Raw genomic sequence first — 57,671 nt, 5'->3', positions numbered from 1 at the left:
TCGGGAGCCTTCTCGTCGGAAGCCGCGTCCTCGTCGGAAGCGTCTTCTTCGGAAGCCGCCTCCTCGGAAGCCTCCTCGTCAGCCGCCGCCTCCTCCGCGGAAGCCGCCTTGCCGGACACCGCCTTCTCCTCGGAGGCCGGCTCGTCCTCAGAGGCAGCCGGCTTGTCCTCGGAAGCCGCCGACTCCTTCTCAGAGGCCGCCTCCTTGTCGGAAGCCGCCGGCTCCTTCTCGGAAGCCGCCTCCTTGTCGGAAGCCGCCGGCTCCTTCTCGGACGCCGACTCCTTCTCGGAAGCCGTCGCCTCGGAAGCCGTCGCCGCTTCAGCAGCAGCCGTCTCCTCCGCGGCCGTCGCCTTCTCCGCGGCCGTCGCCTTCTCCGCCACCGGTTCCTTCTCGGCCGGGCCCTCGGAGAGAACCGCGTCCGGTACCAGCTCCGACGCCTCCTTCGCCGCCGTCAGCAGGACCGTGTCCTGCGGGGCCTGGTCGGCGAAGTTCTCCGGGTGGTGGCAGGCGACCCGCTGGCCCGGCCGGAGCTCCACGAGCTGCGGCTCGGTCGTCTTGCAGATCTGCGTCGCCTTCCAGCACCGGGTGTGGAAGCGGCAGCCCGAGGGCGGGGCGATGGGCGAGGGCACATCGCCGCGGAGCAGGATGCGCTCGCTCTTCTGGCCCCGGCGCTTCGGGTCCGGCACGGGCACGGCCGACATCAGCGCCTTGGTGTACGGGTGCATCGGCGACTCGTACAGCGAGGTGCGGTCGGCGAGTTCCACGATCTTGCCGAGGTACATCACCGCGATGCGGTCCGAGACGTGCCGGACGACCGACAGGTCGTGCGCGATGATCACGTAGGTCAGGCCCAGCTCCTGCTGGAGGTCGTCCATGAGGTTCACGACCTGCGCCTGGATCGACACGTCCAGCGCGGAGACCGGCTCGTCGGCCACGACCAGCTTCGGCTTCAGGGCGAGCGCGCGGGCGATGCCGATGCGCTGGCGCTGACCGCCGGAGAACTCGTGCGGGTAGCGGTTGTAGTGCTCGGGGCTCAGGCCGACCAGGTCGAGGAGCCGCTGGACCTCCTTCTTCACCCCGCCCTCGGGCTCCACGCCCTGGAGCCGGAAGGGCGCCGAGACGATCGAGCCGATGGTGTGCCGGGGGTTCAGGGAGCCGTACGGGTCCTGGAAGATCATCTGGATGTCGCGGCGCAGCGGGCGCATCTGCCCGGTGCTCAGCCGCGTGATGTCCTGGCCCTCGAAGGTGATCTTCCCGCCGGTCGGGTCCTGGAGCCGGGTGATGACCCGGCCCATGGTCGACTTGCCGCAGCCCGACTCGCCGACCACGCCCAGGGTCTCGCCCTTGCGCACCTCGAAGTCGATGCCGTCGACGGCCTTCACGGCGCCGACCTGGCGCTGCAGGATGCCCTTCTTGATCGGGAAGTGCTTGGTCAGCCCCTCGACCTTGAGCAGCACGTCCCGCTCCTCGGGAGCCGACGCCTGCTTCGGGACCGCGGCCTCGGCGACGGTGTCCGTCTTCTTGGTCTCACTCACAGCTTGGGCGCAATCTCTTCGGTCCAGATCCGCCGGCGGTCCTCGGCCGAGAGGTGGCAGGCGGACCAGTGCCCGGTGCTCACCAGCTCCAGCTCGGGGCGCACCGTGCGGGTGACGTTCCCCTTGGGGATGTCCGCGTACGGGCAGCGGGGGTGGAAGGCGCAGCCCGAGGGGACGTTGATGAGGCTCGGCGGCGAGCCCTTGACCGGGATGAGCCGTTCGGAGGTCTCGCGGTCGATGCGGGGCATCGAGCCGAGCAGGCCCCAGGTGTAGGGGTGCTGCGGCTGCTCGAAGACCTCGCCGGCGGGACCGCGCTCCACGCACCGGCCGCCGTACATCACGAGGACGTCGTCGGCGATCTCGGCGACCACACCGAGGTCGTGAGTGATCATGATGACCGCGGAGCCGAACTCCTTCTGCAGGTCACGGATCAGGTCGAGGATCTGCGCCTGGACGGTCACGTCGAGGGCGGTGGTCGGCTCGTCCGCGATGAGCAGCTCGGGGTTGTTCACCAGCGCCATGGCGATCATGGCGCGCTGGCGCATACCGCCGGAGAACTCGTGCGGGTAGCCGTCGACGCGCTTGGCGGGCTCGGGGATGCCGACGCGGTCGAGCATCTCGATGGCCCGGGCGCGGGCGACCTTCTTGCTGACGTCGTGGTGCACCCGGTAGGCCTCGACGATCTGGTCGCCGATCTTGTAGTAGGGGTGCATCGCGGACAGCGGGTCCTGGAAGATCATCGCCATCTCCCGGCCGCGGAGCTTGCGCACCTCGTCCGGGGCGGCGGAGACCAGTTCCTTGCCGTCCAGCCAGATCTCGCCGGACATCCGCACGTTCTTGCCGCGGGTGCCGAGCCGGTGCAGGCCCATGATGGCCTGCGAGGTGACGGACTTGCCGGAGCCGGACTCGCCGACGATGGCGAGGGTCTTGCCCTTCTCCAGCGAGAAGCTGAGCCCGTCGACGGACTTCACCAGGCCGTCGTCGGTCGGGAAGTGCACCTTGAGGTCGCGGACCTCCAGGAAGGCTTCGGGCGCCTTGCCGGAGTCGGTGGGCTCGCCCACCGCGGCGCCGGTCTTGGAGAGTTCGGTCACGAGAGCCTCACCCGCGGGTCGGCGGCGGCGTAGAGCACGTCCACCAGGAGATTTGCGATCACGACGAAGAAGGCGGCGAGCAGGGTCACGCCGAGGATGGGGGGCAGGTCGTTGTCGGTGATGGCCTTCACCGCGTACTCGCCGATGCCGTGCAGCGAGAAGACGTACTCGGTGATCAGGGCGCCGCCGAGCAGCAGACCGAGGTCCATGCCGAACACGGTGATGATCGGGGTGAGGGCCGCGCGCAGTCCGTGCCGGACCACGACGTTGCGCTCGCGCAGGCCCTTGGCGCGGGCCGTGCGGATGAAGTCCTCGTTCATCGTCTCCAGCATGCCCGAGCGGGTGAGCCGCGCGTAGATGGCGGAGTACAGGAGCGCGAGCGAACACCACGCCGGGAAGAGGGTGTTGGCCCACTGCGAGGGGTTCTCGGTGAACGGGACGTACGTGGTGCCGAAGATCGGCCACTGGTAGGTGAAGAGCAGCAGGGCCAGGTTGCCCGTGAAGAACATGGGGAGCGAGACACCGGCGAGGGCGACACCCATGAAGGCACGGTCGAAGAAGGAACGGGGCTTCAGCGCCGAGACGACACCGATCGCCACGCCCGACAGGACCCACAGCACGGCGGCACCCACGGCCAGCGAGATCGTCACCGGCATCCGGCTGGTGAGCTGCGGCCAGACCGCCTCGTGGGTCTTGAAGGAGTAGCCGAAGCACGGGGCGTCGCAGTGCACCGTGGTGGGACCGATGTTGTAGTCGGCACCGGCCACGATCCCCTTGATGAAGTGCCAGTACTGGACGTAGACCGGCTGGTCCAGACCGAGATTGTGCTTGACCGCGGCGATGTCCGCCTTCGACGGGCTCTTGCCGATGTACTGCTGCGCCAGCTGATCCGCTGTCTGGCCGGCGAGCCGTGGCAGCAGGAAGAAGATGGCAAAGGTGACCGCGGAGACGACCAGCAGCAGGATCACTGCCGCGGCCGTCCGGCGGAGGATGTACGAGATCACGGGGACCGGCGCTGGTGCCCGCGGGCCGCGAAGCCCGCGGGCACCAATGCCTTCACCTGCCTTCCGGGGCTGCTACTTCGACGCGACGCCGATGTTGAGGTAGTCGTACTGACCGCTGAAGGCCGCCGTGGAAACCAGGTTGGTGTAGCTCTGCGGGCGGCCCAGGAGGACCTTGAAGTAGGTCAGCGGGACCAGGACGGCGTCGTCCATGGTCTTCTTGTCGATCTGCGTGTAGAGGCTGTTGCGCTCGTTGGTGTCCTGCGTGCCGATCGCCTTGCCCAGCAGCTGGTTGACGTCCTTGTTGTTGTACTGCGACAGGTTGGTGTTGCCGGACTGGCTGATCGCCTTGCCGTTCAGGATCTGCTGCAGGAAGCCGTAGCCGGAGGGCCAGTCGGCACCCCACTGCATCATGATCAGGCCGATGTTCTGCTTCTCGGTGAACTTCGGCACACCCGCGTAGTCGGTGAAGTACTTGCCCGACGGGTACTGCTTCAGGCTGGCGTTGATGCCGACCTTCTTCAGCGAGTTGATGATCGCCGTGGCGGCGTCGATCTCCTGCTGACGGTCCGAACGGGCCGTGATGTTCGTCGAGATCGAGGACTTGCCGCAGGCCTTCAGCTGCTCCTTGGCCTTGGCGGCGTCACCCTTGTTGCCGGCGGTGGCGTAGACGTCGGCCTTGGTGTAGCCCGGGATGTCCGGCGGCAGGACGGTGGAGGCGATGTCACCGCGGATCGGGCCGCCCTCGGCGGTCTGCACCGAGACCTTGTCGATCGCGTACTGGACGGCCTTGCGGCACTCCACCTTGTCGAACGGCTTCACCTTGGTGTTGATCGCCATGTAGACCAGGCGGCCACCGTAGGTGTTGTCCGTGTTGGCCTTCTTGGCGGGGTCGGTGAGCACGTCGGCCTGGGTCGAGGCCTGGACGCCGGTGCCGGCCAGGTCGATGGCGTCGCCCGCCATGACGTCCTGGTCGATCTTCTCCGGGTTGACCTTCAGGTTGACGACGATCTTGTCCGGCAGCTGCTTGCGCAGCGGGTCGGTCTTCGGGTCCCAGTTCTCGTTGCGCACGAGGACGGCCTGCTTGCCGTCGTCGTAGCTCTGGAACTTGTAGGAGCCGGAGGACACGATGTGCTTGACGTAGTCGACGCCGGTGTCCTTGGCCTTGGGCACCGGGGCCGTCTGCGGGGCGGCGACCAGGTAGTCGAACTCCTGGAAGGCCTGCTTCAGGTGGAAGACGATCGTGGTGTCGTCCGGCGTCTGGATGGACGACAGGCCCTTGTCGCTCTTGTCCTTGTACGGGCCCTTGTACTTGTCGCCGCCGGCCAGGAACTGCTGGAAGTAGTTCGGACCGAGGGAGAGCACGTCACGCGCGAAGTTCGAGCGCTCGACGGCGTACTTGACGTCCTTCGAGGTGATCGGCGAGCCGTCCTCGTACTTCAGGCCCGAACGCAGCTTGTACGTCCAGGTCTTGCCGCCGTCGCTCGGGACGCCCTTGCTCGCGGCGAGGTCCGGGACCAGGGTGTTGCCCTCCTGGCCGGCGCCCGGCTTGAAGGTCATCAGCGGGCGGGCGTACAGCCGGCTGAGGTTGTACATGTAGGCGTAGTACGTGTTGCCCGGGTCGAAGGAGTCCGGCACGTCGGACATCTCGTAGGTGACCGTGCCGCCCTTCTTGTCGGACACGTTCACGATGCCCTTGGTCGCGGCGTTGGCGCCGGCCGACTTGGTGTTGCCGTTCTCGTTCTTGTTGTCATCGGCCTTGCTGCAACCCGCAAGAAACAGGCTGGCGGAGCCGATGGCCGCGATCGCGGCCAGCGCTGACCTTCGCATGATGGGAGCTTTCCCCTCCATTGTTGGAAACTTTTCGGGCTCTCTGCGGTGGCAGGCGTCAGCGGCTGCGCGGGTCGAGAGCATCGCGGAGACCGTCACCGAGCAGGTTGAACGCCAGGACGGTCACGAAGATGGCGAGACCGGGGACGATCATGTACTGGGGGTCGACCTTGTAGTAGGTGACCGCCTCACGGAGCATGCCGCCCCAGGACGCCTGCGGCGGCTGGATGCCGACGCCGAGGAAGCTCAGAGACGCCTCGAAGAGGATGTTGGTCGGGATGAGCAGCGTCGAGTAGACGATGATCGGGCCGACCAGATTGGGCATCAGCTCCCGGAACAGGATGTACGGGGCCTTGGCGCCCATGCCCCGGGAGGCGTCCACGAACTCGCGCTCACGCAGGGCGAGGGTCTGGCCTCGCACGATCCGGCCCAGGTAGGGCCAGTTGAAGAAGCCGATGACGAAGATCAGCACGCTCAGGTGGAGCGGCAGCCCGTTGAGACCGAAGGCGCCGCCCTGGAGGGTGGCGGAGATGGCGATCGCGAAGAGCAGGAGGGGGAAGGCGAGGAACGTGTCCATCAGCCGGCTGATGACCGAGTCGACCCGCCCGCCGTAGTAGCCCGCGACGACACCCATGATCGCGCCGATGACGTTGGACAGGACGGTGGCGCCGAACGCGACCACCAGCGACACCCAGGAGCCCTCCAGGATGCGGGTGGCGATGTCACGGCCGAACTTGGGGTCCACGCCGAGCGGGTGGTCGAGGCTCATGCCGCCCCAGCCGCCCTTGGGCAGCGAGGTGTCGGGCGTGATCAGGTCCTGGTGGAAGGCGTTGGGGTCGAGGCCGAAGAGGGCCTGGATGGGGCGGGAGAGGATCGCGAGAAGGATCAGCAGGATCACGATGACGCCGCCCGCGACGGCGACCTTGTCCTTCTTGAACCGGGTCCAGGCGATCTGGCCCAGGGAACGACCCTCGATCTGCCCCTTACCGGCACCCTCCAGCACAGCCTCCGGCTGTGCCTCGGCTGCCGCCCCGGTGGTCTCGATCGGTGCGGTCACGGTGAGCGACCCCTCTCGCCGGTGGTGACCGGCCTGCGCTGCCGCGGATTGCGGCTTTGTCGACTTGCCATCGAGCATGAGGTCTCGACCTCATGTCTGAGTCGGGAGTCTTCAGCGTCTTTGTGATCACCCGCCAGAGCTGACGGCGAAAGTATGCGCAACCGTGATGCAGTCCGGAGGATTCCGTTATCCGATCGCTGGGTAACGAGTATCGGACGTGGGCCAGTTGGGGCAGAACGGCGAATCCACGCGGTTCGGGACGTATGGCCGATGTCTACGCGCGCAGAAGTGTGTCGCCCGTGTTAATTGTGTGACTCGGACTCAAAACACGTCCGGTTCCGATCAGTTGTCAGTAACCGCCGTGCACCGGTGGGTAGCCGTACCCGCCGGCCGGGGCCTGCGGCGGGACCGGTGCCTGAAGCTGCGGCTGCGGCGCGGGGGCGTGCGCCTCGCGGTCGTAGAACGGACGCGCGTTGGCCCGCATCCACATCACCACCGGGTCGTAGCCGTCGGTCATCGCGACCGTCGACACCGGCAGCCCCTCCGGGACCGCGCCGATGGACTGCTGCATCATCGCGCGCACCGAGTCGACGGCGGCCGGCGAGGTCTCGTAGACGTCCAGGCCGATGGCGAGATACGGCGCCCCGAGCGCGGGCTGGACCCAGGCGCGGCGCAGCGAGCGGAGCGCGGGGGTGCGGTGCGCGTTCTGCGCGAGGAGGGCGTAGAACTGCGGGATCTCGATGCCGGGTTCCGACAGGCTGAGCGGGCCGGCGGGCTGGCGGTCCAGGCCGGTGGCGATGCGGCGCAGATCCAGCCAGGGGATGCCGACGCCGCCGCCCGGGGCGTGCGGATTGAGCCAGAGGCCGTAGTGGTCGGGGTAGAGGGTGCGGGCCACGTCCAGGCCGTCGACCACTTCGTACGACCGGTTCCAGCCGCTGGCCGACAGCTCCTGGGCGGAGGTGACGCAGGGGGCGTAGTGGAAGCCGTCCACCTCCATGTCCCCGTACTGGGCGTCCGGGGAGCCGGCCTGGCCGTGCCACAGGAGCATCCAGACCTGGCCGGAGGAGGGGGTGGCGAGGGCGCGGAGCAGGGCCTCGTAGGCGTCGTAGCGTCCCGGGGTGACCTGGCGCAGCATGTGCTCGACGCTGCCGCTGTGGCTCGCGCTCACCTGGTGTACCGGCCCTTCTTCGTTTGCCCCTCGTTTGGAGACAGCTTAAGCGCCTGGCAGCTCGGGGCTTCGGGTTCGTGCGCGGGCGCGGGTCGTCTGCGGCTGGTCTCGCAGCTCCCCGCGCCCCTTCGGTGCGTCAGTGGCCGTACTGGTAGAAAGGCCGGACGTTCGTTTTCAGCCAGTCGGAGACCGGGTCATCGGCCGCGTCCATGAGGACCAGGTTGACCGGCCACTTGACCGGGACTTTGCCGAGGGCCCGGCCGAGGGCGTCCAGGGGCAGGGTCCGGATGTCGCCTTCCCACTGGGAGAGTTCCACGCCCACGAACATCACCGGGTCGGCCGTCTCGATGGCGGCCAGGCAGCGGCGGGCGGTGAGGACCACGCCGGTCCCCGCGAACTCGGCGGAGGCCGCGGAGAGGAAGTCGACCGGGTCGTCCTGCCAGTCGGGTTCGAAGAGACGGACCCGGCCGCCGGTGCCCGGCCCGTCGAGCGGGGTGCGGCCGGCGCGGCACAGCTCGGCCACGGCGTCGGGCGGCAGCGGGATGCCGACCACACCGCCCGGGTTCACCGCGACGCCCGCCTGCGGCGGCAGGCCGCGCGCGAACTCCACGGCGGGGGCGATGGTGTACGACATGTGGGGACCGGCCGCCTGGCGCAGCTGCTCCTCGGAGCTGAACACCGGGACGTACACCTGGCCGTCGATCTCCATCGTCGGCAGGTCCAGCGGCCCGCTGTGCGGGCCGCCGCCGTTGGGCAGCGGTATCCACAGGAAGCTGCGGCCGAGGACCTCGATGATCCGGCCGGCCGCCGCGGGGATCCCGAGGGAGGCCGACAGCACCTCCTCCAGTTCATTGCCGGGCCATCCGCCGTGCGGATGGGGGTGTGCCTGTGCCGGGAAGTCCGCTGGGATGTCCGCCGGGAAGTCCATCTGCCTACCGCCTGCTGGGAACCACTGCTGTGAGCAAGAAGGCTAGCGGGTGGCTGTGACCGTGCCTCACCGTGCGAAGCCGACCCGGCCGAGGACGTCCGCCGCCTCCCGGTCCAGCAGCACCGCCGCGCCGCAGCCCGCGGGCAGCTCCCCCTTCTCCACCGCGCGCAGCAGCCGGTCGGTCGTACGGCGGTGGCGGCGGAAGGCGTAGCGGGAGACGCCCCGGCCGCGCTCGCGCTGGCCCGCCCGGGCCGTCTCGGGGCTGACGTCGAGCAGGAGCAGGTGCAGGGTGGCGCCGCGGCGCCGGGCCTCGCGGGCCAGCCAGGCGCGCACCCAGGGCTGGGTGCCGCAGTCGTGCACGACGACGCCCTCGCCGGTGCGCAGGGCCCGGCGCAGCGCGGCGTAGTGGGCGAGGCGGACCAGGGGGCGGTAGAGCGCGTAGGGGACGGAGCGGGGGACGCGGGCGTCCCAGCGGTCGCGGGTGTCCTGGGAGTCGACGCGGTGGCCGGTGACCGCGCGGTGCATCAGGGTGGACTTGCCGCTGCCGGGCAGACCGGTGATCACCACCAGGTCGCGGGGGCCGAAGAGCAGGGCGTGCGGGCTGCGGCCCGCGCGGTCGCGCAGGTCGCGGACGACCGGGGCGGGGTGGTCGGCGCGGCGCCCGCGGGCCAGGGCGGAGGGCTGCCCCGGCACCGCGACGCCGGCGTCGGTGGCGTAGGCCGATGTCCTGTTCACCGTGATCGTCCTCCCCAGTGGGCTCGGTCATCCCCATGCCCGTTCTATGTAAAGAGAAGGTAATGCGCAACGGTAGGAGGTTCGTGTGCGTTCTGCCACAGCTCGGTCACAAGGAGCACGCTCTGGATGGGCGGGGAGCGGCGTGCAATGATGTGCCCGCCAACTGCATACCGGCCGCTTGAATCCGCGCGGGAGAGTTCCCAGCCCCGGGCTGGGACGCCGAAGGAGCAAGTCCCTCCCTTGAATCTCTCAGGCCCCGTTACCGCGCGGGCGAGGCACATCTGAAAAGCGGGCCGCTGTGTCAGTGGCTCCACCCAAGGTGCAAGCCCTGATCGTCCCTGTGGCGGTCGTGGCGAACCTCTCAGGTTCCGATGACAGATGGGGAGGAACGTTCCTCGCCTGTCCGCTCGCCTTGGGAGACCACCGTCCGATGAGCAGCACTGAACTCCGCCACACCGCGCTCGATGCCGTGCATCGCGCGCTCGGTGCGACGATGACCGACTTCGCCGGCTGGGACATGCCCCTGCGCTACGGCTCCGAGCGCGACGAGCACCTCGCCGTGCGGACCAGGGCCGGTCTCTTCGACCTCTCCCACATGGGCGAGATCACCGTCACCGGCGACCAGGCCGCCGCGTTCCTGAACCACGCCCTGGTCGGCAACATCGCCTCCGTCGGCGTCGGCCGTGCCCGCTACACGATGATCTGCCGGGCCGACGGCGGCATCCTGGACGACCTGATCGTCTACCGGCTCGCCGAGACCGAGTACATGGTCGTGGCCAACGCCTCCAACGCCCAGGTGGTGCTGGACGCGCTGACCGAGCGCGCCGAGGGCTTCGACGCCGAGGTCCGGGACGACCGGGACGCGTACGCGCTGATCGCCGTGCAGGGCCCGGAGTCCCCCGGCATCCTGAAGTCCCTCACCGACGCCGACCTCGACGGCCTGAAGTACTACGCCGGTCTGCCCGGCACGGTCGCCGGCGTCCCGGCGCTGATCGCCCGCACGGGTTACACCGGCGAGGACGGCTTCGAGCTGTTCGTCAAGCCGGAGCACGCCGTCGAGCTGTGGCAGGCGCTGACCAAGGCGGGCGAGGGCGCCGGACTGGTCCCGTGCGGGCTGTCCTGCCGGGACACGCTGCGCCTTGAGGCGGGCATGCCGCTGTACGGGCACGAGCTGACCACCTCCCTGACCCCGTTCGACGCCGGGCTCGGCCGCGTGGTCAAGTTCGAGAAGGAGGGCGACTTCGTCGGGCGCGAGGCGCTCGCCGAGGCCGCCTCCCGGGCCCAGGAGAACCCGCCGCGGGTCCTGGTCGGCCTGGTCGCCGAGGGCCGCCGGGTGCCGCGCGCCGGGTACGCCGTCGTCGCCGGCGGCGAGGTGATCGGCGAGGTCACCTCCGGCGCCCCCTCCCCCACCCTGGGCAAGCCGATCGCCATGGCCTACGTCGACGCGGCGCACGCGGCGCCGGGTACCGAGGGCGTCGGCGTGGACATCCGGGGCACCCACGAGCCGTACCAGGTCGTGGCGCTGCCGTTCTACAAGCGCCAGAAGTAGACACTGGGCGCGGTCGCGCCTCCCGGGGACCCCGGTCCCGTGGCCGGGGCGTGACGCTGCGCACATTCGCCCGCTCACCAGCGGTTTCCGTAGTCCCCCCGTCATCAGCACCCTCGCGTGTACAGGAGAATTCAGGCCATGAGCAACCCCCAGCAGCTGCGCTACAGCAAGGAGCACGAGTGGCTGTCGGCCGCCGAGGACGGCGTCGCGACGGTCGGCATCACGGAGCACGCGGCCAACGCGCTCGGTGACGTCGTCTTCGTCCAGCTCCCCGAGGTCGGCTCCTCGGTTTCCGCGGGCGAGACCTGCGGCGAGCTGGAGTCGACGAAGTCGGTGTCCGACCTGTACTCGCCGGTCACCGGTGAGGTCACCGAGGTCAACGAGGACGTCGTCAACGACCCGTCGCTGGTGAACTCCGCCCCCTTCGAGGGTGGCTGGCTGTTCAAGGTACGCGTCGCGGAGGAGCCGGCCGACCTGCTCTCCGCCGACGAGTACACCGCCTTTTCCGCCGGCTGAGGAGTCGTAGCCGTATGACTGTCCTGAACACGCCCCTGCACGAGCTGGACCCGGAGATCGCCGCCGCGGTCGACGCCGAGCTGCTCCGCCAGCAGTCGACCCTGGAGATGATCGCCTCCGAGAACTTCGCGCCGCTCGCGGTGATGGAGGCGCAGGGCTCGGTCCTGACGAACAAGTACGCCGAGGGCTACCCGGGCCGCCGCTACTACGGCGGCTGCGAGCACGTCGACGTCGCCGAGCAGATCGCCATCGACCGGGTCAAGGAGCTGTTCGGCGCCGAGTACGCCAATGTGCAGCCCCACTCCGGCGCCTCCGCGAACCAGGCGGCCCTCTTCGCGCTGGCCCAGCCCGGGGACACCATCCTCGGCCTGGACCTGGCGCACGGCGGCCACCTGACCCACGGCATGCGGCTGAACTTCTCCGGCAAGCAGTTCGACGTGGTCGCGTACCACGTGGACGCCGAGACCGGCCTGGTCGACATGGCCGAGGTCGAGCGGCTCGCCAAGGAGCACCGCCCCAAGGTGATCATCGCGGGCTGGTCGGCGTACCCCCGGCAGCTGGACTTCGCCGAGTTCCGCCGGATCGCCGACGAGGCGGGCGCGTACCTGTGGGTCGACATGGCGCACTTCGCGGGCCTGGTCGCGGCCGGTCTGCACGCCAACCCGGTGCCCCACGCCGACGTGGTCACCTCCACCACCCACAAGACGCTGGGCGGTCCCCGCGGCGGCATCATCCTCGCCAAGAAGGACTTCGCGAAGAAGCTGAACTCGTCCGTCTTCCCCGGCTTCCAGGGCGGTCCCCTGGAGCACGTGATCGCGGCCAAGGCGGTGTCCTTCAAGGTCGCGGCCTCGGAGGACTTCAAGGAGCGCCAGCGTCGTACGGTGGAGGGTGCCCGCATCCTCGCCGAGCGCCTGACGGCCCCGGACGCCCGCGAGGCCGGCGTGAACGTGCTGTCCGGCGGCACGGACGTGCACCTGATCCTGGTGGACCTGCGTGCGTCCGAGCTGGACGGGCAGCAGGCCGAGGACCGGCTCCACGAGGTCGGCATCACGGTCAACCGCAACGCCGTCCCGAACGACCCGCGGCCGCCGATGGTCACCTCGGGTCTGCGCATCGGTACGCCGGCCCTGGCGACCCGCGGCTTCACGGCCGAGGACTTCGCCGAGGTCGCGGACGTGATCGCCGAGGCGCTGAAGCCGTCCTACGACGCCGAGGCCCTGAAGGCGCGCGTGAAGGCGCTCGCCGACAAGCACCCGCTGTACCCGGGCCTGAACAAGTGAGTCCCCGGTGGGGCACCCGCCGAGGGTGCCCCACCACCCCCCTGCTGTCTTGAGGAGTGACCGTGGCCATCTCGGTCTTCGACCTGTTCTCGATCGGCATCGGTCCGTCCAGCTCCCACACGGTCGGCCCGATGCGGGCGGCGCGGATGTTCGCCCGCCGCCTGCGCAACGAAGGCCTCCTGGAGCAGGCCGCCACCGTCCGCTCGGAGCTGTACGGCTCGCTGGGCGCGACCGGGCACGGCCACGGCACCCCGAAGGCCGTCCTGCTCGGCCTGACCGGCGACTCGCCGCGCACGGTGGACGTGGAGACGGCGGACGCGCGCGTGGAGGCGATCAAGGCGGAGGGGCGGATCCGGCTGCTGGGCGAGCACGAGATCGCCTTCGACTTCGACCGGGACCTCGTGCTGCACCGCCGCAAGGCCCTGCCGTACCACGCCAACGGCATGACGCTGTGGGCCTACGACGCCGACGGCAAGGAGCTGCTCTCCAAGACGTACTACTCCGTGGGCGGCGGCTTCGTCGTCGACGAGGACGCGGTGGGCGCGGACCGGATCAAGCTGGACGACACGGTCCTGAAGTACCCGTTCCGCACGGGCGACGAGCTGCTGCGCCTGACGAAGGAGACGGGCCTGTCGATCTCCTCGCTGATGCTGGAGAACGAGCGGGCCTGGCGTTCCGAGGAGGAGATCCGCGCGGGCCTGCTGGAGATCTGGCGGGTGATGCGCGCGTGTGTGGAGCGTGGCATGTCCCGCGAGGGCATCCTGCCCGGCGGTCTGAAGGTCCGCCGCCGCGCGGCCGTCTCGGCCCGCCAGCTGCGCGCCGAGGGTGACCCGCTGGCGCACGCCATGGAGTGGATCACGCTCTACGCGATGGCGGTGAACGAGGAGAACGCGGCGGGCGGCCGGGTCGTGACCGCCCCCACGAACGGCGCGGCCGGCATCATCCCGGCGGTCCTGCACTACTACATCAACTTCGTGCCGGGCGCCGACGAGGACGGCGTCGTGCGGTTCCTGCTGGCCGCCGGCGCGATCGGCATGCTCTTCAAGGAGAACGCCTCCATCTCCGGCGCCGAGGTCGGCTGCCAGGGCGAGGTGGGCTCCGCCTGTTCCATGGCGGCGGGCGCGCTCGCCGAGGTGCTCGGCGGCTCCCCCGAGCAGGTGGAGAACGCGGCCGAGATCGGCATGGAGCACAACCTCGGCCTGACCTGCGACCCGGTCGGCGGCCTGGTCCAGATCCCGTGCATCGAGCGCAACGGCATGGCCGCGGTGAAGGCCGTCACGGCGGCGAAGATGGCGATGCGCGGCGACGGCTCGCACAAGGTGTCCCTGGACAAGGTCATCAAGACCATGAAGGACACCGGCGCGGACATGAGCGTGAAGTACAAGGAGACGGCGCGGGGCGGGCTCGCGGTGAACATCATCGAGTGCTAGCCCGGCCGGATGCCGGGAGGGGAGGCGGATTCCGAGGATCCGCCTCCCCTTCGCCGTCTCCTGGGCGGGTCGGCCGGTCGTCAGCGTGGCGTCCCGGCGGTCGTCAGTGTGGCGTCCGGGTCGGGGTGGTGGCCGAGACCGCCTGCTTCCACAGCGTGTAGGCGACACCGTCGGCGCTGCGGTTCAGACCGGTGGCGTTGATGTTGGCGGTGGTGTCGCAGGAGGAGTGGTAGCAGCGGTCGTACGCGGCGCCCGCCGTGCCGCCCCATTTGGCCGCCTGCGCCGAGGTCTTGCGGGCGCTCGCGCCCATGGCGTAGCCGGAGGTCGCGATGCCGTAGGCCTCGAAGGAGTAGTCGTCGGAGCGGCCCGCGCCCTCGGTGTTCTCCTCCGGCCGGAGGTTCAGCGAGTCCCAGTACGCCTTCATCGGTGCGGCGGCGGTGGAGTTGATGTGGTTGATGAAGTAACCGCCGTTGGGTGAGGCGACCATGTCGAAGTTGTAGTACGCCTTGATCGCCGAACGCTGGGCGGAGGTGAGGGAACGGACGTAGAAGTCCGAGCCGTTGAGGCCCTGTTCCTCGTCCGTCCACCAGCCGAAGCGGACGCGGGCCGCCATCGAGGGGCGGGCCTCGGCCAGTTTCAGCGCGACCTCCAGGAGGGTCGCGCTGCCGGAGCCGTTGTCGTTGATGCCGGGTCCGGCGGAGACGCCGTCGAGGTGTGAGCCGAACATGTAGACCTTCGACGCGTCGCCGTAGGGCCACTCGGCGATCAGGTTGGGTCCGGCGCCACGGGTGCATCCGGAGGTGCAGGACTGCTCGGTGACGGTGTAACCGGCCACCTGGAGCCTGCCCTTCACATAGGCGACCGAGTCGCGGTAGCCCTGGCCGGTCGACCTGCGGTTGCCGCCGTTGCGGGTCGCTATGGCGCCCAGTTCGGTGAGGTGTGCCTGGACCCTGGTGACGTCGATGTCGGGCGCGGCCGCGGTCAGGGTGGGGACCGGGATGCGCGGGGAGGCCGCTTCGGCGTTCGGGGGCAGCGCGGCGAGGCCGGCGACGGCCGTGACGAGCGCGAGGCCTGTCAGGGTGGCTCTTCGTGGTGCGCGCACTGTGTCTCCTTGTGGGGTGAGGAAACGGAAGGTGAGGGTCGGGCCTGGGGAGCCGTACCGCTCTCCCTGAAAGTCATGCGCATGCCAAGAACGGGTCAAGCCTCGGCCCGCGAGATCGGCCGGATCAGGAGCCTGCGCCCGCCCTCCCGGCCGATGTTCCCCCTGGGGCTACCGTGCGATAACCGCACCCGCCTACGCTGCCGCCAATTCTCCTCCGACCAAGGGAAGTTGGCGCATGCGCGGATTGAGACGACTGGCGGCGCTCGTGGGGGCCGCCGCTGTGCTGGTGGTGCTGCCGGGCAACGCCCACGCGGCGTCGCCGAAGTTCTCCGAGACGACGGCCATCGGCACGCACAACGCGTACGACAAGGCCAAGTACACCTACTTCGCCCAGGCGTTGGACTCCGGCGCCTCGCTGCTGGAGCTGGACGTCTACGTCGACAGCATCAGCCACCGCTGGCGGGTCAGCCACAGCAACCCGCTGGGCAACGACAACAACTGCGAGGCGGCGAAGACCCCGGGCGAGCTGTACAGCAAGAGCCGCAACCAGGACCTCGGCAGCTGCCTGGACAACATGGCCGCCTGGAACCAGCTCCACCCCGACCACCCGCCGATCGTCGTCAAGGTCGAGATGAAGGTCGGCTTCAACGACAACGCGGGCCTCGGACCTGACGAGTTCGACACGCTCGTCGCGCAGAAGCTGGGCAGCAGCGTCTACAAGCCGGCCGACCTGCTCGGCGGGACGTACGGCACGCTGGACGCGGCGGCGAAGGCCGACGCCTGGCCGGCCCGGGACTCCCTCAAGGGCAAGTTCCTCTTCGACCTGATCCCGGGCACGGTGGAGCAGTCCAACCCGTTCGACCACTACTGGACGGACGAGGAGTACGGCGACCACCTGCGTGATCTGAAGGCGGCCGGGAACATCTCGGCGGCCCAGGCCTTCCCGGTCGTCCTCGGCGCGGCGAACGGCGACCCGCGCACCAGCCGCTACGACGCCTCGATCCGCCCCTGGTTCGTGTTCTTCGACGGTGACGCGGCCACGTACGTCAACAACGGCTACGACACCTCGTTCTACTCCGCGAACCACTACATCCTGATCACCACGGACGCCCACAACGTCTCACCGGCGATCTCCTCCACCAGCCCGACGGACGCCGAAGTCGCCGCGCGCCTGGCTCTGCTGGCCAAGAACCACGCGAGCCTGATCACCTCGGACTGGTCCGCGAAGTCCGCCGCCGTGCTGAGTTCGGTGACCACCCGAAGCTGAGGTTCCGGAACGGCGCTGACGGGGGACAACCTTCACATGCTGCATGGCATCGACGTGAGCGCCTACCAGTCCTCCTCCTACGCGACGAACGGTCTCTCCTTCGTCTTCATCAAGGCGACGGAGGGCCGTTCGTACGTCAACCCCAGACTCGCCGCCCAGACCAAGCATGCCCGCGACGCGGGCCTGGTCGTCGGCTTCTACCACTTTCTGTGGCCCGGCAACCTCACCGCCCAGGCCGAGTACTTCCTCAGCCACGCCCCGGAGCGCCGCGGTGACCTCCTCGCCGTCGACTGGGAGACCACCGGCGACGGCACCCACGCGACCAACGCCGAGAAGGACCGCTTCATCCGCACACTGAAGGAACTACGGCCGGACAACCGGGTGATGCTCTACTGCAACCGCCACTTCTGGCTGAACATCGACAGCACCTCCTACGCCGGGGACGGGCTGTGGATAGCCGACTACGTCACCGCGGGCAAGCCCCGGATCAAGGCCAAGTGGCGGTTCCACCAGTACACCAGCGAACCCCACGACAAGGACGTGACGAACTTCGCGAGCAAGGCGGCACTGAAGGAGTGGGCCACGAGCGCGTGACGCGCTCGTGGTCCCCACCTCCTCACCCGGGTCAGCCCCGGAAGTCCGCCGGGCGTTCCGGGGAGGCTTCCGCGAGGGCCTTGCGTACCGCTTCCGTGCCGGCGCGCAGGCCGTAGACCGGGGTGCCGGGCTGCTGGCGCCAGGAGTCGGCGATGGTGCCGGCGTCGACCGTGTCGAAGCCGAGTTCGTCGATCAGGTCGCGGACGATCCGCTTGGCCGCCTCGTCGTCGCCGGCGACCGGGAGGGCCATGCGCTCGGGGTCGCCCGCGGGGCGGGGCCGGTCCAGGATGTCCTGCGCGTAGGTGCCGTTGAAGGCCTTGATCACCGGGTGGCCGAGGTGCTGCTCGGTCCACCGGCTCTCGGTGAGGCCCTCGTCCTCGATGGCCGCGATCCGGCCGTCCCGCTGCTGCGGGTAGTAGTTGCCGGTGTCGATGACCGCGACGCCCTCGGCCGCGCCGTCCAGCAGGCCGGCGGGCAGGTCCGGGACCGCCTTCAGCGGCACGGTGACGACCACGACCTGGGCGCCCTCGGCCGCGTCCTCGGCCCGGACGGCGGTGGCGCCGGTCTCCTCCGCGAGGTCACGGAGCGTCTCGGGGCCACGGGAGTTGGCGACGGAGACGTCATGGCCGAGGGCGGTGAGCCGCCGGGTGAGGTTGCCGCCGATGTTCCCCGCGCCGATGATGCCGATCTTCATGGCTGACCTCCGGGTGGTTTTATGCACGCGCATGCGAATGTCCCCGGGACAACCGCGCCGCGCCCCGGACTATTCCGCGTCGTGCGCCGCATCGGTGACGGCCGCCCGTCCGGCGCGCGGCGCGCTCAGATCCGTACCACGATCTTTCCCGTGTGCTCGTCGGACTCCATCAGCCGGTGGGCGTCCGTGATCCGGTCCAGACCGTCGAAGACCTCGGCGATCACCGGGCGCAGGGTACCGTCACCGAGCCCGGCGCCGAGGTAGTGGGCGGCGCGATGGCGGCCCTCCGGATCGCCGGTGATCACGAAGTTCGCGTAGCCGTGGACGGTGAGCGGCCACTGCCGAGGCAGCAGGATGGGCTGCTCGTCGAGCCAGCCGTAGCTGACCAGGGTGCCGTCGGGGGCGACCGCGTCACCGAGCGCGGCGAAGCCGGGGCCGCCGATCGCGTCCAGGACGATGTCCACACCCCGTCCGCCGGTCACCCTGCGGGTCTCCTTCACCACGTCCTCGTCCTCACTGACGATCACGTGCTCGGCGCCCAGGTCGAGCAGGCGCCGCCGTTTGGCCTCGGTGCGTGTGGTGACGACGGGGACGGCGCCGGCCCGGCGGACCACCTGGATCGCGGCGGTGCCGACCCCGCTGGAGGCGCCGGTGATCAGCACCCGCTGCCCGGGGACCAGTCCGGCCCGCTCGACCAGGGCGCCGTAGGCCGTCGTGTAGGTCAGCCAGACGGCGGCGCCGGTGACCGCGTCGACGCCGGCGGGGCGCGGGACGAGGGCGTCGGTGGGCAGCAGGACCCGTTCGGCGTGCACACCGTGGGCGCTGAGCTCGAAGTTGGCGGCGGCCAGGACCTTGTCGCCCGGCGCGAAGCCGGTGACGCCCTCGCCCACGGCCTCCACCTCGCCGGCCGCCTCGTAGCCGTTGCGGGAGGCCGGCAGGGTCGGCTGGTAGTAGTAGCCGCCCGCGCGGAAGAGGGCCTCGGCGCGGTTCAGGCCCAGCGCCTCCACCCTGACGAGGACCTCGCCGGGGCCGGGCGCGGGCAGCTCGACCTCTTCGACGCCGAGGACTTCGGGGCCGCCGAGTTCGTGAAAGAGCACGGTGCGTGCGGTGGTTGTCATGTCGTCGACGCTAAGTCCCGAGCCGTGGACGATCCATGTCCTTCTGTCTTGGTTTCCTGTCCGATCGTCTCCGCCTGCCGCACTGCCCGTTAGGGTCGTCGCATGGACGTGCTGAGCGACGTGGTCGCCGCCATGCGCACCGGCCGGCCGCACTCCGCGCGCCGGTACCAGTACGCGCCCTGGGGCCTGCGGTGGGCCGACTCCGACGAGGCCGGGTTCCATGTGGTGCTGCGCGGCTCGGCCTGGCTGGTCCCGCGGGACGGGGAGCCGGTGGCGCTGGCGCCGGGGGACGTCGTCTTCCTGGCGCACGGGCAGGGGCACGCGCTGGTCAGCGGGCTCGACGTGGCGCCGCGGGAGATGCGGCGGCTGCCGGACGGCACCTGGAGCGGACCGCCCGACGAACCGCGCGAGGGCTGCCCGGACACCGTCACCCTGTGCGGGACCTACCGGCTCGACCGGGACCGGGCGCACCGCCTGCTGGCCGAGCTGCCCGAGGTGGTGCACCTGCCGGCCCGGGTGGGCGGCAATCGTTCGCTGCGGGCGGCGGTGGAGCTGCTCGGGATGGAGCTGGAGGAGGGGCGGCCGGGCACCGACGCGATCGTCACCTCGCTGCTGGACACCCTGCTGCTGTACATCCTGCGGGCCTGGTGGGAGAGCGAGCGGGCGGCGGGCCGGGCCCGGGGCTGGTCGGCCGCGCTGGCCGACCCGGCGGTCGCGGCGGCGCTCCGCGCGATCCACGGCGACCCGGCCCGCCCCTGGACGGTCGCGGAACTCGGTGCCACCGGCGGGCTGTCCCGCGCGGCCTTCGCACGCCGGTTCACGGCGCTGGTGGGCGAGCCACCGCTGACGTATCTGACCTGGTGGCGGATGACGACGGCGGGCCGGCTGCTGCGCCACGACGACCTGTCCCTGCGTGAGGTGGCCGCGCGGACCGGCTACACCTCGGAGTTCGCCTTCGCCAAGGCGTTCAAACGGGAGCACGGGATGACACCGGGCCGGTACCGAGGCAAGGCGTCGTGAACCTGCTGGGCCGCCGGTCAGCCGGGCCGCTGAGCCGCTGAGCCGCAGGTCCGCTGGACCGCTGAGCCGCAGGGCCGCTGGACCGCAGGGCCGCTAGGCCGCAGGGCTGCCGGCCGCAGCACCGCAGGGCCGCAGAACCACAGTCCGCTAGGCCGCAGGGCCGCGGAGCCGCCGAGCCGCTGAGCCGCCGAGCCGCTGAGCCGCTGAGCCGCTGAACCACAATCCGCTGGGCCGCAGGGCCTCTGAGCCGCAGGGCCTCTGAGCCGCAGGGCCACTGAACCACAATCCGCTGGGCCACAGGGCTGCCGGCCGCAGGGTCGCAGGGTCGCTCAACCACAGTCCGCTAGGCCGCAGGGCCGCTGAACCGCAGAGCCACCGAGCCGCAGGGCCACTGAGCCGCAGCGCCGCCGGTTGGACGTACCCCGTCATCCTCGCTCGCGCAGCAGCTCCAGCGTCCGGTCCAGCTCGGTCTGCAGGACGGCCGCCGCCCGGTCCGCGTCCGCCCCGGCGACGGCGTCGACCAGGGCGGCGTGGGTGTCGTCGCCGGTGCCCGGGTCCTCCGCGCGCAGCCGGGTGAGGTCCAGCAGGGTCACCAGGCCCTCCCGCAGGACGGGGAGGAACTCGGTGAACAGGCCGGTGAGCACAGGGTTGTGAGCGGCGGTGACCACGGCCGCGTGCAGGGCGATGTCGGCGTCCACGAAACCCGCGTCGTCCCCGGCGGCGGCCGTACGGCGGTCCTCCAGCGCCGCCCGCAGCGCCGTGACGTCCTCGGGGGTACGGCGCCGCGCGGCGAGCCGGGCCGCCTGCACCTCGACGCCCATGCGGACCTCGTAGACATCGGTGACCGCGGCCCGGCGCAGCCGGGTGGGCCAGTCCTCGACGGGCTCGGTGGCGATGACGAAGACGCCGGCGCCGTGCCGGGGCCGGACCAGCCCGGCGCCGGCGAGGGCGCGCAGGGCCTCGCGGACCGTGGAGCGGCCGACGCCGAGTTCCCTGGCGAGGGTGGTCTCGCCGGGCAGCTTGGCGCCGACGGGCCAGTGCCCGGCGGCGATCTGCTCCCGCAGGCGCTGCGCGGCCTGTTCGACCAGCGGGCTGGGGCGGAGGGCACCGAGCGGCATCGAGGTCACCAACTTGCTGAGGGGATGTGGGGTGTGCGGACCGATTCTCACTTGTCTGAGGAGCTGATGTGTCGCTAGCGTACCCGGCATGACGCATCGCGGTCTGCTTCTTCTCGGCTGCCGCGGCGGGGTCTGACGCGACCGGCGCCCCGCCGCGGGGCCCCGTGCTGCCGGTCACGTCCGACCGAGCCGAGAGGCAGCCGACGATGACCACCACCCCCGTCTGGAACCCCCAGCGGCCCAGCCCGATGCCGTACCACCGCTACCGCCCTTTCCAGGACCGGGTGAGCGTGCCCGTGACCGACCGGACCTGGCCCACCGCCCGGATCGAGCGCGCCCCGCTCTGGGTACCCGTGGACCTGCGCGACGGCAACCAGGCGCTGGCCGAGCCCATGGACACGCCCCGCAAGCGCCGCTTCTTCGACCTGCTGGTGGCGGTGGGCTTCAAGGAGATCGAGGTCGGCTATCCGTCCGCGAGCCGCACGGACTTCGACTTCGTCCGGCACCTGGCGGACGGCGGAGCCGTGCCGGACGACGTGACACCCGTCGTCTTCACGCCCGCCCGCGCCGACCTGATCGACCGGACCTTCGACGCGATCGAGGGGCTGCCGCGGGCCGTGGTCCACCTGTACATCGCCACCTCGCCGGTCTGGCGGGAGGTGGTGCTCGGCCGCGGCCGGGCCGAGGTGTGGCGGACCGTGCGCGGGGCGGCGGAGCAGATGGCCCGGCGGGCCGGGGACGCGCCCGGCATCCGCTTCCAGTTCTCACCGGAGACGTTCAACCTGACCGAGCCGGACTTCGTTCTCGAACTGTGCGACGGGCTCACGGAGCTGTGGGACGCGAGCCCGGACCGCCCGGTCACCCACAACCTCCCGGCGACCGTGGAGATCGCCACGCCGAACGTCTACGCCGACCAGATCGAGTACGCGCACCGGAACCTCGCCCGCCGGGACTCCGTGATCCTCTCGGTGCATCCGCACAACGACCGCGGCACCGGGGTCGCCTGCGCCGAGCTCGCCGTGCTGGCCGGTGCCCAGCGGGTGGAGGGCTGCCTGTTCGGCAACGGCGAGCGCACCGGTAACGTCGACCTGGTGACCCTCGCCCTCAACCTCTACGCCCAGGGCGTCGACCCCATGGTCGACCTCGGCGACATCGACGCCGTACGGGAGACGGTGGAGCACTGCAACCGGCTTCCCGTGCACCCGCGGCACCCCTATGCCGGGGAGCTGGTCCACACGGCGTTCTCCGGCACCCACCAGGACGCGATCGGCAAGGGACTGGCCGAGCACGCCCGCCGCGCCCGGGAGTCGGGGGTGCCGGAGGCGCAGGCGCCGTGGTCGGTGCCGTACCTGCCGATCGACCCGGCGGACCTGGGGCGGTCGTACGAGGCGGTGATCCGCGTCAACTCCCAGTCGGGCAAGGGCGGGGTGGCGTACCTGCTGCGCACGCACCACGGCATCGACCTGCCCACGCGGATGCGGCCCGACTTCGCGCGGGTCGTGCAGGAGGCGACGGACGACAGCGGGCGGGAGGCGACGCCGAAGGAGCTGTACGAGCTGTTCCGGGCGACCTACCTGACGGAGGGGCCGGCGGTACGGCTGCACGCCTGGTCCGTGCACGAACAGGCCCCGGGCGTGCACCGCTTCGTCTGCACCCTGGAGGCCGGGGACCGCGTCGGCGACCACGAGGGCACGGGCACCGGCCCGCTGACCGCCTTCGTCGACGCGCTGGCCGGTGCGGGCGTCGCGGCCGAGGTCCTGGACTTCGCCGAGGACGGGGCGGCGGCCTTCGCCGAGTGCCGGGTCGGCGGTGTCACGGCCTGGGGCGCGGGAACGGGACCGTCGGCCGCCGTGCACGCGGTGCTGTCCGCGGTGAACCGGGCGGTGCGATGACCGATCCGACGACGGAGACGACGGAGGTGCCGGAGGTGCTGCGCGCCGAGGACGTGCACGTCGTCCGGGACGGGCGGCCCATCCTCCAGGAGGTCTCACTGACCGTCCGGGCCGGTGAGCACTGGGCGCTGCTCGGCGCCAACGGCGCGGGCAAGTCCACCCTGCTGGGGCTGCTCGGCGCGGTGGTCCATCCGACCCGGGGCACGGTGCGGGTGCTCGGGCACCGGCTGGGCCGGGTGGACCTGCGCGAGTTGCGGGCCCTGGTCGGGCACGTCGACCCGCGCCATCCGCTGACCTCGCCGCTGCGGGTACGGGACGTGGTGCTCACGGGGGCGACGAACTCGGTCGAGCCGGTCCCCCGGTGGCGGCCCACCCCGGAGCAGACCGAGCGGGCCGAGGCGCTGCTGGCCACGCTGGGGCTGGGGGCGCTGCGGGACGCCCGGTGGCCGACGCTCTCGCAGGGACAGCGCGGCCGGACGCTGATCGCGCGGGCGCTGATGCCCGAGCCGCGGCTGCTGCTCCTGGACGAGCCGGCGACCGGCCTCGACCTGCCCGGCCGGGAACAGCTGATCGACGCGCTGGAGGAGCTGCGGGCGGCTCATCCGGCGCTGGCGACGGTGCTGGTCACCCATCATCTGGAGGAGCTGCCGGCGGGCACCACGCACGCCGTGCTGCTGCGCGACGGACGGGTGCTGGCCTCGGGGCCGGTCGCGTCGGTGCTCACCGGTGACCAGGTCGGCAAGTGCTTCGACCTGCCGTTGACGCTGGAGCGGCACGAGGGGCGCTGGAGCGTGCGGATCCGGCGCGGGGCGTCACGGCATGACGGCGTGACGGGCATGAGGGCGTGACGGCGTGACGGCGTGACGGCATGACGAAGGGGGTGCCCGGGCCGCTCGGGGCGGGCACCCCCTGTCGCCGGCGGGTCACTTGCCCAGGTAGGCCCAGAACTCGTCGAACGACAGCACCTTGTCGCCGTTGAGGTCGCGGGTCCTGATGACGGCCTCCGCGACCGCCTCGGTGACGTTCCAGTCACCCTGCTGCGCGAGGGCGGACTTGAACTCCGCTGCGGTGATGAATCCGTCACCGTCCGCGTCGATCCGCTGGAACTGCTTGCGTGCTTCCTCGATGTCCGCCACCGATCCGCCCCTTTTGGTCGTGTTTCTCATGCCGTGCTGGCGTACTGACGCTGGTCAGATTAACGGCCCGTACGAGAGCGGAGTGCGGCGACCACCCAGGCGAAGTCCTCGGCGTGGGGTGGCGCGGGCTGCCGGTTCACCACGGCGACCAGTTCCCGGTAGCGGGCCACGCGCTCGTCGAAGCCGGCCGTCATGCGGTCCAGTACGGCGCCCCGGTCGGCGTCGCCGAACAGTTCGTCCAGCACCTCCTCCGCCCCGGGCCCGGTGGGGTCGACGCCACGCTCGCGGACCGGCGCCACCAGCTCCACGAGCCGCTTGGCGAACCACAGCGACCGCCCGCGCGGCTCACCGGGCCGCCGGTCGGCCGCGTTGAACTCGACGGCCCGGCGCATCTGTGCGCGGAACCCGGGGTCCTGGAGCATCTCGGCCAGCTCCACCCAGGCGTCCACCTCCTCGGACGTGGGGTCCTCCGCCAGGTGGACGGCGGTGCGCCGCATCCGTTCCCGGATGTCGGGGTCCACGGTGTCGAGCCCGTGCAGCGTCTCCGCCACGAACTCCTCCATGATCCGCTGCCGTTCGGCGGCGGACAGTCGCGCCAGCTTGTTCACGAGTGTCATCTCCTCCGCGGTCGAACCGCGTCGCGCCACGGTGGACAGCACCGCACGGGTCACCTGGAGCGACCGGATCTGCGCGTCCAGCGCCGCCACGTGCGTGGCCGCGACCTGGGCCACGGTCCGCTCGCCGGCCAGCACCCCGCGCACGTCCGCCAGGCCGAGACCCAGTTCGCGCAGGGTGCGGATCAGTTCCAGGCGAGCGACGCCGCCGGCGTCGTAGAGCCGGTAGCCGCCGGCGGACCGGGTCACCGGGGTGAGCACGCCCGCGTCGGACCAGTAGCGGATCGTGCGCACGCTCAGTCCGGTGGCGCGGGCCAGCTCGCCGATGGTGAGAAGTCCGGTGCCGTCCTCGATCATGTCTGCGAGTCTGGGCCTTCCAGTGGGTGGAGACTCAAGGAGCGGGCCTTGGAGACCTTGCGGGACATTCTCGACGCGGCGGCGGCCGGTGTCTTCCCGCCGGCGGACGGCGGTACGACGGTCGTGCCGCAGCCCTCACCGCGGGACGCCGGGGTGCTGTCCTTCACCGCGCACTCGGTGGTCTTCACCGACGAGGACCCGGAGTGGGTGCGCGGGGCGCTGCGCGGCCTGGACTGCGACCCCCTGGCGGCCACGATGCACCCGCGCTTCCTGACCGCCCTCCTGGACCGGACCGGACGCCGGGCCGAGACGGTCGACGCGGTGCTGGTGGGCGACCCGCTGCCGGGTGAGCCGCCGCTCGCGCTGACGGAGATCGAGGACGCCGGCCACCCCCGGATCCGGTACGCCCGGGGGCGCCGGGACGAGGTGCGGGCCTGGGTGGCCGACGGCGGGGTGCTGGTCATGGGTCGCGGGGTCGCCGGGCGGCTGGAGGTGTCGGTCGAGGTGGCCGAGGACGCCCGGCACCGGGGGCTCGGGCGGCTGCTGGTGACCGCCGCCCGGCAGCTCGCCGCGGAGCCGCTGTGGGCGCAGGTCGCCCCGGGGAACGCCCGCAGCCTGCGGGCCTTCCAGGCCGCCGGGTACCGTCCGCTGGGCGCGGAACTGCTGCTTCAGCGGAAGATGCCGGTGTGCCCCAGTGAGTAGCGGCCCGGCTGGGGGTAGACGGCGAGGCCGTGCGGGCCGCTGCCGACCTTGACGCGGGCCAGCTGGGCGCCGGTGCGGGTGTCGATGGCGTACACCTCGGAGTTGTACCGGCCGGACAGCCACAGGACCTTGCCGTCGGCGGAGACCCCGCCCATGTCGGGGCTGCCGCCGCCGGGCAGGTGCCACTTCTTGGTGAGCCGGTTCTGTGTGAAGTCGAAGATCGAGATGGTGCCCTCGCCCCGGTTGGAGATGTACATCTCGCGGGAGTCGCGGCTGACGTAGAGGCCGTGGGCGCCCTTGCCGGTGGCGAGGAACCGGGGCCGGGTGAACCTGTCGCCGTCGAGGATCCACAGGCCGCCCGCCATCATGTCGGCGATGTAGAACAGCTTGCCGTCCGGGGAGATCTTGACGTCCTGCGGCATGGCGCCGTGCAGCGGCAGCTTCTCCTGGGCGACGACCTTCATGCGCGCCGTGTCGACCTTGAGGATCTCGCCACTGAACTCGCAGGAGACGATGAAGTAGCGGCCGTCGATGGAGAAGTCGGCGTGGTTGACGCCGTAGCAGCTCACCGGGACGGCCTTGACGACCTTCATGGTGTGCGCGTCACGGAAGACGAGTTGGCGGTCCATGGAGGCCATGACGACGGCGTACTTGCCGTCGGGCGTGAAGTACAGGTTGTACGGGTCGTGCACGGCGACCGGCTTGCCGGCCCGGCCGGTCCGCGGGTCGATCGGGGTGAGGCTGTTGCCGAGGTCGTTGTTGACCCAGAGGGTCTTCAGGTCCCAGGACGGCACGACGTGCTGGGGCTGGCGGCCGACCGGGATGGTCTCGACGATCCGGTAGGTTGCGGGGTCGATGACGGTGACGGTGTCCGAGTTGGTGTTGGGGACGTACACCCGGGAGGGGAAGTCCTTGACCACGGGCGAGAGCCGGTTCGGCCGGTCGGCGGCGTAGAGGTCGGCCGGGTCGTCCACCGGTGGCATCCCCGGCAACACCTCGACCAGCGGCTTCTTCACCTGCGGCTGGACCGGCGCCTTGCTGGCGGCGGCCTCGTCCGCGTGGTCGCGGGACCCGCCGCCGCACGCGGAGAGCAGCGTCAGGGCGGTGACGGCGGCACCGGCGGCCAGCAGGCGGACGGCTTTCGTGGTTCGCATCAGCTCAGCAGCTCCGTGGTGGTGACCGCGCGCAGTCCGCGGCGGCCGAGTTCGGTCAGGACGTCGGGGAGGGCGGCGACCGTGTCGGGGTATCCGAAGTGCAGGCTCACCACCGATCCGTTGCGTACGCCGGCGAGGACCTCGCGGGTGACGGCGGCGGCGCCGGGGCGGGTGTAGTCGAGCGAGTCGACGTCGTACGACAGCACGTGCGGGTAGCCGGCGGCGCGGGCCAGCCGGGCGACGAGCGGCGAGGCGGCCGGGGCGCGGGAGGGGCGGAACCAGGTGCCGATGGAGCCGGTGAGCCGCTTGAGCCGCGCGGCGCAGCCGGTGATCTCCCGGCGGGCCTCCGCCTCGGGCAGGGTGTTGACGTCGAGGTGCCGCTGGGTGTGGTTGCCGAGGTCGTGGCCGCCGTCGAGGATGCGGCGGGCGAGCTCCGGGTGCTGGTCCAGCCAGGTGCCGACGGCGAGCACGGTCAGCCGCGCACCGCGCTGTTCCGCCGTGTCGAGCAGGGCGCGGGCGAGGGCGGGGTCCCCCTGGCCGTGGAAGGTGAGGGCCACCTGGGGGCGGGTGCGGGGGCCGTGGGTGATCTGGGCGGGCCGGCCGGGGTAGGCCCGGGGTCCCGCCGGGGGTTCTGCCGAGGACGGCACCGGGGCGGCCGAGGCAGGGGGCCGGGCGGCGTGTCCGGTGCCGCATCCGGCGGCGAGCGCACCGCCGGCGACGATTCCGGCTCCGGTGCGCAGCACATCACGGCGGTGGGTGGGGGTCACCTGCACCATTTAAGGGGCGATCGGTAAGAAACAGGGCGATTGGCGCCGCAGATGGCGCAACCGGACGCCCCGCCGGACCTCAGCGGTCGGCGACCCTCATCTCGAACCACGTCGTCTTGCCCCGCGGCAGCAGGTCGACGCCCCAGCGGTCGGCGAGCTTGTCGACGAGGAACAGTCCGCGTCCGCTGACGTCCAGTTCCTGGACCGGCATCAGACAGGGCAGCCCGCGCGAGGGGTCGCGGACCTCGACCCGGATCCAGCCGGTTCGGCGGCGCATCCGCAGGCCGAAGACGCGGGCTCCGGTGTGCCGTACGGCGTTGCCGACGAGTTCCGACACGAGCAGGACGGCGTCCTCGGCCAGTTTGGGGGTGAGCCGCCAGGTGCGCAGGACGACGACCTGGGCGAGCCGGCGGGCGGTGGCCGCGGACTCCGGGCGGGACGGCAGCGGGACCTCTGCCTCCGTCGGGTTCCCGAACAGTTCGAGCGCCTTGAGCCCCTGTTCGTCCTCGACCGCGGGTGACCAGCGCGCCGCGGCCGCACGGCTGTCTCCCCGCGGCTGTTCGATGCCCTCCAGCCCCGCCATGCCCCCATGATGGCCGTCCGGAGCCGTCTTGGGGGCCGTTCCGGAGGAATACGCCCCCCGCACGCCCTCGCCCCGCGCCCGCCGGTCGGCATATGCCGTCGGCATGTCGATGTCCGGAACAGCCCGGTTGACCTGCGGCGACGGCTCACTTCCGGGCAATCGACGGACTCCCTCGACAGGGCAGGCTTAAGGTTGCGTTAAGGCTCCCATAAACCGCCCCATCGAGGGACCCGAATGAGACGACGCGTCAATTGCAAGGCGACCCGCGGCAGTCGGCGGGGTGTTCACGCGGTTGACGGTCAGACGAACTTGGCCTTGCCCGGCCCCTCCTCCACGAAGCTGCGCATGCCGCGCTCGCGGTCCTCGGTGGCGAACAGACCCGCGAACCAGTTCCGTTCGACGGCGAGCCCGGTGTCGATGTCGGCCTCCAGACCGGTGTCGACGGACTCCTTGGCCGCGCGCAGCGCGATGGCCGGGCCCTGGGCGAGCTTCGCGGCCCAGGCGTGCGCCTGCTCGTACACCTCGGCGGCCGGTACGACGCGGTCCACCAGGCCGATGGCGAGGGCCTCGTCGGCCTTGACCTGACGGCCCGTGAAGATCAGGTCCTTGGCCTTGGAGGGGCCGATCAGCCGGGGCAGCCGCTGGGTGCCGCCGGCGCCCGGGATCAGGCCGAGCAGGATCTCGGGCTGGCCGAGCTTGGCGTTGTCGGCGGCGATGCGGTAGTCGGCGCACAGGGCCAGCTCGCAGCCGCCGCCGAGGGCGTAGCCGGTGATGGCCGCGACGACGGGCTTGGGGATGCGGGCGACGGCGGTGAAGGAGTCCTGGAGGGCGCGGGAGCGCCGGACCATCGCCGCGTGGTCCATGTTCTGCATCTCCTTGATGTCCGCGCCCGCCGCGAACACCCGCTCGCCGCCGTAGATCACCACGGCGCGCACGTCGTCGCGGTCCGTGGCCTCCTCGGCCAGCTCCTTCAGCCGGTCCTGGGTGGCGATGTCCAGCGCGTTCATCGGCGGCCGGTCGAGCCGCAGGGTGCCGACGCCTTCGGCGACTTCGAGAGTGACGGTCATGGGGGTCAGGTTAACGGCCACTAACGACAATGGGCCCGGTGCCGTAGGTCACAGCACCGGGCCCTTACCTCAGACGGGGCTCACTTCTTCCAGTCGGCCCACGACATGTTCCAGCCGTTGAGGCCGTTGTCGGGGGCCACCGTGGCGTCGTGGGAGTTCTTGACGACCACCACGTCGCCGATCATCGAGTGGTTGAAGAACCAGGCCGCCGGGACGGAGCTGTCGTAGCCGCCGCGCACGTCGCGCAGGCCGACGCAGCCGTGGCTGGCGTTGTAGTTGCCGAAGGCGCCGCCGCCCCAGTAGTTGCCGTGGATGAAGGTGCCGGAGGTGGTCAGGCGGATGGCGTGCGGGACGTCCTTGATGTCGTACTCGCCGCCGTAGCCGACGGTCTCGCCGTTCATGCGGGTGACGGTGAGCTTCTCGCTCATGACCATCTGGCCGTTCCAGGTGTCGTAGCCGGGCTTGCCGGTGGTGACCGGGATGGTCTTGATGACCTTGCCGTCCTGGGTGACCTTCATCGTGTGCTTCTTGGCGTCCACGACGGAGACCTGGTTGCGGCCGATGGTGAACTTCACGGTCTTGCGCTGCTTGCCGTAGACGCCGTCGCGGCCCTCGACGCCGTCCAGGTCGAGGTCGACGGTGACCTTGGTGCCTTCCTTCCAGTACTTCTCGGGCCGGAAGTCCAGGCGGTCGTTGCCGAACCAGTGGCCCTCGACGTCGACGGCCGGCTCGGTCTTGACGCGGATGGCCTTCTCGACCGCCTCCGGGCTGGTGATGCCCCGGGTGAAGCGTATGGAGAACGGCATCCCGACGCCGACCGTGGAGCCGTCCTCGGGGGTGAAGTAGCCGACGAAGGTGTTCTTCGGGGTCAACGTGGTGAAGGTGGAGTCCTCGGCGGCCTCGCGACCCTCGGAGTCCTTGGCGACCGCGTGCACCGTGTACTTGGTGCCGGCGGCCAGATGGGTCGACGGCGTCCAGGAGGCGCCGCCGCCGGATATCGCGCCCTCGACCTTGGTGCCCTTGGCGTCCTTGACGGTGACCTCGGTCAGCTTGCCCTGGGCGACGCTCACCTTGAGCGCCCCGCTGGTGTCGACGCCGGTGGCACCGGACTTGGGCGCGATGCTGACCGCGGCCGTGGACTGCTCGCCCTTCTGGCTGCCGGCGCCCTGGCCCTTCCCGTCCCCGGAACCGGAGCCCGAGTCGCCGCCCCCGCCGCACGCGGCGAGCGACAGCACCAGGGCGCCGGCTATGAGTGCCAGTCCCCCACGGCCTCGCCGCCCCCTCGCCGACGCCCCCGCCACAGGCCGCGTGTTCACGTTGTTCTCCCCTCCAGCGGACCTGGTCAGGCCCGCTCCCCACCACATTGTGCGCGCATATTAACTGCCAGGATTTGAGCTGGGTGTCAGGCGAATGTCACCGTTCCGTCGCAACTTCCGCCCGGCACCCGTACCGCGCGCCCCGCCCCCTCACCTGGTTACTTCACCGCGCTGCCCGCTTTCCATTCCTTCCAGCCCATGTTCCACCCGCCGAGGCCGTTGTCCGGAGCGACGGTCTTGTCCTTGCTGTTGACCACTTCGATGACGTCCCCGACGAGGCTGCGGTCGAAGAACCAGCCCGCCGGGGTGTCCGAACTGCCGCCCTTGACGTCCATGAGGCCCACGCAGCCGTGGCTGACGTTGACCTGGCCGGGGGCGTCCGGCGCCCAGTAGTTGCCGTGCAGGAAGGTGCCGGAGTCGGTGAGCTTCATGGCGTGCGGGACGTCGGGGATGTCGTACTCGGCGCCGAGACCGACCGTCTGGCTGTTCATGCGGGTGACCTCCAGCATGTCCATCACCACCATCTTCCCGTTGTACGTCGGGTGCTTGGGCGCGCCCGCCGTGATGGGGACGGTGGCGAGGAGGTGTCCGTCGCGCCGGACGTCCATGGTGTGCCGGGCCGCGTCGACCACGGAGGTCTGGCTGCGGCCGACGGTGAACGAGAACGTCTTGTCCTGTAGCCCGTAGATCCCGGGGGCGCCCTGGACGTCCCGCAGGTCCAGGTCGACGGTCACCTCGGTGCCCGGCTTCCAGTAGCGCTCCGGGCGGAAGTCCAGGCGGCCCTTGCCGAACCAGTGCGGGCGGATCTCGACCGGGGGCCGCGCGCTGACCCGGACCGCGCGCTGGACGGCGGCACGGTCGGTGATCTCCTGGCTGAAGGAGAGCGAGACGATCATGCCGGTGCCGACGGTGGCCCGGTTCTCCGGGCTGACGTAGGCGATGAACCGCCGGTCGGGGACGTAGGTGGTGAAGGTGGTGTGCCGGGCCGAGCGGCGGCCGTGGGAGTCCAGCGCGACCGCGTCGACGGTGTACCGGGCGGCCAGCGCCAGCCGGTCCTCGTCGGGACGCCAGGTCAGCCCGTCCTCGCTGATGCGCCCCGGGACCGGTGTCTCCTGTGCGTCCTGCGACTTGATCACGGTGACCTTCTCCAGGCGCCCGCCGGGCACCCGTACCTGTAGCCGGTCGCCCGGACGTACGGCCTTGCTGCCGTCGTCGGGGGTCACCCGGATGACGTCCTCGGGGGCCGGGGGCTTGCCCAGCGCCCCGCCCATGCCCAGGGGGCCCGAGCCGTCCATGGAGCAGCCCGCGAGCAGCCCCGCCCATGTCAGTACGGCGGCCAGCGCGGCCCCCGCGCGCCGTGCGCGTCCAGTTACGTGCCTCACGCGAGACCCAACGACCGGGCCCGCTCCGGGGAAACGTGAGTGCGAGCCACGCGCTGGGCAGAACAGAGGGAAGGACGACACGTTGGGGGTCCCCCCGCAGGGGACCCCCGGCCCGCGTCGGAGCCGTCGGGGCGCGGTCGGACCGGGTGGCCGGGGTGCCGGGAGCGCCCCCGGCCGGCCGGCGCGGCCGGTCGCGCCCCTCGGGCGAGCCACTGGGAAGAGGGGCGACAGTGACGAGCGCAGCCGAGCAGCGGGCACCGGCCGGGGGGCCGGCCACGGGCAGCGGGCAACCGGCGGCGGTGAACGGCGCCCGGCGGGCCGTACCGCCCGTCCCGGCGGTGTGGCCGGGTGCGCCGACCCCGCTGGGGGCCCGGTTCCGGGCCGGCCCGGACGGGGTGGCGGGCACCAACTTCGCGCTGTGGGCGGCCGGTGCGGAGGGGGTCCGGGTGTGCCTCTTCGACGAGGGCGGCCGGGAGACGCAGATCCCGCTGACCGAACTGACGCACGAGATCTGGCACGGCTTCGTGCCCGGTGTGATGCCGGGCCAGCGCTACGGCTACCGGGTGGACGGCCGCTGGGACCCGTGGACCGGCGCCCGCTGGAACCCGGCGAAGCTGCTGCTGGACCCGTACGCGCGCGCGGTGGACGGCGATTTCGGCCTGCCGCCGGAGGTGTACGGGCACGTGCGGGACTGGCCGGACCAGTCGGTCGCCGACACCGTGCGCGACGAGCGGGACTCGGCGCCGTACGTCCCGAAGGGAGTCGTCGTCCACGATGACGACGACTGGTCCGACGACCGGCGCCCCAAGACGCCGTGGGCCGACTCGGTGATCTACGAGCTGCACGTGCGGGGCTTCACCAAGCTGCACCCCGGCGTCCCCGAGGAACTGCGCGGCACCTACGCGGGGCTGGCGCACCCGGCCGCGATCGACCACCTCGTCAGGCTGGGCGTCACGGCCGTCGAGCTGCTGCCGGTGCACCAGTTCGCGCACGAGGACCACCTGCTGCGCCGGGGCCTGAGGAACTACTGGGGCTACAACTCCATCGGCTACTTCGCCCCGCACGCGGCCTACGCGGCCGCCGGTACGACCGGACAGCAGGTCGGCGAGTTCAAGCGGATGGTGCGCGCGCTGCACGCGGCCGGCATCGAGGTCATCCTCGACGTGGTCTACAACCACACCGCGGAGGCGGGCGAGCTGGGCCCCACGCTGTCCCTGAAGGGCATCGACAACCGCGGCTACTACCGGCTCCAGGACGACGCCCGCCGGTACGCCGACTACACCGGCTGCGGCAACACCCTGCACGTGGTACGGCCCCAGGTGCTGCGCCTGATCACCGACTCGCTGCGCTACTGGGTGACCGAGATGGGCGTGGACGGCTTCCGCTTCGACCTGGCGGCGGCGCTGGCCCGCTCGATGCACGACGTCGACATGCTCTCCCCGTTCCTGGCGGTCATCGCCCAGGACCCGGTGCTGCGCCGGGTGAAGCTGATCGCCGAGCCGTGGGACATCGGCTCCGGCGGCTACCAGGTGGGCGCCTTCCCGCCTCTGTGGACCGAGTGGAACGACCGCTACCGCAACGCGGTACGGGACTTCTGGCGGCACGCCCTGCCCGACGTGCGCGAGATGGGCTACCGCCTCTCCGGCTCCAGCGACCTGTACGCCTGGGGCGGCCGGCGCCCCTACGCCTCCGTCAACTTCGTCACCGCGCACGACGGCTTCACCCTGCGCGACCTGGTGTCGTACGGGGCCAAGCACAACGAGGCCAACGGCGAGAACAACCGGGACGGCACGAACGACAACCGCTCCTGGAACTGCGGCGCCGAGGGGGAGACCGAGGACGAGGGCGTACGGGCCCTGCGCCGCAGGCAGCTGCGGAACCTGCTGACGACCCTGCTGCTGTCCACCGGTGTGCCCATGCTGGTCGCCGGTGACGAACTGGGCCGCACCCAGCGCGGCAACAACAACGCCTACTGCCAGGACAACGAGATCAGCTGGCTGGACTGGTCGCTGCTCGAACAGCCCGGCTGGCGGGCGCTGTTCGACCTGACCTCGCGGCTGATCGCGCTGCGCCACCGGCATCCGGTGCTGCGCCGGCGGGCCTTCTTCTCCGGCCGCGCCCAGACCGCGGACGGGCTGCGCGACCTGGCCTGGTTCACCGCGCGGGGCGCGGAGATGACCGAGGGCGACTGGTACGCGCCCGCCGCCACGCTCGGCATGTACCTGTCCGGCAGGGACATCCCGGGCCGCGACGAGCGGGGCGCGCCGGTGGTGGACGACAGCTTCCTCGCCGTGCTGCACGCGGGCGAGCGGCCGACCGGCTTCGTGCTGCCCGGCCCGCCGTGGGCGCAGCGGTACGAGGTGGTCGTGGACACCTCCGTGGAGGAGCAGGAGCGGGCGCCGGGTACGGTCCACCGGGCGGGGACGGAGATCACGGTTCCGGCTCGGGCGGTGCTGCTGCTGAGGGTGGCCTGAGCCCGTGTGAGAGCCGTGCGTGACGCGGATCACGCTCGCCGGGTGCAGCGCCGGCGGGGGCCCAGTGCCTTACCCCTGGTGGAGGAAGAGCCGGCGAGAACGGGGACCGTGGGATGGAGCAGGCCAGGGCCGGTGAGTACGACGCGTTCGTGGCGGCCCGCTGGTCGGTGTTGTTCCATCTCGCCCGTCTGCTCACCGGCGGGGACCGGCACCGCGCCGAGGACCTGTTGCAGGAGTCCTTGGTCAAGCTGTGGTTCGTCTGGCCGAAGGTCGCCGACGAGGCGCCGGAGGCCTATGTGCGCAAGGTGCTGGCGCGGGCCGCGGCCCGGTCGGCCCGCCGGCGCTGGTGGGGCGAACGGCCCGTGGAGGAACTGCCCGAGGTGGCGGCGTACGGCGACGTGTCGGCGACCGTGGCCGAGCGGTCCCGCCTGGAGGCGGCGCTCGCCCAGCTGACGCCGCGGCAGCGGGCCGCCGTGGTCCTGCGCTACTACCAGGACCTGCCCGACCGGCAGGTCGCGGAGGCCCTGGGCTGCCCGGTGGGCACGGCCCGGTCGCATGCCGCGCGCGGGGTGGCCCGGCTCCGCGGGCTGCTGGCCGACGTCATCGAGCCGGTGGGGTGAGGGAGAACCCATGGAGCGCAGGGACCACACGGATCACGGGGAAGACCGCATGTCTCCGCCGGACGGCACGGATCACTTCGAGCGGGAGTTGACGCGGCTCATGCACCGGGCCCAGCACCCGGTGCCGTTCGAGGTCCGGCACCGGGAGGCGCTGCGCGCGGGCGTGCGCGCCCGGCGCCGGGTGCGCGCGGCGCGCCGGGCCGTCGGTTCCGTGCTGGCGGTGGCCGGGCTCGGCCTGGGCCTTTTCCTGTGGCCGCACGGCCACACCGCCGACCGGCCCACCGCCCCGCGCCCCCGGCCCGCGGTGAGCCCGGCGCCCACGCCGAGCACCTCGCCGTCGCAGTCGCCGTCCCGGACGCCGGATCCGCCGGCGTCCCCGTCGTCCACGACGACGTCGACGCCGACGGGCCTGCCGTCACCGGGCGACACCGCGACCACCTCCGCCCCGCCCACCGCCCCGGAGAGTTCGGTGACCACCGCGCACCGGCCGCCGACGGCCACGGCCACCGCCCGGGACGACGGCGACACCCCACCGGCCACCGCGACGGCGAGCGGGGCGGCCGGACCGTCGGACGACCCCTCGTCGTCGGTCGGCCCGGGCGACTAGCGGCGCCCCCTCCGACTCCCGCCCGCGCATGCCCTTCCGTGCACCCTTCTCACCGGAACAAACAGGTAATTACGTGACATACATCCGACCAGGCCGGCCGGCCCGACCGAGTGGGTCACCGGTCGCGGCACCCCGGCGCACCCCCGTGCCGACGCCCCAGGAGGACCCCGTCCTGGACGTGACCGTGCCGGTGTTCAACGAGGAGAAGGACCTGGAGCGCAACGTCCGGCGGCTGCACGCGCATCTGCGGGACGGCTTCCCCTATCCGTTCCGGATCACCATCGCCGACAACGCGAGCACCGACCGGACCCCGGTCATCGCCGCCCGGGTCGCCGGCGAACTTCCGGAGGTGGTCTCGCTGCGGCTGCCCGACAAGGGCCGCGGCCGGGCGCTGCGGGCCGCCTGGTCGGGTTCCCGGGCACCCGTGCTGGCGTATCTCGACGTGGACCTGTCCACCGGGCTCACCGCGCTGCTGCCGCTGGTGGCCCCGCTGATCTCCGGCCACTCCGACCTGGCCATCGGCACCCGGCTGGCGCCCGGCGCCCGGGTGGTGCGCGGGAGCAGGCGAGAGGTCATATCCCGCTGTTACAACGCCCTGCTGCGCTGCACGCTGGCCGTCGGCTTCTCCGACGCGCAGTGCGGGTTCAAGGCGGTCCGGCGGGAGACCGCCGAGCGGCTGCTGCCGCTGGTGCGGGACGGGGGGTGGTTCTTCGACACCGAGTTGCTCGTGCTCGCCGAGCGGGCCGGCCTCAGGATCCACGAGGTGCCGGTGGACTGGGTGGACGACCCGGACAGCAGCGTCGACATCCTCGCCACCGCCCTGGCCGACCTGCGCGGGATCGTACGGATGCGGCGCACCCTGGGCCGCCGCCGGCCGGGGCCGGTGGTCCGGTGACCGCGACCCACTCCCGCGCCTCGTCGGCGCGGCCGGGCGCGGCCGGTACGGCGGCGGCCTCGCGGGCCACCCGGGCGCCCGCCGAGTACCCGGCCACCGCCCGGCCCCGGGGGGCCGGGTCCGGCATCCGCACCCCGGTCCCCGAGGCCGCGCCCCGCTCCCGGCTGCGGTCCGCCGCCCGCCGCCACGGACCGGTCCTCGCCCTGTTCGGCACGTTGAAGCTGGCCGGTTTCTGCTCGTTCATGTACCTGCTGTCCTCCACCGGGGACTACCGCGCCAAGCACCCCCGGTTCGGCGGCGGCGCACACGCCTGGGACGTGCTGGCCACCTGGGACGGCTGGTGGTACCAGCAGATCGCGCTGCACGGCTACGACCCGAAGCTCGTCCCCGTCCCGGGCGCCACCGGCCTGATCACGCTGGAGGGCAACTCGGCGGCGTTCTTCCCGCTCTACCCGGCCCTGATGCGGCTGGCCTCGGCCGTCACCGGCCTCGGCTCCTACGGCGCCGGGCTGCTGGTCTCCATCACCGCCTCCTTCGCCGCCGCACTCGGCATCCACGCCGTCGCCGAGCGGTTCGGCGGCCCGCGGGCCGGGCTCGCGGCGGCCGGACTGTGGGCGGTGTGGCCGGGCTCGGGCGTGGAGTGGGCGGTCTACTCCGACTCCCTCTACGTGGCCCTGGCCGCCTGGGCCTGCCACGCCGTCCTCACCCGCCGCTGGCTCACCGCCGGCGTGCTCACCTTCGCGGCCGGTCTCAACAGGCCCACGGCCGCCGCGCTGATCGCCGCGCTCGGCGTGGCCGCGCTGCTGTCCCTGCGCCGCCGGGAGGACGGCGCCCTGCGCCCGCTGCTGGCCACGGCCCTCGCGCCGCTGGGGCTGCTCGGCTATCTGCTCTGGGTCGGCGACCGCATGGGCGACCTGGGCGGCTACTTCGAGCTCCAGTCGGGCGCCTGGGCGCACAGCTTCGACTACGGCGAGCAGACCCTGGACGTGCTGACGTCCGTGCCCGTGGGCAAGTTCGACTATCTCTTCGCCTACCCCTTCGCGGACGTCATCGCCGTCGGCGTCATCCTGCTCGCCGGCGCGCTGCTGCCGCTGCTGCTGCGGCTGCGCCCGCCGGCGGTGCTGGTCGTGTACACCGTCCTCACCCTGGTCCTGGTGCTCGGCAGCCAGCAGATCGTCGCCAACATCTCCCGCTACCTGCTGCCCTGCTTCCCGCTGTTCCTGCCGCTCGCGGTCGCCATGCGCCGGCTGAGCCTGCCCGTGCAGTGCACCGTGCTGGGCATCGCGGCCCTGGCGTCCGGCTCGTACGCCGGGTACGCGCTCTTCGAACTGGGAGTGCCGTGATCCGGCCCGCCGGCCGGGGCTGGGGTCTTTCGTCCGAACGAGAGGCCCTAGGTGTGCTGTCCCGGGACGTCGGCCGGTCCCAGGAACGCCGCGACGGCGGCCACGAACCGGTCGGCGTCGTCGAGCCACGGGTAGTGCCCGGCGCCGGGCTGGACGACGAGTTCGGCGTCCGGGAAGAGGTCCGCGAACTCGGCCGTGGTGCCGGGAGGGGCTCCCGGGTCGACCTCGCCGGCCAGGAGGAGGACGGGCCGCGGGAACCGGGCGAGCGCGGCGCGGGTGGCCGCCGGGGCGAAGGCTCCTTCGGCGCTGAAGGCGGCGACGATCTCCGGGTCCGTCCGCTCGTCCTGGGTCGCCTGGTAGGCCCGGGCCGCCGCGTCCCAGCGGCCGTGGGAGAACGGTGTGACGGCCTGCCAGCGGTCGGGGGTGGCCTCCCCCGCCACGATCGCCTCCAAGGCCGCGAACGCCTCCGGGAACCACGGCTCCTCCCGGCGCAGCCCCGCGGTCCGGAGCCGGAGGTCACCGGTGATCGTGAGGCCGACGGCCCGGACGCTCGGTGTGATCAGCGCGAGCCTGCCGACGCCGTCCGGGTGGCGGCTCGCACAGAGCACGGCCAGATTCGCGCCGGCGCAGTGCGCGAGCAGGTCCACCCGGTCCAGGCCCAGGTGTTCACGCAGGGCCTGCACATCGTCGACGAGCCGGTCGCAACGGCAGGAGGCGGTGTCCCGCGGTGTCGCGGAGCGGCCGGTGCCCCGCAGATCCAGCCTGATCACCTGCCGGTGCGCGGACAGCCCGCCGAGGTCGGCGAGGTAGGCGGAATCCGTCGGGCCCCCGGGCAGACAGACCACCGGGGGGCCGTCCCCGGCCACGTGGTAGGCGAGCCGGGTCCCGTCGTACGCCGAGAAGGTGGGCATGACCGGGAACCCTGTCAGCCGCGTACCGACGAGGGCAACCGGGTTTCGGCAGACTTCCGGACCCCGCAGGTCACGCCAGGCTGTCCCGCCACGCCCTGTGCAGGTCCGCGAACCGGCCCGTGCCGCCGATGAGTTCGTCCGGGTGGCCGTCCTCGACGATCCGGCCGTGTTCCATCACCAGCACCCGGTCCGCGATCTCCACGGTGGAGAGCCGGTGCGCGATCACCACGGCGGTACGGCCCCGCAGCACCGTCGCCATCGCCCGCTGCACCGCCCGCTCCCCCGGGATGTCCAGCGAACTGGTCGCCTCGTCCAGGATCAGCACGGCCGGGTCGGCGAGCAACGCGCGGGCGAAGGCGACCAGTTGGCGCTGCCCGGCGGAGATCCGGCCGCCGCGCTTGCGGACGTCGGTGTCGTAGCCGTCGGGCAGGGCGCTGATGAACTCGTGCGCGCCGATCGCCTTCGCGGCCCGCTCGATCTCCTCCCGGGTGGCCTCGGGCCGGCCGATGGCGATGTTGTCGGCGACCGTGCCGGAGAACAGGAACGCCTCCTGCGTCACCATGACCACCCCGCGCCGCAGTTCGGGCATCGGCAGCTCGCGCAGGTCCACGCCGTCCAGCAGCACGCGCCCGGCGGAGGGGTCGTAGAACCGGGCGAGCAGCTTGGCCAGGGTCGACTTGCCCGCGCCGGTGGAGCCGACGACCGCGACCGTCTGCCCGGCGGGCAGGGTCAGGTCGAAGCGGGGCAGCACCTCGCCGCCGGTGCGGTAGCCGAACCGGACCCCCTCGAAGACGACCTCGCGCCCCGGGAACCCGCCCTTCAGCGGCGGCAGTTCGCGCGGATGCTCGGGTTCCGGCACGGACGGCGTCTGCGCCAGCAGCCCGGCGATCTTCTCCAGGGAGGCGGCGGCCGACTGGTAGGAGTTCAGGAACATGCCGAGCCGGTCGATGGGGTCGTACAGCCGGCGCAGGTACAGCACGGCCGCCGCCAGCACACCCAGCTCCAGCGAGCCGGACGCCACCCGGTAGGCACCCCAGAGCACGATCCCGGCGACCGCGGTGTTGGCCACCAGCCGGGAGCCGACCACATAGCGGGCCATCTCCAGCAGCGCGTCGCCGTTCGTGCGCTCGTGCCGCGCGTTCAGCACGGCGAACTCGGCGTCGTTCGCGGCCTCGCGGCGGAAGGCGCGCACCGGCCGGATGCCGTTCATCGTCTCCACGAACTTCACGATCACCGCCGCGATGGCCGTGGACCGCGCCCCGTACACCCGCGCCGCGCGCCGCCGGTAGAGCCGGACGAGCAGGTACAGCGGCAGGAAGGACGCCACCGCGACCGCGCCGAGGCCGAGGTCGAGCCAGAGCAGCATCGCCGAGATGTAGACGAAGGACAGGATGACGGTCACCAGCTCCTGGAGCCCCTCGTCGAGGAGTTCGCGCAGCGACTCGACGTCCGTGGTGGAGCGGGAGATGAGCCGGCCCGAGGTGTACCGCTCGTGGAAGTCGACGCTCAGCGCCTGCGCGTGCCGGAAGATCCGCCCGCGCAGGTCCAGCAGCACGTCCTGGCTGACCCGGGCGGAGGTCTCGATGAACGCGAACTGGAGCACGCCGGAGGCGAGGGCGCACAGCAGATAGCCGGCGGCGACCGCGAACAGCGGTCCGTTCCGGTCGTCCCGGAACGCGGGTACGGCGGTGTCGATGGCGTACGCCACCAGCAGCGGGCTCGCCTGCACCGCCGCCTGCTGGAGCAGCAGCAGGAGCGTGGTGAGCGTGACCCGGGCCTTCAGGGGCGCGAGCAGCGAGCGCAGCAGGGCGGCCGTGGCGCCGGGCGGGCTGGGCAGGACGTCCCGGTCGAACTGGTCGCCCGGGCCGCCCGGGCCGCCCGCGTCCCGGGGACGGGCCGGTCCGTCGGTGTCGTCGTCGCTGACGGCGGGGGTGGAGGGGGTCGTGGTGGTCAACGGGAGTCCTCCTGTTCCCCGGATGCCGAGGCGGACATCAGACGGGCGTACTCGGCGTTCTGGCGCAGCAGTTCCTGGTGGGTGCCGACGGCGGTGATGCGGCCGCCCGAGAGCAGGGCGACGCGGTCGGCGAGCAGCACCGTGGAAGGGCGGTGGGCCACGATCAGCGCGGTGGTGTCGGCGAGCACCTGGCGCAGCGCGGCCTCGACGGCGGCCTCCGTGTGCACGTCCAGGGCGGACAGCGGGTCGTCCAGCACCAGGAACTCGGGCCGGCCGACCACCGCCCGGGCCAGCGCGAGGCGCTGCCGCTGGCCGCCGGACAGGCTGAGGCCCTGCTCGCCGACGCGGGTGTCGGTGCCCTGTGGCAGGGCGTGCGCGAAGTCGGCCTGGGCGACGGCGAGGGCCCGGTCGAGTTCCGCCTTCCCCGCGGCGTCCGGGGCGCCCATGAGCACGTTCTCGCCGACACTGGCGGAGAACAGCGTGGGTTCCTCGAAGGCCACGGCCACCCTGCCGCGCAACTCCTCGCGGGACATGGTGGCGATGTCCACGCCGTCGAGCGTGATCCGCCCGGAGGTCACCTCGTGCAGCCGTGGGACGAGCGCGGTGAGCGTGGTCTTCCCGCTGCCGGTGGCCCCGACGAGGGCCATGGACTCGCCGGGGCGGATGTGCAGGTCGACGGCGGTGAGCAGGGGCGGGGAGCCGGGGGGCGCGTCGGGGTGACGGAACGACACGTTCTCGAACCGGAGTCCCGGCTCGGCGGCTCCCGGCGCGTGCGGGCGGCCGTCCCGGGCCCCGTCCAGTTGCTCCTCCGGCACCTCGTCCATCACCTCGAAGTACCGCTCCGTGGCGGTCGCCGCCTCCTGACTCATCGCCAGCAGGAACCCGATCGAGTCCACGGGCCACCGCAGGGCGAGCGCCGTGCTCAGGAAGGCCACCAGCGTCCCGGCGGACAGCTCGCCGTCGGCCACGCGCAGGACCCCCAGCACCAGGGCCGCCCCGATCGCCACCTCCGGCAGCGTCACGATGACGCCCCAGATCGTGGCCAGCAGCCGCGCCTTGCGCAGCTCCGTCCCCCGGAGCCGGCCGGAGAGTTTGCGGAAGGCGCGCGCCTGGCTGCGGTGGCGCCCGAAGCCCTTGATGACGCGGATGCCGAGCACGCTCTCCTCGACCACCGTCGTCAGGTCGCCGATCTGGTCCTGGGCGTGCCGCGCCACCTGCGCGTACCGCCGTTCGAAGACCACGCACGTCCACATCACGGGGACGGCGGGGCCGAGGATGACCAGTCCCAGCACCCAGTCCTGGAGCAGCATGATGACCAGGCCGACGAGGATGGTGACGCCGTTGACGAGGAGGAACGTCAGCGGGAAGGCGAGGAACATGCGCAGCAGCATCAGGTCGGTGGTGCCGCGCGAGAGGAGCTGGCCGGACGCCCAGCGGTCGTGGAAGGCCACCGGCAGCCGTTGCAGGTGCCGGTACAGGCCGGCCCGCATCTCCGCCTCGACGTGCGACAGCGGCCGGGCCACGAGCCAGCGCCGTATGCCGAACAGGACCGCCTCGGCGATGCCGAGCAGGAGCAGGTACAGCGCGCCGAGCCATACGCCCGCCGGGTCGCGGTCGGCGACCGGCCCGTCGACCATCCACTTCAGGACCAGTGGGATCACCAGCCCCGTACAGGAGGCGACGACCGCGACGAACGCGGCGGTGAACAGCCGGGCGCGCACGGGACGGACGTACGGCCACAGCCTGAGCAGGGTCCGTACGGCGGAACGGTCGGTGGTTTCACGTGTGCTGGCCATCAACCGCGAGCGTACGGACCGGCACTGACAACGCCCACCGAGTTTTGGCCGGAGTCCCGCGCGGACAGGCTCGTTGAGTGGACCGGGGGGATGGATGATCGACGCGTACGAGGATCCGGGCACGCCCGACACCCGCGGCGGCTGGCGGTTCCTGTGGTGGCTGGTGCGGTGTCAGCGGGGGCGTTCGGCGGCCGGGGCGCTGCTGGGCAGCACCTGGATGGTGCTGCTGGCCGCACAGCCGTACCTGATGGCGCGGGCCGTGGACGACGGGCTGCTGCCGGGGCGGTTCGGGGTGCTCGCCGGGTGGACCGGGGCGATGTTCGTCGTGGGGGCGCTGAACGCCTGGGTGAGCATCCTGCGGCACCGGGTGATGACGCGGGTCCGGATGGACGCCAACTTCCGGACGGTCAAGGTGGTCGTGGGGCATGTGGTGCGGCTGGGGGCGGCGCTGCCGCGCCGGGCCGGGGCCGGTGAGGTCGTCACCATCGGGGTCGGGGACGTACAGACCCTGGCGACGGCGCTGACGGTGGTGGGTCCGGGGGTCGGCTCGCTCGTGGTCTACGGGGTGGTGGCCGGGCTGCTGCTGGCGATCTCCGCGCCGCCGGCCGCGGTGGTGCTGCTCGGGGTACCGGTGATCGCGCTGCTCACCGGGCCGGCGGCGGTGCGGCTGCAGAGGGCGGAGAGCGAGTACCGCGAGCTCCAGGGGGTGCTCACCGCGCGCATCGGCGACCTCGCGGGCGGGCTGCGCGTCCTCAACGGGCTGGGCGGCAAGGGGCTGGTCGCGGACGCGTTCCGGGACGACTCGCGGCGGTTGCGGGCGCAGGGGTACCGGGTCGGCGCGGTGGCCAGCTGGGTGCAGGCGCTCGGGGTGGGTCTGCCGACCCTGTTCCTCGCCGTGGTGACCTGGCTGGCGGCCCGCCTGACCGCCGAGGGCTCCCTGTCGGTGGGCGAGTTGGTCGCGGTCTACGGCTATGTGGCGGTGCTCATCGGACCGGTCGCCTTCATCGTCCGGATGGCCTACGACCTCAACCGGGGCGTGGTGGCCGCGCGCCGGGCGGTACGGCTGCTGCGGCTGGAACCGGAACCGGACACCGGCACCCTGCCCGCGCCCAGCGGACCGGCCGAGCTGCACGACCCGGCGTCCGGGGTGCGGGTGGTACCGGGCCGGCTGACCGCGCTGGCCGCCGCCCGGCCCGCCGAGGCCGCCGCCGTGGTCGACCGGCTCGGCCGGTACGGGCCCACCGACGCCACCTGGGGCGGGGTGCGGCTCGACGCGGTCCCGCTGACGGACGTACGGCGGCGGGTGCTGGTCGCGGACAACGAGGCGGACCTGTTCGCCGGGCCGCTGCGGGAGGTGCTGGCCGCCGCGCACCCGGCCGACGAGGCGGCGCTGCGCCGGGCGGTGCACGCGGCGGCGGCCGAGGACGTGGTCCGGGGCCTGCCGGACGGACTGGACTCGGCGGTGGCCGGGCAGGGGCGCAGCCTCTCCGGCGGACAGCGGCAACGGGTGCGCCTCGCCCGGGCCCTGCTGGCCGACCCCGAGGTGCTGCTCGCCGTGGAACCGACCTCGGCCCTGGACGCGCACACCGAGGCGACGGTCGCCGACCGGCTCCGGGCGGCCCGGGAGGGCCGCACCACGCTGGTGACGACGACGTCCCCGCTGCTCCTGGCCCGGGCGGACACGGTGGTGTTCCTGGCCGACGGCAAGGTCGCGGCGACCGGCCCGCACGCGTGCCTGCTGGCGCGGGAACCGGCGTACCGGGCGCTGGTCGCACGGGACGGCGGGACGGCGGACATGACGGAGATGACGGAGATGACGGATGTGACGGACGCGACCGACATGACGGGCGCGACGACCCCACCCGCGAAGGAGCCCCACGCATGACCTCCGGTGACGCGCTGCTGCCCGTCGCCGGCCGGGCGGCCGTGCGGCGGGCCACGGTGCGGCTGGTGTCGGCCGACCGCCGGGCGTTCGCCGGGGCACTGGGGCTGAACGCGCTGGCCGCCGCGGCGGGGCTGGCCGGCCCCTGGCTGGTGGGCCGGATCGTCGACGAGGTGCGGGCCGGGCACGGGGCCGGCGCGGTGGACCGGCTGGCGTCCTGGATCGTGGTGTGCGCGCTGGCGCAGATCCTGCTGGCCCGCTGGGCGCGGTACGTCGGGCACCGGTTCGGGGAGCGCACGCTGGCCCGGGTCCGCGAGGAGTACGTCGAGCGGGTGCTGGCGCTGCCCGCGTCCGTGGTCGAGCGGGCCGGTACCGGCGATCTGACCGCGCGGGGCACGGCGGATGTGGCGACCGTCGGCACGACCCTGCGGGACGTCGGCCCGGAGCTGCTGGTCGACGCCGTGCAGGCGCTCTTCGTGCTGGGCGCGGTGTTCGCGCTCGACCCCCTGCTGGGGGCGTTGGGCCTGCTCGGTCTCACCCCGATCCGGCTGGCGCTCCGCTGGTACCTGCGGCGCGCCCGGGACGGCTATCTCGCCGAGGGCGCGGCGACCTCGCAGGTCGCGGAGACCCTCGCGGCGACGGCGGCCGGCGCGCGGACGGTGGAGGCGTTCCGGCTGCGGGAGCGGCGGATCGCGGCGAGCCGGGACGCGCTGGAGGAGTCCCGCCGCACCCGCCTGTACACCCTGCGCCTGCGGTCGGTGTTCTTCCCGGCGGTCGAGGTGACGTACACCGTGCCCGTGGTCGGTGTGCTGCTGCTCGGCGGCTGGCTGCACGCCCGGGGGGCGGTCGGGGTGGGCGCGGTGGTGGCGGCGGCGCTGTACCTGCGGCAGTTCACCGAGCCGCTGGACCAGATCCTGATGCGGGTGGAGCAACTGCAGAGCAGCGGGGCCTCGTTCGCGCGCGTGGAGGGGCTGGCGCAGGCGCCCCGGGGCGAGGGCGAGGGCGTGTCCGCGGTGCCGGCGGACGACCGGATCGAGGTGCGCGGGGTGCGGTACGCGTACGAGCGCGGCGGCGAGGTGCTGGGCGGGGTGGACCTGACGGTGCGGCCCGGGGAGCGGCTCGCCGTGGTGGGGCCGTCCGGCGCCGGGAAGACGACCCTGAGCCGGCTGCTCGCGGGCGTCGACCGGCCCGGTTCCGGCGCGGTGACGGTGGGCGGGGTGCCGGTGGCCGGGCTGGCACCGGAGCTGCTGCGCCGGCAGGTGGTGCTGGTCACCCAGGAGCACCACGTCTTCCTGGGCAGCGTGCGGGACAACCTCCGCATCGCCGAACCCGCCGCCGACGACGCCGCCTTGTGGTCGGCGCTCACGGCCGGGGGCGCCGACGACTGGGTGCGGGCCCTGCCGGACGGGCTCGACACCCGGCTGGGCGAGGGCGGCCGGCCGACGGACGGTGCGCAGGCCCAGCAACTCGCCCTCGCACGCGTGGTCCTGGCCGATCCGCACACGTTGATCCTCGACGAGGCGACGGCCCTGCTGGATCCGGCCACCGCGCGGCACACCGAGCGCGCCCTCGCCGCGGTGCTTGAGGGCCGTACGGTCATCGCCATCGCCCACCGTCTGCACACGGCGCACGACGCGGACCGGGTGGCGGTCATGGAGGACGGCCGGGTGACCGAACTGGGGACGCACGAGGAGCTGGTGGCGGCGGGCGGTGCGTACGCGGCGCTGTGGCGGACGTGGCACGGGCGGGCACCCGGGCGGTGACCCGCCACCGCCCCGAGCGGTGACCCGCCATCGCCCCTGACCGTGTCCCGCCATCGCCCCTTACGGTGTCCCGCCGACCAACGATCCGCATATCGAACATGAACATCCGGTCAACGAACCATTTCCGGCCAAGTTGGTGACGCGGTCCTGACAAGTGGTGAGATCCCCTGCCACTCTTCCCAGGCCGACTCACAGCGGCCCCACAGTTTCCGCGCCTCCGTGTGAGCCGGCTCCGCACCTGCACGTGGCTTTCGCGTAACGCCTTGTTCTGCCCGGACGCCCCAACCCACCGTCCGGTCTCCCCGGCCGCGCGACCCGCGGTCACGCAGAAGGAGTCAGTGTGAGAAGCAATTCCTCTCGCGGACGCACCTCCCACACCCCGCACCGCCCCACCGCCCACCGCCGCACCGCCACCGTCGCCCTCGCCGGTGTCGCCGCCCTGATCGCCGCCGCCGTCCAGTCCGGCGCGGCCACCGCGGCCCCGGCGGCGCCGCGGGCCGGCCAGGCCCACGCGGCGGTCGGGCTCACGCCCGCGCAGCGCGCCGAGCTGATACGCCACGCCGACGCCGGCACGGCCGCCACCGCCCGGCGGATCGGCCTGGGCACCCAGGAGAAGCTGGTCGTCAAGGACGTCGTCAAGGACGCCGACGGCACGCTGCACACCCGCTACGAGCGCACGTACGGGGGCCTGCCGGTGCTCGGCGGCGACCTGGTGGTGACCACCGCCAGGTCGGGCAAGACCATGGAGGTCATCCGGGCCACCAACGCCACGCTGAAGGTCGCCGGACTCACCCCGGCCGTGCCGAAGGCCGCGGCCGAGAAGCAGGCCGTCCAGCGGGCGAAGGCGCTCGGCGGGACCAAGTCGGCCGCGGACAGCGTCCGCAAGGTCATCTGGGCGGCGAGCGGCAAGCCCGTGCTGGCGTACGAGACGGTCGTCGGCGGCCTCCAGGACGACGGCACCCCGAACCAGCTCCACGTCATCACGGACGCGGCCACCGGCAAGAAGCTCTACGAGTACCAGGGCGTCGAGAACGGCGTCGGCAACACCCAGTACAGCGGCCAGGTCACGCTGACCACGACCCAGTCGGGCTCGACGTACACGCTCACCGACGGGGCACGCGGGGGCCACAAGACGTACAACCTGAACCGGGGCACCTCCGGCACCGGCACGCTGTTCTCGCAGACCAGCGACACCTGGGGCAACGGGACCACGTCGAACGCGGCCACCGCGGGCGCGGACGCCCACTACGGGGCGGCGGTCACCTGGGACTTCTACAAGGGCGTGTTCGGCCGCAGCGGCATCAGGAACGACGGCGTCGGCGCCTACTCCCGCGTGCACTACGGCAACGCCTACGTGAACGCGTTCTGGGACGACAGCTGCTTCTGCATGACCTACGGCGACGGCTCCGGCAACGCCAAGCCGCTGACCGCGATCGACGTCGCCGGCCACGAGATGAGCCACGGCGTCACCTCCAACACCGCGGACCTCAACTACAGCGGCGAGTCCGGCGGCCTGAACGAGGCCACCAGCGACATCATGGGCACCGGCGTGGAGTTCTACGCCAACAACAGCTCCGACGTCGGCGACTACCTCATCGGCGAGAAGATCGACATCAACGGCAACGGCACCCCGCTGCGCTACATGGACAAGCCCAGCAAGGACGGCGCGTCCAAGGACAGCTGGTACTCGGGCATCGGCGGCGTCGACGTGCACTACTCGTCCGGCCCCGCGAACCACTTCTTCTACCTGCTCAGCGAGGGCAGCGGCGCCAAGGTGATCAACGGCGTCAGCTACAACTCGCCGACGGCGGACGGGCTTCCGGTCACCGGCATCGGCCGGGACAAGGCGCTGCAGATCTGGTACCGGGCGCTGACCACCAAGTGGACGTCGACGACCAACTACGCGGGCGCCCGCACCGGCACGCTCGCGGCGGCCGGCGAGCTGTACGGCACCACCAGCGCCGAGTACAAGGCGGTGCAGGACGCCTGGGCGGGCGTCGGGGTCGGTGCGCGCTCCGGTGGCGGGGGCGGTGGCGGTACGTCGTACGAGAGCACCACGCCGGTGTCGGTGCCGGACAACGGTCCCGCCGTCACGTCGTCCATCACCGTTTCCGGCCGCAGCGGGAACGCGCCGAACAACCTCCAGGTGGGCGTGGACATCACCCACACCTGGCGCGGTGACCTGGTGATCGACCTCATCGGCCCGTCGGGCACCGCCTACCGGCTGAAGAACTTCAGCTCCTCGGACTCGGCGGACGACGTGAACGAGACCTACACGGTCAACGCCTCGGCCGAACCGGCCAACGGCACGTGGAAGTTGCGGGTGCAGGATCAGGCCACCTACGACACCGGAACGCTCAACGGCTGGAAGCTGACCTTCCCGTAAACCGCACGCCAAGAACCCGGGACCACGGGGCTGTCCGAGGGTCGAGCACCCTCGGACAGCACCCGGTTCACACGCCCGAAACGTTTCTCGGACAGTTGACTTTCGGCCAACATCACGTCAGGGGCCTGACATGTACGCGCCCTTGATGTCACTCTCTCTCCACCCGCCGCAGCAGCACAGCAACTTCACAACGCCACATACTCCGGCCAGTAACCCCACGCTGCCCGGACTCCCCCACGAGAAGGAGCTTCTGTGAGCCCCCTCTACGCGCGTCGCAAGCGCACCACTCTGGCCATCGCCACCGCTGTCGCCGCCGGAGCCCTGCTCGCCACCGGTGTCACCACCAGTGCCACCGCCCAGCCCACGGCCAAGCCGCTCGCCGCCGCCCCGACCGCGCTGTCCGCCGCTGCGCGCACCACCCTGATCCAGCAGGCCCAGGCCGACGCGGCCGGCACCGCCCGGCAGATAGGCCTCGGCGCCCAGGAGAAGCTGGTCGTCAAGGACGTCGTCAAGGACGCCGACGGCACCGTCCACACCCGCTACGAGCGCACCTACGCGGGCCTGCCGGTGCTCGGCGGCGACCTGATCGTCCACACGGCCAAGTCCGGCAAGACCCAGGGCGTCACCAAGGCCACCAAGTCGGCCATCAAGGTGGCCTCCCTCAAGCCGCAGATCACCGCCGCCAAGGCCGAGAAGCAGGCGGTGACCGCCGCCAGGACGCTGGGCTCCGCCAAGACCACCGCGGACGGCGCCCGCAAGGTGATCTGGGCCGGCTCCGGCAAGCCCGTCCTCGCCTACGAGACCGTCGTCGGCGGCCTCCAGGACGACGGCACCCCGAACCAGCTCCACGTCATCACCGACGCGGCCACCGGCAAGAAGCTCTACGAGTACCAGGGCGTCGAGACCGCGACCGGCAAGACGCTGTACTCCGGCACGGTCACGCTCAACTCCGTGCAGTCGGGCTCGACCTACCAGCTCACCGACAGCGCGCGGGGCAACCACAAGACCTACAACCTGGCCCGCAAGACGTCCGGCACGGGCACCCTGGTGGCCAGCTCCACCAACGTCTTCGGCACCGGTACCGCCTCCACCTCGTCCTCCGACCAGACCGCGGCCGCCGACGCCGCCTACGGCGCGGCCGAGACCTGGGACTTCTACAAGAGCACCTTCGGCCGCAACGGCATCAAGAACAACGGGGTCGGCGCCTACTCCCGCGTGCACTACGGCAACGCCTACGTGAACGCGTTCTGGGACGACAGCTGCTTCTGCATGACCTATGGCGACGGCTCCGGCAACGCCGACCCGCTGACCTCGCTGGACGTGGCCGGCCACGAGATGAGCCACGGCGTCACCTCCAACACCGCGGGCCTGAACTACTCGGGTGAGTCCGGCGGCCTGAACGAGGCCACCTCGGACATCTTCGGCACCGGCGTGGAGTTCTTCGCGAACAACGCGTCCGACCCCGGTGACTACCTCATCGGCGAGAAGATCGACATCAACGGCGACGGCACCCCGCTGCGCTACATGGACAAGCCCAGCAAGGACGGCGGCTCGGCCGACTACTGGTCCTCGTCCGTCGGCAGCAAGGACGTGCACTACTCGTCCGGCGTCGCGAACCACTTCTTCTACCTCCTGTCGGAGGGCAGCGGTTCGAAGACGATCAACGGCGTGACCTACAACTCGCCGACCTACAACGGCGCCGCGGTCACCGGCATCGGCCGCGCCAAGGCACTGCAGATCTGGTACAAGGCGCTGACCACGTACATGACGTCGACGACCAACTACAAGGCCGCCCGCACGGCGACCCTGAACGCGGCGTCCGCACTGTACGGCTCCGGCAGCGCCGAGTACAACGCGGTCGCGGCGGCCTGGACGGCGGTCAACGTCAGCTAGTCGCCCAAGGCTCGTGAGGGGGCGGCACCCGGGAAGCGGTTCTTCCGGGTGCCGCCCTACCCTTGTGTCCCATGTCCTCGGCGACCTTCACCTATGAGCCGGTCGGCGCGACCCGCGACGATCTCACCTTCTGCCCGCCCGGCTTCCACCCCATGCTGGTCCGCACCCGCCTCGGCGAGGGCCAGGAGGTGTTCCAGCGAGCCGCCGAGGCGGTCCTGACCTGGGAGATGCACCGCGCCCTGGGCGTCGGCATCGACGCCGGCGCCGACCGCGCCGCCCCCGGCACCGACGTCACCGTCACCCTGGCCGGCGTCATCAGGGCCCCCTGCCGCATCATATGGACGGCCGAGCAACACCGCCGGGCCGGCTGGGCCTACGGCACCCTCGAAGGCCACCCCGAGTGCGGCGAGGAGGCCTTCGTGGTCGACCGCACCGGCGACGGCACGGTCTGGCTGACGGTGGCGGCCTTCAGCAAGGCCGCCAAGTGGTACGCCCGCGCGGGCGGCCCGGCGACCCGGGGCCTGCAACACGCGTACGCACGCCGGTGCGGGGTTGTACTGCGGAGGCTGTGCGGGGGCCTGCCGGAAGCATGACCGTTTGAGAAGGCTGGAATGCGGTCGTGTTGCTGACGGCATTCCCGCTCCGCGTTGCGATCCAGAACGTGGCGATGTGGTGATCCGGCCGTGAATGATCACGGGGGCGATGCCGGATCGGCGGCAAAGATACCGAGGTCACGGCTGTACGACTATATGGAACCGGCCTTTACGGACCAGCGGTACACGACCGCGCCGGAGGCGTCCGAAGGCATCGGTTTGCCTGAGCGTGGGGCAACGCGGGCCGACACCGCTGAGCATGGGCGGCTTGAGTTCGCGGTCCTGCTGGGTGAGTTCCGGCGCACGCCCGTGCTCGTCCCCGTCGACCCGGAGACCGGTAGCCCGTTGGCGGCTGATTTCGGTGGTGTGCGCTGGTTCTACGCCTTCTCCAGCGAGGGGGCGCTGGCGCGTTTCGCGCTCGCGCGGGGTGAGGGTGAGCGGGAGTGGCCGTACCAGCGGTGGCTGGGGGCGCGTCTGCTGGACGCGGCGGTCCCGGCGGTCGGGGTGCCCTGCGGGGTGGCGCTGGACTGTGCTGACGGTGAGGACGGGATGGTCTTCCCGCCGGTGCGCGGGATCGTGCCGGACGGGGTGGCGGTGGACGCCGACGCGGCGGCGGAGAACAAGGGGGGCGAGCGGTGACCGGGGGCGGCGGCAAGGACCTGGCGACGCAGGGGCTCGGCCTGATCGCCAAGGGGCTGACCGAGGCGCTGGGCGAGCTGAAGGAACTGGGCATGGTCGGCGAGGCCGGCGCCGGGCGTGGCTTCGGTGACATCGCCCTGTCCGGGCTGGAACTGGGCCACGAGGGGCTGACGGACGAGTTCACGTCGTTCTGCGAGCGCTGGGAATGGGGCGTGCGCTCGCTGATCAACGAGGGCAACGGCTTCGCCGCGAGGACGGGCCTGGCGGCGGGCACGTACTACGAGACCGACCAGTACGTGGACGGCACTTTCACGCGCGCTGGGCATGTCCGACGAACAGTACGACCGGCTGGTGGACGACGTCTCCGGCCCCTCGCCCGAAGCACGCGCCCAGGCCGCCGAGCAGGGCGGTGAGGGCTGATGGGCTTCGGCGATGTGACCAACGCGCTTCTGAGTGGTGCCGAGGACCTCTACGACAAGGGCAGCAAGAAGCTCGGCGAGGGCGTCGACTGGGCCACGGACAAGGTCGGCGAGGGTCTGGACGAGGTTGGCGCGCACAAGTGGGCCGATGTGGTGGAGGACTGGGGCGACGGGATCGCCTCCGACCTGGGCGCCACCCCGGGTGAGCAGCAGCTCGGCCAGAGCGAGGAGGCCAACGAACTCGTCCACGGCAACCCGGACAAGATCCACGCAAGCGCCAAGCACCTCAAGGACTTCCACAACGCGTTCGACAAGGTCGGCCAGGGACTGAAGAAGGTCGACTCCTCCGGCTGGAAGGGCGAGGGCGGCGACGCCTTCCGCGAGAAGTTCGCCGTGCACCCCGCCAAGTGGGCGCAGGCCGCCGAGGCATGCAACACAGCGGCAGCCGCTCTGGAGTCGTACGCCGACACCGTCAAGTGGGCACAAGGACAGGCCAAGGAGGCCGTCGAGCTCTACAAGAAGGGCGTGAAGGCCTCCAAGGACGCGGTGGAGGCGTACAACAAGAAAGTCGACGCCTACAACGCCAAGATCAAGGCCGACGAGGACCCCGGCCCCAGGCCGGGTCAAGACAGCCCTGGCCCACGCCCCCGCCGAGCCCCCACCCCTGAGCCGCCTCAAGAACGACTTCACCGACCAAGCGCTGTCCACCGGCATCGAACTGACCCACTTCGCCGGCGGTGTGGCCAAAGGCACCGCCGGCCTGGTCAACTTCGCCCGCGGCCTGAACCCCGCCGACCCCTACAACCTCACCCACCCCGCCGCCTACCTGCAGAACGTCAGCATGACGCTCTCCGGCCTGACCTCCACCGCCGCCCAACACCGAGACGGGCCTCAATTGCAACTACCTCAGGTATTACGACCCCGAGGTCGGCCACTACGTCAGCCTGGACCCCCTCGGCCTGGCTCCGGCGGCCAATCCTGTCGAGCATGTGGACCGGCCTTCCGTTTCCTGTGATCCTCTTGGACTTGCTCCCCAGAAGTCACCGGTCCCGCCCAAACCGTACGAGACACTCAATCTCTCCGACCTTGCGAAACATTTCAATCCCGAGGGCGGGAACATGAACTGCACGTACGTCGTCGACGCGTTCGAACGATATACGCGAGGCGAGGGAATACATTCCGTGCCCGGACACATCGGGGGACCGCAGTCCCTCGAACGACTTGAGAACTTGCATGGAGGAAGCTTCAAGGACACGAGCTTCTGGGCATGGTCGACCATGTCCGGAACGCTGGACACGGTGCCCGGGGAATAGTCGCGGGCGAGTCCCCCATCCCGGGGACGCCAGGGCACGTATTCAATGTCGTGAATCATCAGAATCGAGTACTATTCATTGATGTCCAGACTGGATTCGTCGACCCTACCTACTTCAATGCATTCAAGTTGATGAGGACGAACTGATGTACACCATGGAACAAGCAGAACGGATTGCAGCGGATTACATCCAGCAGATGTCCGCGGACTGGGATAACAAGATCGCCCTGTTCCCGGACGAGGAGTGCAAGACCCAGAAGGGCGAGTTCTTCTATTTTGCCTTCCAGTCCGCGAAGTATCTCGCCATGAGGGACGACAAGTACTTCCTTTACGGACCCTGCCAGATTTCTGTGCACAGCGCGACCGGCGAATGCCGACTTCTCAGCATCCAGGAATCATACGAAATCGCCCCGTTCAACGGACGGTAGCCGCGTGGCACGCCACCCCCGCGGCTACCGCCGGCCCCGCCGGTCAGCTCACCGCAACACCATCCCCGCCCCCTCCACCACCTCCTGCGACGGCACCGTCACGAGGCCCAGTTCAGCGGCGGAGGAGAGGAGGGGGTGCGTGGGGAGGATGCGGACCGTGTAGCCGTAGGGGCCGGTGCGGTCCAGGGAGAGGGGGCCCTCGTAGAGGAGCCGGCCCTCCAGGTCGGGGGCGCCGGCCGGCTTCAGGGGGACCACCGTGGCGTCCGTGATGCGGTCCTCCTCGTCCACCCGCCCGGACACCGCCTGCACCTCCACGTCGTCCGGGCCCAGTTCACCGAGGCCGACCCGGACCCGCAGGCCCACGGTGCCGCCCAGTTCCACCGTGGCCGTCGTCGCCGTCGTCTCGACGTGGTCGACGCTCACCCCCGGCCACGCGGCCCGCACCCGTGCCTTCCACTCGGCGAGGTCCCGGGCCGTGTCGGGGGTCAGCGCGCGGTGCGCCCGCGCGGCGGGGGCGTAGAGCCGGTCCACGTACTCCCGGACCATGCGGCCGGCCAGCACCTTCGGGCCGAGCAGGGAGAGGGTCTGGCGGACCATCTCGATCCAGCGGTCGGGCAGACCGGCGCGCCCACGCTCGTAGAAGCGGGGGGTGATCCGCTGCTCCAGCAGGTCGTACAGGGCGGACGCCTCGATGTCGTCCCGCCGGTCGGGGTCGGTGCCGGCGCCGTCCGCGGTGGGGATCGCCCAGCCGAAGTCCGGCTGGAACCACTCGTCCCACCAGCCGTCCAGGACGGAGAGGTTGAGGCAGCCGTTCAGCGCCGCCTTCATGCCGGAGGTGCCGCAGGCCTCCAGGGGGCGCAGCGGGTTGTTCAGCCAGATGTCACAGCCGGGGTAGAGCTTCTGCGCCATCGCCATGCCGTAGTCGGGCAGGAAGACGATCCGGTGGCGGACCCGCGGGTCGTCGGCGAAGCGGACCAGCTCCTGCACCAGGCGTTTGCCGCCGTCGTCCGCCGGGTGCGCCTTGCCCGCGACCACGATCTGGACCGGGCGCTCCGGGTGCAGCAACAGCTCCATCAGGCGGTCGCGGTCGCGGAGCATCAACGTCAGGCGTTTGTACGACGGGACGCGGCGCGCGAAACCGATCGTCAGGACGTCCGGGTCGAGCACCCCGTCGATCCAGCCCAGCTCGGCGTCGCCCGCGCCACGTTGCCGCCAGGACGCCCGCAGCCGCTCCCGTACCTCCAGCACCAGCTGCTCGCGCAGGGTGCGGCGCAGTTCCCAGACCTCCTGGTCGGGGATGTCCGCCACCGCGTCCCAGCGCTCGGAGCGGCCGACGCTCAGCGCGTCCTCGGCCCGCTGGACGCCGATCTGCCGGACGCCGAGCCGCAGCACCTCCGGCGCCACCCAGGTCGGCGCGTGCACCCCGTTGGTCACGGAGGTGATGGGCACTTCCTCGGCGTCGAATCCCGGCCACAGTCCGGCGAACATGTTCCGGCTGACCTGCCCGTGCAGCAGCGACACCCCGTTGGCCCGCTGGGCCAGCCGCAGCCCCATCACGGCCATGTTGAACAGGTTCGGCTCGCCGCCCGGGTAGGTCTCCATGCCCAGCGCCAGGACTCGCTGCACGTCGATGCCGGGCAGTTCGGCGTCCGGGCCGAAGTGCCGGCCCACCAGCTCCCGGTCGAAGCGGTCGATGCCGGCCGGGACCGGGGTGTGCGTGGTGAACACCGTCCCGCCCCGCACGGCCTCCAGCGCCGAGTCGAAGTCCAGTCCGTCCGCGCACAGTTCGGCGATCCGCTCCAGGCCGAGGAAGCCCGCGTGCCCCTCGTTGGTGTGGAACACCTCCGGCTCCGGGTGCCCGGTGAGCCGGCAGTAGGTCCGTACGGCCCGCACACCTCCTATGCCGAGCAGCATCTCCTGGAGCAGCCGGTGCTCGCTGCCGCCGCCGTAGAGCCGGTCGGTCACCCCGCGTTCGCCGAGCTCGTTCTCCTCCACGTCCGAGTCGAGCAGCAGCAGCGGCACCCGGCCCACCTGGGCGAGCCAGATCCGGGCGCGCAGTGCCTTGCCGCCGGGCAGCGCGAGGGAGACCTGCGCCGGGGTGCCGTCGGCCTCCTTGAGCTGGGTGAGCGGCAGTTCGTTCGGGTCGAGCACCGGATAGTGCTCCTGCTGCCAGCCGTCCCGGGAGAGGGTCTGCCGGAAGTACCCGTGCCGGTACAGCAGTCCCACCCCGATCAGTGGCACCCCGAGGTCGCTGGCCGCCTTCAGATGGTCGCCGGCGAGGATGCCGAGGCCGCCCGAGTACTGCGGGAGCGCGGCTGTGATGCCGAACTCCGGCGAGAAGTAGGCGACGGCGGCGGGCAGGCCGGCGGCCTGTTCCTGGTACCAGCGGTCACCGGTGAGGTAGTCGTCGAGATCGTCGGCGGCGGCGGTGAGGCGGCGCAGGAACCGACGGTCCCCGGCCAGCTCGGCCAGCCTGGCCGGTCGCACGCCGCCCAGCAGCCGCACCGGGTCTCCGCCGGCCCCGGCCCAGCCCTCGGGCCAGACGGACTGGAACAGGTCGCGCGTTTCGGCGTGCCAGGACCAGCGCAGGTTGCGCGCCAGGTCGCTCAGGGGCCGCAGGGGGTCGGGGAGTACGGGACGGACGGTGAACCGACGGATCGCCTTCACATGCCACCTCGACGCGTCGCGGGGTGAGACGCACGGCGTTGTACGTCTCGTCGTCGTCTTCGACGGTAGTGGTTACCGCGCGGTCGGTGGGGACGTACCCGTCGGGGGTGTCGGGGGGCGTCAAGACCCGGTCACCGGGCACTCGGAAACCGGGGCCGGTCTTGTGGGTGGACGTACGCGTGAGTAGTTAACACAGTGCCGGATTGCCCACCCGAACCGGGTGGGAAGGCTCCTCCGGTACGCACCCCACAGCAGCACCACAGCACCTCCGCAGGACCCACCTCCCCATATCCATCCGCCCATACCCTGTTGAAGCGGACAGGAGCGGTCATGCCCGCCACGCACCACTCGTCAGCACCCCCGACAAGCAGCAAGGCCAAGGCAGCAGGAAAGAAGACGACGGGCAGGAAAGGCGCGGCCCCGGCCGGCGCCGCCGGTCCGTCCGCCGCCGGGGAACGGTCCTCCCCGGACACGGCCACGACCGTGGGCCGTATCCCCGTCCTCGACGTACGACCCGTGGTCCAGCGCGGCCGCCGGCCCGCCAAGGCCGTGACCGGGGAGTCGTTCGAGGTGTCGGCCACCGTGTTCCGGGAGGGCCACGACGCCGTCGCGGCGAACGTGGTGCTGCGGGACCCGGCGGGCCGGCCCGGCCCCTGGACACCGATGCGGGAACTCGCGCCGGGCACCGACCGCTGGGGCGCCACCGTCGTCGCGGGCGAACCCGGCCACTGGACCTACACGGTGGAGGCCTGGTCGGACCCGCTCGCCACCTGGCGGCACCACGCCCGGATCAAGATCCCGGCCGGCATCGACACCGAGCTGGTCCTGACCGAGGGCGCGCAGCTGTACGAGCGTGCGGCCGGCGGGGTCCCCGAGGACCTGCGGCAGGTCGTCCTGGACGCGGTGGCCGCCCTGCGGGACGAGAACCGCCCGGCGGCCTGGCGGCTGGCGGCGGCCCTGGCGCCGGAGGTGGAGTCGGTCCTCCGCCGCCATCCGCTGCGGGAGTTGGTCACGGCCTCCGATCCGATGCCGCTGCTGGTGGAGCGTGAACGCGCGCTGTACGGCTCGTGGTACGAGTTCTTCCCC

Annotated in this window: 48 protein-coding genes, 3 pseudogenes and 1 riboswitch (1 of these 52 running past the window's edge); of the genes and pseudogenes, 27 read left to right on the top strand and 24 right to left on the bottom strand. The window is 71.8% G+C overall.

Annotation, left to right across the window (positions count from 1 at the left end):
- The 8 genes from ACH4LD_RS38725 to ACH4LD_RS38690 all read right to left on the bottom strand — a co-directional run.
- Nucleotides 1-1,535 carry the 5' portion of an ABC transporter ATP-binding protein gene (locus tag ACH4LD_RS38725; protein ID WP_398059003.1) on the bottom strand. 280 nt of this gene lie to the left of the window's left edge, so the window shows 1,535 of its 1,815 coding nt (coding positions 1-1,535); its start codon is at nt 1,533-1,535; its stop codon lies beyond the left edge, outside the window.
- Complete coding sequence (locus tag ACH4LD_RS38720; RefSeq protein WP_132791276.1) at nt 1,532-2,626, bottom strand: ABC transporter ATP-binding protein; 1,095 nt, start codon at nt 2,624-2,626, stop codon at nt 1,532-1,534. The genes ACH4LD_RS38725 and ACH4LD_RS38720 overlap by 4 nt, the downstream gene beginning before the upstream one ends.
- Nucleotides 2,623-3,630: an ABC transporter permease gene (locus ACH4LD_RS38715; protein WP_398059002.1), complete on the bottom strand. Its 1,008-nt coding sequence runs from the start codon at nt 3,628-3,630 to the stop codon at nt 2,623-2,625. Before ACH4LD_RS38715 ends, ACH4LD_RS38720 begins: the two co-directional genes overlap by 4 nt.
- Nucleotides 3,631-3,702: 72 nt before the next feature.
- Entirely contained in the window at nt 3,703-5,478 is a 1,776-nt protein-coding gene (locus ACH4LD_RS38710; protein ID WP_398059001.1) for an ABC transporter substrate-binding protein, read from the bottom strand.
- A gap of 37 nt (nt 5,479-5,515) precedes the next feature.
- The gene (locus ACH4LD_RS38705) at nt 5,516-6,514 is read right to left on the bottom strand and encodes an ABC transporter permease (protein ID WP_132791285.1); all 999 of its coding nucleotides are present in this window, start codon (nt 6,512-6,514) and stop codon (nt 5,516-5,518) included.
- 349 nt (nt 6,515-6,863) lie between these two features.
- On the bottom strand, nt 6,864-7,649 hold the full coding sequence (locus ACH4LD_RS38700; RefSeq protein ID WP_398059033.1) for an enhanced serine sensitivity protein SseB C-terminal domain-containing protein: 786 nt from the start codon (nt 7,647-7,649) through the stop codon (nt 6,864-6,866).
- Between the two features lie 169 nt (nt 7,650-7,818).
- Complete coding sequence (locus ACH4LD_RS38695; RefSeq protein ID WP_398059000.1) at nt 7,819-8,610, bottom strand: enhanced serine sensitivity protein SseB; 792 nt, start codon at nt 8,608-8,610, stop codon at nt 7,819-7,821.
- A 66-nt stretch (nt 8,611-8,676) separates the two neighbouring features.
- A complete protein-coding gene (locus ACH4LD_RS38690) occupies nt 8,677-9,345 on the bottom strand; it encodes an AAA family ATPase (protein WP_398058999.1) in 669 nt (222 codons plus the stop codon).
- Between the two features lie 179 nt (nt 9,346-9,524).
- Nucleotides 9,525-9,620, top strand: a riboswitch (glycine riboswitch).
- A 155-nt stretch (nt 9,621-9,775) separates the two neighbouring features.
- Here ACH4LD_RS38690 and gcvT point away from each other — a divergent pair.
- The 4 genes from gcvT (at nt 9,776) to ACH4LD_RS38670 (ending at nt 14,120) form a co-directional block, all read left to right on the top strand.
- On the top strand, nt 9,776-10,894 hold the full coding sequence (gcvT, locus tag ACH4LD_RS38685; RefSeq protein ID WP_132791294.1) for a glycine cleavage system aminomethyltransferase GcvT: 1,119 nt from the start codon (nt 9,776-9,778) through the stop codon (nt 10,892-10,894).
- 138 nt (nt 10,895-11,032) lie between these two features.
- Nucleotides 11,033-11,410 (top strand): glycine cleavage system protein GcvH, encoded by a 378-nt coding sequence (gene gcvH, locus ACH4LD_RS38680; RefSeq protein WP_398058998.1) that lies wholly within the window; start codon nt 11,033-11,035, stop codon nt 11,408-11,410.
- Nucleotides 11,411-11,424: 14 nt separating this feature from the next.
- Nucleotides 11,425-12,690 (top strand): serine hydroxymethyltransferase, encoded by a 1,266-nt coding sequence (gene glyA, locus ACH4LD_RS38675; RefSeq protein ID WP_398058997.1) that lies wholly within the window; start codon nt 11,425-11,427, stop codon nt 12,688-12,690.
- Between the two features lie 62 nt (nt 12,691-12,752).
- Nucleotides 12,753-14,120 (top strand): L-serine ammonia-lyase, encoded by a 1,368-nt coding sequence (locus ACH4LD_RS38670; protein ID WP_132791300.1) that lies wholly within the window; start codon nt 12,753-12,755, stop codon nt 14,118-14,120.
- 103 nt (nt 14,121-14,223) lie between these two features.
- Here the strand turns inward: ACH4LD_RS38670 and ACH4LD_RS38665 are convergent, their stop codons facing one another.
- The gene (locus tag ACH4LD_RS38665; RefSeq protein ID WP_398058996.1) at nt 14,224-15,222 is read right to left on the bottom strand and encodes a M28 family metallopeptidase; all 999 of its coding nucleotides are present in this window, start codon (nt 15,220-15,222) and stop codon (nt 14,224-14,226) included.
- Between the two features lie 235 nt (nt 15,223-15,457).
- Here ACH4LD_RS38665 and ACH4LD_RS38660 point away from each other — a divergent pair, with 235 nt between their 5' ends.
- Together ACH4LD_RS38660 and ACH4LD_RS38655 are read left to right on the top strand one after the other, a co-directional pair.
- Nucleotides 15,458-16,489: a phosphatidylinositol-specific phospholipase C domain-containing protein gene (locus tag ACH4LD_RS38660; RefSeq protein ID WP_398058995.1), complete on the top strand. Its 1,032-nt coding sequence runs from the start codon at nt 15,458-15,460 to the stop codon at nt 16,487-16,489.
- Between the two features lie 36 nt (nt 16,490-16,525).
- Entirely contained in the window at nt 16,526-17,083 is a 558-nt protein-coding gene (locus ACH4LD_RS38655) for a glycoside hydrolase family 25 protein (protein ID WP_398058994.1), read from the top strand.
- A 31-nt stretch (nt 17,084-17,114) separates the two neighbouring features.
- Here the strand turns inward: ACH4LD_RS38655 and ACH4LD_RS38650 are convergent, their stop codons facing one another.
- Nucleotides 17,115-17,810 (bottom strand): NADPH-dependent F420 reductase, encoded by a 696-nt coding sequence (locus ACH4LD_RS38650; RefSeq protein WP_398058993.1) that lies wholly within the window; start codon nt 17,808-17,810, stop codon nt 17,115-17,117.
- 92 nt (nt 17,811-17,902) lie between these two features.
- Nucleotides 17,903-18,895, bottom strand: coding sequence for a zinc-dependent alcohol dehydrogenase family protein (locus ACH4LD_RS38645; RefSeq protein WP_398058992.1), 993 nt, complete (start codon nt 18,893-18,895; stop codon nt 17,903-17,905).
- A gap of 102 nt (nt 18,896-18,997) precedes the next feature.
- On the opposite strand from ACH4LD_RS38645, the gene ACH4LD_RS38640 reads away from it, so the two are divergent.
- Complete coding sequence (locus tag ACH4LD_RS38640; RefSeq protein WP_398058991.1) at nt 18,998-19,915, top strand: AraC family transcriptional regulator; 918 nt, start codon at nt 18,998-19,000, stop codon at nt 19,913-19,915.
- Nucleotides 19,916-20,340: 425 nt separating this feature from the next.
- On the opposite strand, the gene ACH4LD_RS38635 is transcribed toward ACH4LD_RS38640, so the two are convergent.
- Nucleotides 20,341-21,033 carry a FadR/GntR family transcriptional regulator gene (locus ACH4LD_RS38635; protein ID WP_398058990.1) on the bottom strand — a complete coding sequence of 231 codons (693 nt, stop codon included), beginning with the start codon at nt 21,031-21,033 and terminating at the stop codon, nt 20,341-20,343.
- 206 nt (nt 21,034-21,239) lie between these two features.
- On the opposite strand from ACH4LD_RS38635, the gene ACH4LD_RS38630 reads away from it, so the two are divergent.
- Together ACH4LD_RS38630 and ACH4LD_RS38625 are read left to right on the top strand one after the other, a co-directional pair.
- A complete protein-coding gene (locus ACH4LD_RS38630) occupies nt 21,240-22,925 on the top strand; it encodes a 2-isopropylmalate synthase (protein WP_398058989.1) in 1,686 nt (561 codons plus the stop codon).
- The gene (locus ACH4LD_RS38625; protein ID WP_398058988.1) at nt 22,922-23,773 is read left to right on the top strand and encodes an ABC transporter ATP-binding protein; all 852 of its coding nucleotides are present in this window, start codon (nt 22,922-22,924) and stop codon (nt 23,771-23,773) included. The genes ACH4LD_RS38630 and ACH4LD_RS38625 overlap by 4 nt, the downstream gene beginning before the upstream one ends.
- Before the next feature lie 75 nt (nt 23,774-23,848).
- Here ACH4LD_RS38625 and ACH4LD_RS38620 read toward each other — a convergent pair whose 3' ends face one another.
- Together ACH4LD_RS38620 and ACH4LD_RS38615 are read right to left on the bottom strand one after the other, a co-directional pair.
- The gene (locus ACH4LD_RS38620; RefSeq protein WP_398059032.1) at nt 23,849-24,061 is read right to left on the bottom strand and encodes an EF-hand domain-containing protein; all 213 of its coding nucleotides are present in this window, start codon (nt 24,059-24,061) and stop codon (nt 23,849-23,851) included.
- A gap of 59 nt (nt 24,062-24,120) precedes the next feature.
- Nucleotides 24,121-25,032, bottom strand: coding sequence for a MerR family transcriptional regulator (locus tag ACH4LD_RS38615; protein WP_398058987.1), 912 nt, complete (start codon nt 25,030-25,032; stop codon nt 24,121-24,123).
- A gap of 48 nt (nt 25,033-25,080) precedes the next feature.
- Here ACH4LD_RS38615 and ACH4LD_RS38610 point away from each other — a divergent pair, with 48 nt between their 5' ends.
- Entirely contained in the window at nt 25,081-25,734 is a 654-nt protein-coding gene (locus ACH4LD_RS38610; protein ID WP_398058986.1) for a GNAT family N-acetyltransferase, read from the top strand.
- Here the strand turns inward: ACH4LD_RS38610 and ACH4LD_RS38605 are convergent.
- From ACH4LD_RS38605 to ACH4LD_RS38580, 6 genes are all read right to left on the bottom strand, one after another.
- Nucleotides 25,701-26,888, bottom strand: coding sequence for a YncE family protein (locus ACH4LD_RS38605; RefSeq protein WP_398058985.1), 1,188 nt, complete (start codon nt 26,886-26,888; stop codon nt 25,701-25,703). The two genes, ACH4LD_RS38610 and ACH4LD_RS38605, sit on opposite strands and share 34 nt — an antisense overlap.
- Nucleotides 26,888-27,664, bottom strand: a complete 777-nt coding sequence (locus ACH4LD_RS38600) for a polysaccharide deacetylase family protein (protein ID WP_398058984.1) — start codon at nt 27,662-27,664, stop codon at nt 26,888-26,890. Before ACH4LD_RS38600 ends, ACH4LD_RS38605 begins: the two co-directional genes overlap by 1 nt.
- Before the next feature lie 70 nt (nt 27,665-27,734).
- Entirely contained in the window at nt 27,735-28,343 is a 609-nt protein-coding gene (locus ACH4LD_RS38595; RefSeq protein ID WP_398058983.1) for an ATP-binding protein, read from the bottom strand.
- Between the two features lie 194 nt (nt 28,344-28,537).
- Nucleotides 28,538-29,305 carry an enoyl-CoA hydratase/isomerase family protein gene (locus tag ACH4LD_RS38590; protein WP_030658293.1) on the bottom strand — a complete coding sequence of 256 codons (768 nt, stop codon included), beginning with the start codon at nt 29,303-29,305 and terminating at the stop codon, nt 28,538-28,540.
- A gap of 80 nt (nt 29,306-29,385) precedes the next feature.
- Complete coding sequence (locus ACH4LD_RS38585; RefSeq protein ID WP_398058982.1) at nt 29,386-30,621, bottom strand: Ig-like domain-containing protein; 1,236 nt, start codon at nt 30,619-30,621, stop codon at nt 29,386-29,388.
- A 158-nt stretch (nt 30,622-30,779) separates the two neighbouring features.
- Nucleotides 30,780-32,003, bottom strand: coding sequence for an Ig-like domain-containing protein (locus ACH4LD_RS38580; RefSeq protein WP_181140284.1), 1,224 nt, complete (start codon nt 32,001-32,003; stop codon nt 30,780-30,782).
- A gap of 230 nt (nt 32,004-32,233) precedes the next feature.
- Between ACH4LD_RS38580 and glgX the strand changes: the two genes are divergently transcribed.
- From glgX to ACH4LD_RS38555, 5 genes and pseudogenes are all read left to right on the top strand, one after another.
- Nucleotides 32,234-34,477 (top strand): glycogen debranching protein GlgX, encoded by a 2,244-nt coding sequence (gene glgX / locus ACH4LD_RS38575; protein WP_398058981.1) that lies wholly within the window; start codon nt 32,234-32,236, stop codon nt 34,475-34,477.
- A gap of 113 nt (nt 34,478-34,590) precedes the next feature.
- Entirely contained in the window at nt 34,591-35,097 is a 507-nt protein-coding gene (locus tag ACH4LD_RS38570) for a SigE family RNA polymerase sigma factor (protein ID WP_132791345.1), read from the top strand.
- 49 nt (nt 35,098-35,146) lie between these two features.
- Complete coding sequence (locus ACH4LD_RS38565) at nt 35,147-35,704, top strand: hypothetical protein (RefSeq protein WP_398058980.1); 558 nt, start codon at nt 35,147-35,149, stop codon at nt 35,702-35,704.
- Nucleotides 35,705-35,732: 28 nt separating this feature from the next.
- Nucleotides 35,733-36,572: pseudogene (locus ACH4LD_RS38560) on the top strand (dolichyl-phosphate beta-glucosyltransferase); the annotation flags it as partial.
- 152 nt (nt 36,573-36,724) lie between these two features.
- Complete coding sequence (locus tag ACH4LD_RS38555) at nt 36,725-37,942, top strand: hypothetical protein (RefSeq protein ID WP_398059031.1); 1,218 nt, start codon at nt 36,725-36,727, stop codon at nt 37,940-37,942.
- A gap of 47 nt (nt 37,943-37,989) precedes the next feature.
- Here the strand turns inward: ACH4LD_RS38555 and ACH4LD_RS38550 are convergent, their stop codons facing one another.
- The 3 genes from ACH4LD_RS38550 to ACH4LD_RS38540 all read right to left on the bottom strand — a co-directional run bounded on the left by ACH4LD_RS38550 (nt 37,990) and on the right by ACH4LD_RS38540 (nt 42,603).
- Nucleotides 37,990-38,853 carry an alpha/beta fold hydrolase gene (locus tag ACH4LD_RS38550; RefSeq protein WP_398058979.1) on the bottom strand — a complete coding sequence of 288 codons (864 nt, stop codon included), beginning with the start codon at nt 38,851-38,853 and terminating at the stop codon, nt 37,990-37,992.
- 70 nt (nt 38,854-38,923) lie between these two features.
- Nucleotides 38,924-40,807, bottom strand: a complete 1,884-nt coding sequence (locus ACH4LD_RS38545; RefSeq protein WP_398058978.1) for an ABC transporter ATP-binding protein — start codon at nt 40,805-40,807, stop codon at nt 38,924-38,926.
- The gene (locus ACH4LD_RS38540) at nt 40,804-42,603 is read right to left on the bottom strand and encodes an ABC transporter ATP-binding protein (RefSeq protein ID WP_398058977.1); all 1,800 of its coding nucleotides are present in this window, start codon (nt 42,601-42,603) and stop codon (nt 40,804-40,806) included. Before ACH4LD_RS38540 ends, ACH4LD_RS38545 begins: the two co-directional genes overlap by 4 nt.
- A gap of 94 nt (nt 42,604-42,697) precedes the next feature.
- Between ACH4LD_RS38540 and ACH4LD_RS38535 the strand changes: the two genes are divergently transcribed.
- The 11 genes and pseudogenes from ACH4LD_RS38535 to ACH4LD_RS38485 all read left to right on the top strand — a co-directional run bounded on the left by ACH4LD_RS38535 (nt 42,698) and on the right by ACH4LD_RS38485 (nt 53,918).
- Complete coding sequence (locus ACH4LD_RS38535) at nt 42,698-44,488, top strand: ABC transporter ATP-binding protein (RefSeq protein ID WP_398058976.1); 1,791 nt, start codon at nt 42,698-42,700, stop codon at nt 44,486-44,488.
- Nucleotides 44,485-46,248, top strand: coding sequence for an ABC transporter ATP-binding protein (locus ACH4LD_RS38530; RefSeq protein WP_398106214.1), 1,764 nt, complete (start codon nt 44,485-44,487; stop codon nt 46,246-46,248). The genes ACH4LD_RS38535 and ACH4LD_RS38530 overlap by 4 nt, the downstream gene beginning before the upstream one ends.
- 340 nt (nt 46,249-46,588) lie before the next feature.
- Nucleotides 46,589-48,634, top strand: a complete 2,046-nt coding sequence (locus ACH4LD_RS38525) for a M4 family metallopeptidase (RefSeq protein ID WP_398058974.1) — start codon at nt 46,589-46,591, stop codon at nt 48,632-48,634.
- Nucleotides 48,635-48,886: 252 nt separating this feature from the next.
- Nucleotides 48,887-50,527, top strand: coding sequence for a M4 family metallopeptidase (locus ACH4LD_RS38520; protein WP_398058973.1), 1,641 nt, complete (start codon nt 48,887-48,889; stop codon nt 50,525-50,527).
- Between the two features lie 71 nt (nt 50,528-50,598).
- Nucleotides 50,599-51,120: a DUF1990 domain-containing protein gene (locus ACH4LD_RS38515; protein ID WP_398058972.1), complete on the top strand. Its 522-nt coding sequence runs from the start codon at nt 50,599-50,601 to the stop codon at nt 51,118-51,120.
- Nucleotides 51,121-51,339: 219 nt separating this feature from the next.
- Nucleotides 51,340-51,759 carry a hypothetical protein gene (locus ACH4LD_RS38510; RefSeq protein ID WP_398058971.1) on the top strand — a complete coding sequence of 140 codons (420 nt, stop codon included), beginning with the start codon at nt 51,340-51,342 and terminating at the stop codon, nt 51,757-51,759.
- On the top strand, nt 51,756-52,172 hold the full coding sequence (locus tag ACH4LD_RS38505) for a hypothetical protein (RefSeq protein WP_398058970.1): 417 nt from the start codon (nt 51,756-51,758) through the stop codon (nt 52,170-52,172). The genes ACH4LD_RS38510 and ACH4LD_RS38505 overlap by 4 nt, the downstream gene beginning before the upstream one ends.
- A 6-nt stretch (nt 52,173-52,178) precedes the next feature.
- Nucleotides 52,179-52,772 (top strand): annotated as a pseudogene (locus ACH4LD_RS38500) (putative T7SS-secreted protein); the annotation flags it as partial.
- Between the two features lie 344 nt (nt 52,773-53,116).
- Nucleotides 53,117-53,491: pseudogene (locus ACH4LD_RS38495) on the top strand (hypothetical protein); the annotation flags it as partial.
- Nucleotides 53,446-53,637: a toxin glutamine deamidase domain-containing protein gene (locus ACH4LD_RS38490; protein WP_398058969.1), complete on the top strand. Its 192-nt coding sequence runs from the start codon at nt 53,446-53,448 to the stop codon at nt 53,635-53,637. The pseudogene ACH4LD_RS38495 and the gene ACH4LD_RS38490, both read left to right, overlap by 46 nt.
- Entirely contained in the window at nt 53,637-53,918 is a 282-nt protein-coding gene (locus ACH4LD_RS38485) for a hypothetical protein (RefSeq protein WP_398058967.1), read from the top strand. Before ACH4LD_RS38490 ends, ACH4LD_RS38485 begins: the two co-directional genes overlap by 1 nt.
- A 48-nt stretch (nt 53,919-53,966) precedes the next feature.
- Here ACH4LD_RS38485 and ACH4LD_RS38480 read toward each other — a convergent pair whose 3' ends face one another.
- Nucleotides 53,967-56,585 (bottom strand): glycosyltransferase family 1 protein, encoded by a 2,619-nt coding sequence (locus ACH4LD_RS38480; protein WP_398058966.1) that lies wholly within the window; start codon nt 56,583-56,585, stop codon nt 53,967-53,969.
- Between the two features lie 330 nt (nt 56,586-56,915).
- On the opposite strand from ACH4LD_RS38480, the gene ACH4LD_RS38475 reads away from it, so the two are divergent.
- The coding region (locus tag ACH4LD_RS38475; RefSeq protein WP_398058965.1) for a maltotransferase domain-containing protein at nt 56,916-57,671 on the top strand (756 nt) is incomplete at its 3' end.

This window comes from Streptomyces sp. NPDC017676 (assembly GCF_044329325.1).
Classification (GTDB): Bacteria; Actinomycetota; Actinomycetes; order Streptomycetales; family Streptomycetaceae; genus Streptomyces.
The sequence above is the reverse complement of the archived record's forward strand: the minus strand, read 5'-3'. Positions and strand labels throughout refer to the sequence as shown.

Coding starts and splice junctions, on each gene's coding strand:
- ACH4LD_RS38540 (WP_398058977.1), bottom strand. CDS start 42,603: ATGGCCAGCACACGTGAAACCACCGACCGTTCCGCCGTACGGACCCTG.
- gcvT (WP_132791294.1), top strand. CDS start 9,776: ATGAGCAGCACTGAACTCCGCCACACCGCGCTCGATGCCGTGCATCGC.
- ACH4LD_RS38645 (WP_398058992.1), bottom strand. CDS start 18,895: ATGACAACCACCGCACGCACCGTGCTCTTTCACGAACTCGGCGGCCCC.
- gcvH (WP_398058998.1), top strand. CDS start 11,033: ATGAGCAACCCCCAGCAGCTGCGCTACAGCAAGGAGCACGAGTGGCTG.
- glyA (WP_398058997.1), top strand. CDS start 11,425: ATGACTGTCCTGAACACGCCCCTGCACGAGCTGGACCCGGAGATCGCC.
- ACH4LD_RS38595 (WP_398058983.1), bottom strand. CDS start 28,343: ATGCCGACGGCATATGCCGACCGGCGGGCGCGGGGCGAGGGCGTGCGG.
- ACH4LD_RS38630 (WP_398058989.1), top strand. CDS start 21,240: ATGACCACCACCCCCGTCTGGAACCCCCAGCGGCCCAGCCCGATGCCG.
- ACH4LD_RS38550 (WP_398058979.1), bottom strand. CDS start 38,853: ATGCCCACCTTCTCGGCGTACGACGGGACCCGGCTCGCCTACCACGTG.
- ACH4LD_RS38605 (WP_398058985.1), bottom strand. CDS start 26,888: ATGCGAACCACGAAAGCCGTCCGCCTGCTGGCCGCCGGTGCCGCCGTC.
- ACH4LD_RS38710 (WP_398059001.1), bottom strand. CDS start 5,478: ATGGAGGGGAAAGCTCCCATCATGCGAAGGTCAGCGCTGGCCGCGATC.
- ACH4LD_RS38640 (WP_398058991.1), top strand. CDS start 18,998: ATGGACGTGCTGAGCGACGTGGTCGCCGCCATGCGCACCGGCCGGCCG.
- ACH4LD_RS38625 (WP_398058988.1), top strand. CDS start 22,922: ATGACCGATCCGACGACGGAGACGACGGAGGTGCCGGAGGTGCTGCGC.
- ACH4LD_RS38600 (WP_398058984.1), bottom strand. CDS start 27,664: ATGGTGCAGGTGACCCCCACCCACCGCCGTGATGTGCTGCGCACCGGA.
- ACH4LD_RS38650 (WP_398058993.1), bottom strand. CDS start 17,810: ATGCGCGTGCATAAAACCACCCGGAGGTCAGCCATGAAGATCGGCATC.
- ACH4LD_RS38570 (WP_132791345.1), top strand. CDS start 34,591: ATGGAGCAGGCCAGGGCCGGTGAGTACGACGCGTTCGTGGCGGCCCGC.
- ACH4LD_RS38660 (WP_398058995.1), top strand. CDS start 15,458: ATGCGCGGATTGAGACGACTGGCGGCGCTCGTGGGGGCCGCCGCTGTG.
- ACH4LD_RS38535 (WP_398058976.1), top strand. CDS start 42,698: ATGATCGACGCGTACGAGGATCCGGGCACGCCCGACACCCGCGGCGGC.
- ACH4LD_RS38490 (WP_398058969.1), top strand. CDS start 53,446: ATGGTCGACCATGTCCGGAACGCTGGACACGGTGCCCGGGGAATAGTC.
- ACH4LD_RS38515 (WP_398058972.1), top strand. CDS start 50,599: ATGTCCTCGGCGACCTTCACCTATGAGCCGGTCGGCGCGACCCGCGAC.
- ACH4LD_RS38635 (WP_398058990.1), bottom strand. CDS start 21,033: ATGCCGCTCGGTGCCCTCCGCCCCAGCCCGCTGGTCGAACAGGCCGCG.
- ACH4LD_RS38530 (WP_398106214.1), top strand. CDS start 44,485: ATGACCTCCGGTGACGCGCTGCTGCCCGTCGCCGGCCGGGCGGCCGTG.
- ACH4LD_RS38695 (WP_398059000.1), bottom strand. CDS start 8,610: ATGGACTTCCCGGCGGACATCCCAGCGGACTTCCCGGCACAGGCACAC.
- ACH4LD_RS38615 (WP_398058987.1), bottom strand. CDS start 25,032: ATGATCGAGGACGGCACCGGACTTCTCACCATCGGCGAGCTGGCCCGC.
- ACH4LD_RS38590 (WP_030658293.1), bottom strand. CDS start 29,305: ATGACCGTCACTCTCGAAGTCGCCGAAGGCGTCGGCACCCTGCGGCTC.
- ACH4LD_RS38485 (WP_398058967.1), top strand. CDS start 53,637: ATGTACACCATGGAACAAGCAGAACGGATTGCAGCGGATTACATCCAG.
- ACH4LD_RS38565 (WP_398058980.1), top strand. CDS start 35,147: ATGTCTCCGCCGGACGGCACGGATCACTTCGAGCGGGAGTTGACGCGG.
- ACH4LD_RS38655 (WP_398058994.1), top strand. CDS start 16,526: ATGCTGCATGGCATCGACGTGAGCGCCTACCAGTCCTCCTCCTACGCG.
- ACH4LD_RS38700 (WP_398059033.1), bottom strand. CDS start 7,649: ATGCTGCGCCAGGTCACCCCGGGACGCTACGACGCCTACGAGGCCCTG.